Origin of the sequence: Streptomyces cellostaticus (genome assembly GCF_023630175.1) — a bacterium.
GTDB lineage: Bacteria > Actinomycetota > Actinomycetes > Streptomycetales > Streptomycetaceae > Streptomyces > Streptomyces cellostaticus_A.
In genome coordinates this window covers 1-57,671 of record NZ_JALLIN010000021.1, presented here as the reverse complement: position 1 = coordinate 57,671, position 57,671 = coordinate 1, and the positions used below count along the sequence as shown (strand labels likewise).

Annotated in this window: 46 protein-coding genes and 1 pseudogene (1 of these 47 running past the window's edge); 36 read left to right on the top strand and 11 right to left on the bottom strand. The window is 72.5% G+C overall.

The genetic code is table 11. The features are described 5' to 3' along the window. Positions 1-777, top strand: partial view of an NAD-dependent DNA ligase LigA gene (gene ligA, locus MXD57_RS15440; RefSeq protein WP_250402002.1) — the final stretch only. The gene continues 1,419 nt to the left of window position 1, outside the view; the window shows 777 of its 2,196 coding nt (coding positions 1,420-2,196); its start codon lies off the left edge, out of view; the stop codon is at positions 775-777. 259 nt (positions 778-1,036) lie between these two features. Next, entirely contained in the window at positions 1,037-3,274 is a 2,238-nt protein-coding gene (locus tag MXD57_RS15435) for a putative bifunctional diguanylate cyclase/phosphodiesterase (RefSeq protein ID WP_250402001.1), read from the top strand. Between the two features lie 14 nt (positions 3,275-3,288). Here MXD57_RS15435 and MXD57_RS15430 read toward each other — a convergent pair whose 3' ends face one another. Next, positions 3,289-3,876 (bottom strand): TetR/AcrR family transcriptional regulator, encoded by a 588-nt coding sequence (locus MXD57_RS15430; RefSeq protein ID WP_250402000.1) that lies wholly within the window; start codon positions 3,874-3,876, stop codon positions 3,289-3,291. An 87-nt stretch (positions 3,877-3,963) separates the two neighbouring features. Here MXD57_RS15430 and MXD57_RS15425 point away from each other — a divergent pair, with 87 nt between their 5' ends. The 11 genes from MXD57_RS15425 to MXD57_RS15375 all read left to right on the top strand — a co-directional run bounded on the left by MXD57_RS15425 (position 3,964) and on the right by MXD57_RS15375 (position 14,030). Next, on the top strand, positions 3,964-4,335 hold the full coding sequence (locus MXD57_RS15425) for a DUF4267 domain-containing protein (RefSeq protein WP_250401999.1): 372 nt from the start codon (positions 3,964-3,966) through the stop codon (positions 4,333-4,335). Between the two features lie 33 nt (positions 4,336-4,368). Continuing rightward, positions 4,369-4,890, top strand: a complete 522-nt coding sequence (locus MXD57_RS15420; protein ID WP_250401998.1) for a cupin domain-containing protein — start codon at positions 4,369-4,371, stop codon at positions 4,888-4,890. Between the two features lie 103 nt (positions 4,891-4,993). Next, the gene (gene gatC / locus MXD57_RS15415; protein WP_250401997.1) at positions 4,994-5,290 is read left to right on the top strand and encodes an Asp-tRNA(Asn)/Glu-tRNA(Gln) amidotransferase subunit GatC; all 297 of its coding nucleotides are present in this window, start codon (positions 4,994-4,996) and stop codon (positions 5,288-5,290) included. Positions 5,291-5,292: 2 nt separating this feature from the next. After that, positions 5,293-6,801, top strand: a complete 1,509-nt coding sequence (gene gatA / locus MXD57_RS15410; RefSeq protein ID WP_250401996.1) for an Asp-tRNA(Asn)/Glu-tRNA(Gln) amidotransferase subunit GatA — start codon at positions 5,293-5,295, stop codon at positions 6,799-6,801. Continuing rightward, positions 6,798-7,037: a hypothetical protein gene (locus MXD57_RS15405; protein ID WP_199212113.1), complete on the top strand. Its 240-nt coding sequence runs from the start codon at positions 6,798-6,800 to the stop codon at positions 7,035-7,037. The genes gatA and MXD57_RS15405 overlap by 4 nt, the downstream gene beginning before the upstream one ends. A 16-nt stretch (positions 7,038-7,053) precedes the next feature. After that, positions 7,054-8,568: an Asp-tRNA(Asn)/Glu-tRNA(Gln) amidotransferase subunit GatB gene (gene gatB / locus MXD57_RS15400; RefSeq protein ID WP_250401995.1), complete on the top strand. Its 1,515-nt coding sequence runs from the start codon at positions 7,054-7,056 to the stop codon at positions 8,566-8,568. Positions 8,569-8,707: 139 nt separating this feature from the next. Continuing rightward, on the top strand, positions 8,708-9,094 hold the full coding sequence (locus MXD57_RS15395; protein WP_250401994.1) for a hypothetical protein: 387 nt from the start codon (positions 8,708-8,710) through the stop codon (positions 9,092-9,094). A gap of 67 nt (positions 9,095-9,161) precedes the next feature. Next, on the top strand, positions 9,162-9,737 hold the full coding sequence (locus MXD57_RS15390; RefSeq protein ID WP_250401993.1) for a GNAT family N-acetyltransferase: 576 nt from the start codon (positions 9,162-9,164) through the stop codon (positions 9,735-9,737). 35 nt (positions 9,738-9,772) lie between these two features. Next, entirely contained in the window at positions 9,773-10,444 is a 672-nt protein-coding gene (locus tag MXD57_RS15385; RefSeq protein WP_250401992.1) for a hypothetical protein, read from the top strand. Between the two features lie 197 nt (positions 10,445-10,641). Beyond that, a complete protein-coding gene (locus tag MXD57_RS15380; RefSeq protein ID WP_250401991.1) occupies positions 10,642-10,833 on the top strand; it encodes a hypothetical protein in 192 nt (63 codons plus the stop codon). A 152-nt stretch (positions 10,834-10,985) separates the two neighbouring features. Continuing rightward, positions 10,986-14,030, top strand: a complete 3,045-nt coding sequence (locus MXD57_RS15375) for a helix-turn-helix transcriptional regulator (protein WP_250401990.1) — start codon at positions 10,986-10,988, stop codon at positions 14,028-14,030. A 25-nt stretch (positions 14,031-14,055) separates the two neighbouring features. Here MXD57_RS15375 and MXD57_RS15370 read toward each other — a convergent pair whose 3' ends face one another. After that, positions 14,056-15,201 carry a PQQ-dependent sugar dehydrogenase gene (locus MXD57_RS15370; RefSeq protein ID WP_374114701.1) on the bottom strand — a complete coding sequence of 382 codons (1,146 nt, stop codon included), beginning with the start codon at positions 15,199-15,201 and terminating at the stop codon, positions 14,056-14,058. Between the two features lie 119 nt (positions 15,202-15,320). Further along, complete coding sequence (locus tag MXD57_RS15365) at positions 15,321-16,319, bottom strand: aldo/keto reductase (protein WP_250401988.1); 999 nt, start codon at positions 16,317-16,319, stop codon at positions 15,321-15,323. A gap of 75 nt (positions 16,320-16,394) precedes the next feature. Between MXD57_RS15365 and MXD57_RS15360 the strand changes: the two genes are divergently transcribed. The 6 genes from MXD57_RS15360 (at position 16,395) to serA (ending at position 26,484) form a co-directional block, all read left to right on the top strand. Next, positions 16,395-17,348, top strand: a complete 954-nt coding sequence (locus tag MXD57_RS15360; protein ID WP_250401987.1) for a 2-hydroxyacid dehydrogenase — start codon at positions 16,395-16,397, stop codon at positions 17,346-17,348. 373 nt (positions 17,349-17,721) lie between these two features. Continuing rightward, a complete protein-coding gene (locus MXD57_RS15355; protein WP_250401986.1) occupies positions 17,722-20,745 on the top strand; it encodes a putative bifunctional diguanylate cyclase/phosphodiesterase in 3,024 nt (1,007 codons plus the stop codon). 242 nt (positions 20,746-20,987) lie between these two features. After that, a complete protein-coding gene (locus MXD57_RS15350; RefSeq protein WP_250401985.1) occupies positions 20,988-22,835 on the top strand; it encodes an acetolactate synthase large subunit in 1,848 nt (615 codons plus the stop codon). A 28-nt stretch (positions 22,836-22,863) separates the two neighbouring features. After that, positions 22,864-23,388 (top strand): acetolactate synthase small subunit, encoded by a 525-nt coding sequence (gene ilvN, locus MXD57_RS15345; protein WP_030216544.1) that lies wholly within the window; start codon positions 22,864-22,866, stop codon positions 23,386-23,388. 118 nt (positions 23,389-23,506) lie between these two features. Continuing rightward, a complete protein-coding gene (gene ilvC, locus MXD57_RS15340) occupies positions 23,507-24,505 on the top strand; it encodes a ketol-acid reductoisomerase (RefSeq protein WP_250401984.1) in 999 nt (332 codons plus the stop codon). A gap of 389 nt (positions 24,506-24,894) precedes the next feature. Further along, positions 24,895-26,484 carry a phosphoglycerate dehydrogenase gene (gene serA / locus MXD57_RS15335; RefSeq protein ID WP_250401983.1) on the top strand — a complete coding sequence of 530 codons (1,590 nt, stop codon included), beginning with the start codon at positions 24,895-24,897 and terminating at the stop codon, positions 26,482-26,484. Between the two features lie 71 nt (positions 26,485-26,555). Here the strand turns inward: serA and MXD57_RS15330 are convergent, their stop codons facing one another. Then, positions 26,556-28,103: an MFS transporter gene (locus MXD57_RS15330; RefSeq protein ID WP_250401982.1), complete on the bottom strand. Its 1,548-nt coding sequence runs from the start codon at positions 28,101-28,103 to the stop codon at positions 26,556-26,558. A gap of 98 nt (positions 28,104-28,201) precedes the next feature. On the opposite strand from MXD57_RS15330, the gene MXD57_RS15325 reads away from it, so the two are divergent. Next, positions 28,202-28,783, top strand: a complete 582-nt coding sequence (locus tag MXD57_RS15325) for a TetR/AcrR family transcriptional regulator (RefSeq protein ID WP_250401981.1) — start codon at positions 28,202-28,204, stop codon at positions 28,781-28,783. Positions 28,784-28,826: 43 nt separating this feature from the next. Here MXD57_RS15325 and MXD57_RS15320 read toward each other — a convergent pair whose 3' ends face one another. Then, positions 28,827-30,044, bottom strand: coding sequence for a PucR family transcriptional regulator (locus MXD57_RS15320; protein WP_250401980.1), 1,218 nt, complete (start codon positions 30,042-30,044; stop codon positions 28,827-28,829). Between the two features lie 163 nt (positions 30,045-30,207). Between MXD57_RS15320 and MXD57_RS15315 the strand changes: the two genes are divergently transcribed. Together MXD57_RS15315 and pruA are read left to right on the top strand one after the other, a co-directional pair. Further along, complete coding sequence (locus MXD57_RS15315) at positions 30,208-31,134, top strand: proline dehydrogenase family protein (protein WP_250401979.1); 927 nt, start codon at positions 30,208-30,210, stop codon at positions 31,132-31,134. Between the two features lie 39 nt (positions 31,135-31,173). Then, entirely contained in the window at positions 31,174-32,805 is a 1,632-nt protein-coding gene (pruA, locus tag MXD57_RS15310) for an L-glutamate gamma-semialdehyde dehydrogenase (protein WP_250401978.1), read from the top strand. A 217-nt stretch (positions 32,806-33,022) separates the two neighbouring features. Here the strand turns inward: pruA and MXD57_RS15305 are convergent, their stop codons facing one another. Continuing rightward, the gene (locus tag MXD57_RS15305) at positions 33,023-33,901 is read right to left on the bottom strand and encodes an alpha/beta fold hydrolase (protein ID WP_250401977.1); all 879 of its coding nucleotides are present in this window, start codon (positions 33,899-33,901) and stop codon (positions 33,023-33,025) included. A gap of 71 nt (positions 33,902-33,972) precedes the next feature. Here MXD57_RS15305 and MXD57_RS15300 point away from each other — a divergent pair, with 71 nt between their 5' ends. Together MXD57_RS15300 and MXD57_RS15295 are read left to right on the top strand one after the other, a co-directional pair. Further along, entirely contained in the window at positions 33,973-34,515 is a 543-nt protein-coding gene (locus MXD57_RS15300) for a GNAT family N-acetyltransferase (protein ID WP_250401976.1), read from the top strand. A 208-nt stretch (positions 34,516-34,723) separates the two neighbouring features. Next, entirely contained in the window at positions 34,724-39,247 is a 4,524-nt protein-coding gene (locus tag MXD57_RS15295; RefSeq protein ID WP_250401975.1) for a golvesin C-terminal-like domain-containing protein, read from the top strand. Between the two features lie 67 nt (positions 39,248-39,314). Here the strand turns inward: MXD57_RS15295 and MXD57_RS15290 are convergent, their stop codons facing one another. Next, positions 39,315-39,923 carry an SMI1/KNR4 family protein gene (locus MXD57_RS15290; protein WP_250401974.1) on the bottom strand — a complete coding sequence of 203 codons (609 nt, stop codon included), beginning with the start codon at positions 39,921-39,923 and terminating at the stop codon, positions 39,315-39,317. 346 nt (positions 39,924-40,269) lie between these two features. Between MXD57_RS15290 and MXD57_RS31530 the strand changes: the two genes are divergently transcribed. The 8 genes from MXD57_RS31530 (at position 40,270) to cimA (ending at position 49,193) form a co-directional block, all read left to right on the top strand. Beyond that, positions 40,270-40,401 carry a hypothetical protein gene (locus MXD57_RS31530; RefSeq protein WP_284505606.1) on the top strand — a complete coding sequence of 44 codons (132 nt, stop codon included), beginning with the start codon at positions 40,270-40,272 and terminating at the stop codon, positions 40,399-40,401. Between the two features lie 143 nt (positions 40,402-40,544). Further along, a complete protein-coding gene (locus MXD57_RS15285) occupies positions 40,545-41,588 on the top strand; it encodes a 3-isopropylmalate dehydrogenase (RefSeq protein WP_250401973.1) in 1,044 nt (347 codons plus the stop codon). A 245-nt stretch (positions 41,589-41,833) separates the two neighbouring features. Continuing rightward, positions 41,834-42,922 carry a branched-chain amino acid aminotransferase gene (locus MXD57_RS15280; RefSeq protein WP_250401972.1) on the top strand — a complete coding sequence of 363 codons (1,089 nt, stop codon included), beginning with the start codon at positions 41,834-41,836 and terminating at the stop codon, positions 42,920-42,922. Positions 42,923-43,134: 212 nt separating this feature from the next. Then, positions 43,135-43,845 (top strand): urease subunit gamma, encoded by a 711-nt coding sequence (gene ureA / locus MXD57_RS15275; protein WP_250401971.1) that lies wholly within the window; start codon positions 43,135-43,137, stop codon positions 43,843-43,845. Then, the gene (locus tag MXD57_RS15270; RefSeq protein WP_250401970.1) at positions 43,842-45,566 is read left to right on the top strand and encodes an urease subunit alpha; all 1,725 of its coding nucleotides are present in this window, start codon (positions 43,842-43,844) and stop codon (positions 45,564-45,566) included. The genes ureA and MXD57_RS15270 overlap by 4 nt, the downstream gene beginning before the upstream one ends. 15 nt (positions 45,567-45,581) lie before the next feature. Beyond that, positions 45,582-46,601, top strand: a complete 1,020-nt coding sequence (locus MXD57_RS15265) for an agmatine deiminase family protein (protein WP_250401969.1) — start codon at positions 45,582-45,584, stop codon at positions 46,599-46,601. A gap of 10 nt (positions 46,602-46,611) precedes the next feature. After that, a complete protein-coding gene (locus MXD57_RS15260; protein ID WP_250401968.1) occupies positions 46,612-47,223 on the top strand; it encodes a TetR/AcrR family transcriptional regulator in 612 nt (203 codons plus the stop codon). 359 nt (positions 47,224-47,582) lie between these two features. Next, a complete protein-coding gene (gene cimA / locus MXD57_RS15255) occupies positions 47,583-49,193 on the top strand; it encodes a citramalate synthase (RefSeq protein ID WP_250401967.1) in 1,611 nt (536 codons plus the stop codon). Positions 49,194-49,548: 355 nt separating this feature from the next. Here cimA and MXD57_RS15250 read toward each other — a convergent pair whose 3' ends face one another. From MXD57_RS15250 to MXD57_RS15240, 3 genes and pseudogenes are all read right to left on the bottom strand, one after another. After that, positions 49,549-50,157 (bottom strand): GPP34 family phosphoprotein, encoded by a 609-nt coding sequence (locus MXD57_RS15250; RefSeq protein WP_250401966.1) that lies wholly within the window; start codon positions 50,155-50,157, stop codon positions 49,549-49,551. A gap of 84 nt (positions 50,158-50,241) precedes the next feature. Then, complete coding sequence (locus tag MXD57_RS15245) at positions 50,242-50,724, bottom strand: hypothetical protein (RefSeq protein WP_250401965.1); 483 nt, start codon at positions 50,722-50,724, stop codon at positions 50,242-50,244. Positions 50,725-50,734: 10 nt separating this feature from the next. Next, positions 50,735-50,959 (bottom strand): annotated as a pseudogene (locus MXD57_RS15240) (RICIN domain-containing protein); the annotation flags it as partial. Between the two features lie 173 nt (positions 50,960-51,132). On the opposite strand from MXD57_RS15240, the gene MXD57_RS15235 reads away from it, so the two are divergent. The 3 genes from MXD57_RS15235 (at position 51,133) to MXD57_RS15225 (ending at position 56,162) form a co-directional block, all read left to right on the top strand. After that, complete coding sequence (locus tag MXD57_RS15235) at positions 51,133-54,144, top strand: glycoside hydrolase family 3 protein (RefSeq protein WP_250401964.1); 3,012 nt, start codon at positions 51,133-51,135, stop codon at positions 54,142-54,144. Positions 54,145-54,203: 59 nt separating this feature from the next. After that, on the top strand, positions 54,204-55,535 hold the full coding sequence (locus MXD57_RS15230; RefSeq protein ID WP_250401963.1) for a hypothetical protein: 1,332 nt from the start codon (positions 54,204-54,206) through the stop codon (positions 55,533-55,535). 252 nt (positions 55,536-55,787) lie between these two features. Further along, positions 55,788-56,162, top strand: a complete 375-nt coding sequence (locus MXD57_RS15225; protein WP_250401962.1) for a VOC family protein — start codon at positions 55,788-55,790, stop codon at positions 56,160-56,162. A gap of 75 nt (positions 56,163-56,237) precedes the next feature. On the opposite strand, the gene MXD57_RS15220 is transcribed toward MXD57_RS15225, so the two are convergent. After that, positions 56,238-56,837, bottom strand: coding sequence for a YceI family protein (locus MXD57_RS15220; protein ID WP_250401961.1), 600 nt, complete (start codon positions 56,835-56,837; stop codon positions 56,238-56,240). A gap of 266 nt (positions 56,838-57,103) precedes the next feature. On the opposite strand from MXD57_RS15220, the gene MXD57_RS15215 reads away from it, so the two are divergent. Beyond that, complete coding sequence (locus tag MXD57_RS15215; protein ID WP_250401960.1) at positions 57,104-57,610, top strand: hypothetical protein; 507 nt, start codon at positions 57,104-57,106, stop codon at positions 57,608-57,610. The last annotated feature ends 61 nt before the right edge of the window (positions 57,611-57,671 follow it).

Below are 57,671 nucleotides of genomic sequence, written 5' to 3'. Positions count from 1 at the left end.
CTCACCCAGCCGCTGGAGCCGGCCGACCCGCCGCTGGTCGACGAGGGCGACCTCTTCGACCTGACGGTGGAGAAGCTGCTGCCCATCAGGGCCTACGTGCTGGACCCGGACAGCGGCCTGCCCAAGAGGGACCCCAGGACCGGTGAGGACAAGGTCGTCGCGGTCTTCGCCAACCAGAAGGGCGAGCCGAAGAAGAACACGCTGGCGCTGCTGGAGAACATCGAGGCGGCGAAGGCCCGTCCGCTCGCCCGCTTCCTGAACGGGCTCTCCATCCGGCACGTCGGTCCGGTCGCGGCACAGGCCCTCGCGCGCGAGTTCCGCTCGGCCGACCGCATCGAACAGGCCACCCAGGAGGAGCTGGCCGCCACCGACGGCGTCGGTCCCATCATCGCCGCCGCCCTGAAGGAATGGTTCGCCGAGGACTGGCACCGCGAGATCGTCCGCAAGTGGAAGGCCGCCGGGGTTCCGCTGGAGGACGCGTCGTCCGGCGAGGACGAGGGCCCGCGTCCGCTGGAGGGACTCACCGTCGTCGTCACCGGCACCCTGGAGAACTTCACCCGCGACGGCGCCAAGGAGGCACTGCAGAGCCGCGGCGCCAAGGTGACCGGTTCGGTCTCCAAGAAGACCTCGTTCGTGGTCGTCGGGGACAACCCGGGATCGAAGTACGACAAGGCGATGCAGCTCAAGGTTCCGGTCCTGAACGAGGCCGGATTCGGCGTCCTGTTGGAGGAGGGCCCCGGAGCGGCGGCCGAAGTCGCGCTTCCGACCGAGGAGTAGCGGTTGAAGGCCACCCGATCGGTGCATATCAGATGCATACGGGTGGCCCGGGCGCATTCGGGCAACCGTCGACGACCGCTGCCCGAGGAAGCCTTCAGCGGCCTACTGTTGAGCTGTGCGCCTGCCGTGCCGAGCTGCGGTCGGGGCATCCCCCTGCCCCCAGGGGCGTGGGGAAAGGATTGTTCAACGCGGAGCCGCTGATGGTTGTCGGGCACCGGGCCGCGTGGCGTGGGCACCGCCGGCTGTGAGAGGGACGGGAATGGAACCGACCGAGAGCGCCGCCGCGCGCGTACGGCTGCGCCTGCGCCGTGCGGGCGCGTGGCGGGGGACCCGGTGGACGGGGCGGGGCGCCGCCGGCACCCCCGCCCGGCCCCGCCCGGCCCAGGCGGGCGCCGCGCCCGAGTCGCACCCCGCGGTCCCGCCGGCCGTCGAGGCCGCCCGGACACCACCCGGCGACGACCCCGAACGCCGCCCGCCGTGGCCCGCGTCGCACGCGGCCCTGGTGGCCGCCGCCGCGCTCGCCCTGACCGCGGGCTTCGCCCGCGCCTTCGCCGGCCATCACGCCCTGTTCCCCTGCGAGACGCCGGGCTGGTCGCTGGCCGTGCTCACCGGCATCATCGTCGGCCACCTGGTGATGCTCGGCCGCGCCCGCTGGTGGGGCGGCACGGGCTCCGGCGCCGCCCTCACCCTGGCCGTCCTGCTGCTGTACGGCTGGATGCCGGCCGGGATGGTCAGCCTCACCGTCGTCGTCCTGGTCGGCACCGCCAGACGGCAGCGCTGGCGGCAGGGCGTGCTGCACGGCGCGGTCGACATCCTCGGGATCAGCGCCGGCGCCCTGGTGCTCGGCCTCCTCGGGCGCGTGCCGAGCGTCGAGGAGCCCTGGCGGCCGGAGAGCTGGGGCATCGCCACCGCACCGGAGGTGGTCCTCGTCGCGGCCGCCTACCTCGCGGTCAGCCGCGGCCTGCTGTGGTACTCGCACGCCCCGCGCGGCGGCCCCCTGCCCACCGTGGCCCGCCCCGCCCTGGTCCGGCAGGGCCTGCTCGCCGTGGCGCTGCTCGGCATCGCCCCGCTGGTGTGCGTGGTCGCCGACGCCCGGCCGGTCCTGCTGCCGCTGTTCGCGATCCCGCTGATCGCCCTCGACTCCACGCTGTGGATGGCCCGGGCCCGCGCCGAGGAGCAGTTGCGCGATCCGCTCACCGGGCTGCCCAACCGGCAGTGGCTGCTGGACCGGATCTGGACCGCCCTGGACGACGCCGAGCGGATCGGCGCCCGCGCCGCGCTCATGCTGATCGACCTCGACCGGTTCCGTTCGGTGAACGACACCCTCGGCCATCTCGCGGGCGACCGGCTGCTGCTGCAGATCGCCGACCGGCTCCGGCAGGCCCTGCCGCGCGGCGCGGAGGCCGCCCGGCTCGGCGGCGACGAGTTCGCCGTCTTACTGCCCGTCGCCGACTCCACCACCTCCGCCACCCGCGTCGCCCGCGGCCTGGTCACGGAACTCAGCTCCCCGCTCGACCTCGACGGGCTGACCCTGGTCCTGGAGGCCAGCGCGGGTGTCGCCGTGTTCCCCGATCACGCGCTGGACGCCGAAGGGCTGCTGCGGCGGGCGGACGTGGCGATGTACCAGGCGAAGCGGGACCGCACCGGAGTCGAGGTCTACGAGTCCAAACGGGACTCCAACACCCCCGACCGGCTGGGGCTGCTGGGCGATCTGCGCCGGGCGCTGGACGCCCACGAGGTGCAGCTGCACTACCAGCCCAAGGTGCGCTTCGACGGGCAGGTCGCCGGCCTCGAGGCGCTGGTCCGCTGGGTGCACCCCGAGCGCGGAAAGGTCCCGCCGGACGAGTTCATAGCGATCGCCGAGTCCTCCGGTCTGATGCCGCATCTGACGGAGTACGTGCTGGAGACCGCGCTCGGGCAGGTCGCCGCCTGGCGGGCGCAGGGGCTGTGCGTGCCGGTGGCGGTCAACGTCTCCCCGCGCGACGTGCACACGCCCGGTTTCGCCGGCTCGGTCGCCGCCCGGCTGGCGCGGCACGGGGTCCCGGCCGGGGCGCTGCAGCTGGAGATCACCGAGCACGTGCTGCTGGAGGACCCGCAGCGGGCCGCCGACACCCTCGCCGCGCTCACCGGGCACGGTGTGAAGATGTCCCTGGACGACTTCGGCACCGGGTACTCCTCGCTGGTGCACCTGCGCCGGCTCCCCGTCAGCGAGCTGAAGATCGACCGCTCCTTCGTGGCCCGGCTCGCCGTGGACACCGAGGACGCCGAGATCGTGCGCTGCACGGTCGACCTGGCGCATTCGCTGGGGCTGCTCGTCGTGGCCGAGGGCGTGGAGGACGACGAGACCTGGGAACGGCTGCGGGACCTCGGCTGCGACGCCGTGCAGGGATGGCTGGTCGCCGCGGCGATGCCGCCGGACGAGACGACCGCCTGGCTGCGCGCCCGCGGGTCGCGCGGCTGGCAGCGGCCGCGGGCCGCGCTGCCGGCCGCCGAGTAGCGCCCGGCCGCGGATCAGCTTGCGGCGAAGTGCCCGACCAGCAGGGCCAGTCTGCGCTCGTGCGCCTCCTCGGGCAGCCGTCCGCTGCGCATCAGCGTGGCCAGCCCGTGCAGGGCCGCCCAGAACGTCTCCGTGAGCAGCCCCGGCTCGTCGCCCTCCACCGCGACCGGCTCCACCGCGAGCAGCAGCTCCCCGAACGCCTCCTGCAGCGGCGCGGGGGCCTCCGGCGTGGCGAACGGCAGGTCCACCAGGTGGGTGAACATCGCGTCGTAGAGGGCCGGCCGGCGCCGCGCGAAGGACGTGTAGGTCCGCGCCACCGCCGCCAGTGACTCCCGCGGGTCCCGCGGGTCCCGCACCCCCGCGCGTGCCGTGCGCAGTTCGGCCGCCAGGTCGGCGCAGCCCTGCACCGCGACCGCGGCCATGATCGCGCCCTTGCCCTTGAAGTGGCTGTAGAGGACCGGCTGGCTGTACTCGATCTCGGCGGCCAGCCGGCGCGTGGTGACCGCGTCCCAGCCCTCCGCCTCGGCGAGTTCCCGTGCGGCCGTGACGATCAGCCGCTCGCGTTCCGCTCGTTCGCGCTCCCGGCGCGTCTGGATCGACATGACCGCGATTCTAGCATCGCTAGCGTTTCTGCTGCCGCTCTGCTAGCTTCGCTTGCATCACTAGCGCTGCTAGCAAGGAGAGATGACATGACCGTCACCGCGTACACCCTGGCTGTCGTGCTCGACCTGTTCTGCCTGTTCCTCGGCTACCGCTTCCTGTTCCGGCCCGGGCCCGCCGCGGCCGGCTACGGAGTGCCGGCCGACCCGGCCGGCGACGCCGGGGCGTACCTCACGATCAAGGGCCTCAGGGACGGCGTCCTCGGCGTGGTGGGCCTGGCGCTGCTGGCCTTCGCCGGAGCGCGGGCCGAGGCCTGGTTCATGGTGTGCGTGGCGCTCGTACCGCTCGGTGACACGCTGATAGTCCTGCGGCACGGTGGTGCGCGGGCCGTCGCGTTCGGGGTCCACTTCGCCACGGCGGTGGTCGTGCTGATCAGCGCCGCCCTGCTCTTCCTCGTCTGACCACGGCACCACCGTCACCAGGGGGGTTCGAAGATGTCGCTGTTCGTTCCGGAGTTCGACGAGACCGTGGTCGTCCGCGCGGCCGGGGCCGAGGTGGTCGGCCGCGCGCCCACCACCGTCCGCCTGCTGGCCGACAGCGGCGCGACCGGAGGCGCCCTGTCCACCCAGCGGGTCACCCTCCGGGAGGGCGCCGACGGCGCCGGACCGCACCGGCACGACCACTCCGCCGAGATGTTCTTCCTGCTGGACGGCGCCGCCGACATCCTCTCCGGCGACGGCGTCGTCACCGCCGGCCCGGGCGACCTCGTCGTCGTCCCGCCCGGCCGGCCGCACGCCTTCGCCGCCGTGCCCGGAGCCGACGCCGACCTGCTCATCGTCCTCACTCCGGGCGTCGAACGCTTCGAGTACTTCCGGCACCTCCAGCGCATCGCCCTCGGCGAGGCCGCCCCCGAGAGCCTGCTGGAGGTACAGGAGCTGTACGACAACCACTTCCTGAGGAGCCGGGCCCGGGACACCCGGCGCCACGCAGCGGGCGAGCGGGCCGCCGAAGGGTGAGGGCGCGGGCCAGGGGGGCGTGGCCGATCCGTTTCACGGGCACGGCCCGCCGCCCCATAGGATTGGCCCCAAACCACACACACTCACCCCAGAGGATCGCTGCATGCCTGGCATCACGCGCGAGGAGGTCGCCCACCTCGCCCGGCTGGCGCGTCTGGAGCTGAAGCCCGAAGAACTCGATCACTTCGCGGTCCAGCTCGACGACATCATCGGCGCGGTCGCCCGCGTCAGCGAGGTCGCCGACCAAGACGTACCGCCGACCTCCCACCCGCTGCCGCTGACGAACGTCATGCGCGCGGACGAGGTCCGTCCCTCGCTCACCCCCGCGCAGGCGCTCTCCGGCGCCCCGGCCCAGGAGCAGCAGCGTTTCAAGGTGCCGCAGATCCTGGGGGAGGACTGACCATGACGGCCAAGAACATCGAACACTGCATCAGGCTGACGGCCGCCGAGACCGCCGAGAAGATCGCCTCCGGCGAGCTCACGGCCGTCGAGGTCACCGAGGCCCACCTCGCCCGCATCGAGGCCGTCGACGAGAAGGTGCACGCCTTCCTGCACGTCGACCGTGAGGGCGCCCTCGCCCAGGCCCGCGCCGTGGACGAGAAGCGGGCCCGGGGGGAGAAGCTCGGCCCGCTGGCCGGCGTCCCGCTCGCGCTCAAGGACATCTTCACCACCGAGGGTGTGCCGACCACGGTCGGCTCCAAGATCCTCGAGGGCTGGATCCCGCCGTACGACGCGACGCTCACCAAGCGGCTGAAGGCCGCCGACGTCGTCATCCTCGGCAAGACCAACATGGACGAGTTCGCCATGGGCTCCTCCACCGAGAACAGCGCGTACGGCCCGACCGGCAACCCCTGGGACCTCACCAGGATCCCCGGCGGCTCCGGCGGCGGTTCCTCCGCGGCGCTCGCCTCCTTCCAGGCCCCGCTCGCCATCGGCACCGACACCGGCGGCTCCATCCGCCAGCCGGCCGCCGTCACCGGCACGGTCGGCGTGAAGCCGACCTACGGCGCGGTCTCCCGCTACGGCATGGTCGCCTTCTCCTCCTCCCTCGACCAGGGCGGCCCCTGCGCCCGCACGGTCCTGGACGCGGCCCTGCTGCACGAGGTCATCGCCGGGCACGACCCGCTGGACTCCACCTCCATCGACGCCCCGGTCCCCCCGGTGGTCGAGGCCGCGCGCAACGGCAGCGTCGCGGGCATGCGGGTCGGTGTCGTCAAGCAGTTCCGCGGCGAGGGCTACCAGGCCGGTGTCGTGCAGCGCTTCGACGAGTCGGTGGAACTGCTGAAGGAGCTGGGCGCCGAGATCGTCGAGCTGGACTGCCCGTCCTTCGACCTCGCGCTCTCCGCGTACTACCTGATCGCGCCCTCCGAGTGCTCCTCCAACCTCGCCCGCTTCGACGGCCTGCGCTACGGCCTCAGGACCGGCGACGACGGCGGACACTCGGCCGAGGAGGTCACCTCCCTCACCCGCGAGGCGGGCTTCGGCCCCGAGGTCAAGCGGCGCGTCATGCTCGGCACCTACGCCCTGTCGAGCGGCTACTACGACGCCTACTACGGCTCCGCGCAGAAGGTCCGCACGCTCATCACGCGTGACTTCGAGAAGGCCTTCGAGCAGGTCGACGTCATCGTGTCGCCGACCACGCCGACCACCGCCTTCGCGATCGGCGAACGCGCCGACGACCCGATGGCGATGTACCTGGCCGACCTGTGCACCATCCCGACCAACCTGGCGGGCAACGCGGCCATGTCGCTGCCCTGCGGCCTCGCCCCGGAGGACAACCTCCCGGTGGGCCTGCAGATCATCGCCCCGGCGCTCAAGGACGACCGGCTGTACAAGGTCGGAGCCGCCGTCGAGGCCGCCTTCGTGGAAAGGTGGGGGCACCCGCTGATCGAGGAGGCTCCGTCGCTGTGAGCGCACTGAACAAGGCCAAGGGCTTCAAGAAGTCGAAGTCCGGCACCTATCTGTCGATGGCCGGGACCGCGTTCAGCGCGCTCGGCGTGGCCAAGCAGATCAAGAAGGCGCGCGCCGAGCAGGACACGCTGCGGCTGATCGACGCCACCGTGTCCGCCGTCGCGATCGTCACCGGCCTCGCCATCCTCTACCGCGAGCTGAAGCGGCTGGGCGACGACGACGTCCTGCTGGGCTGAGAGGGAAGTTTTCACCGTGACCACCACGACCGACCTGGTGTCGTACGAGGACGCGCTGGCGTCGTACGACCCCGTCATGGGCCTCGAGGTCCATGTCGAACTCGGCACCAAGACCAAGATGTTCTGCGGGTGCTCGACCGAGCTGGGCGCCGAGCCCAACTCGCAGACCTGCCCGGTCTGCCTCGGCCTGCCCGGCGCACTCCCGGTCGTCAACGCGACCGGCGTCGAGTCCGCGATCAAGATCGGTCTCGCGCTCAACTGCGAGATCGCCGAATGGTGCCGCTTCGCCCGGAAGAACTACTTCTATCCGGACATGCCGAAGAACTTCCAGACCTCCCAGTACGACGAGCCGATCGCCTTCAACGGCTACCTCGACGTGCAGTTGGAGGACGGCGAGACCTTCCGGGTGGAGATCGAGCGCGCCCACATGGAGGAGGACACCGGCAAGTCGACGCACGTCGGCGGCGCCACCGGCCGTATCCACGGCGCGTCCCACTCGCTGCTGGACTACAACCGCGCGGGCATCCCGCTCATCGAGATCGTCACCAAGCCGATCGAAGGCGCCGGTGAGCGCGCCCCCGAGGTCGCCCGGGCGTACGTCCGTGAACTGCGCGAGCTCATCAAGGCGCTCGGTGTCTCCGAGGCCCGCATGGAGATGGGCCAGATGCGCTGCGACGTCAACCTGTCGCTGCGCCCGAACGGCACCGAGAAGTTCGGCACGCGTTCCGAGACGAAGAACGTCAACTCGCTGCGGTCCGTGGAGCGCGCGGCCCGCTTCGAGATCCAGCGGCACGCGGCCGTGCTGTCGTCCGGCGGCACGATCGTGCAGGAGACCCGGCACTTCCACGAGGACACCGGGTCCACCACCTCGGGCCGGGTCAAGGAGGAGGCCGAGGACTACCGGTACTTCCCGGAGCCCGACCTCGTCCCCGTCGCCCCGGCCCGCGAGTGGGTCGAGCAGATCCGCGCCGCGCTGCCGGAGATGCCGCTGGCCCGCCGCACCCGGCTGCTCGCCGAGTGGGGCATCTCGGCCACCGACATGCAGGCGATCCTGAACGCCGGCGCGCTGGAGCCGATCGTCGCCACGATCGACGCCGGTGCCGACGCGGCCTCCGCCCGCAAGTGGTGGATGGGCGAACTGGCGCGCAGCGCCAACGAGTCGGGCAAGGCGCTGGACGAGCTGGCCATCACGCCGCAGCAGGTCGCCCGGGTCACCGAGCTGGTGAACTCCGGCGACCTGAACGACAAGCTGGCCCGCCAGGTCATCGAGGGCGTCCTCGCGGGCGAGGGCACTCCGGACCAGGTGGTCGACAAGCGCGGTCTGAAGGTCGTCTCCGACGAGGGCGCGCTGACCGCCGCCGTCGACGAGGCCATCGCCGGCAACCCGGGCGTCGCCGACAAGATCCGCGGCGGCAAGGTGGCCGCGGCCGGTGCCCTGGTCGGCGCGGTCATGAAGGCCACCCGGGGGCAGGCGGACGCGGCCCGCGTCAAGGAGCTGATCCTCGAGAAGCTGGGCGTCAGCGAGGGCTGAGCCATCACCGCGACGGCCCCGGAGGCAGTGTCCTCCGGGGCCGTCGCGCCGTGCCCGGCCGGTTCGGGCCGACCGGGCGCCCGCCGGGGGCACGGCCCCGCACCGGTGGGGGACGGCGAACGCTGTACGCTCACCCGCCATGAGTGGACGTACCGATTCCGACGCCGAACCCGCCATAGCCGAGGCGGACGCGCCGGAGGAACCGGACGCGCCGCACGGCCACGTCGCCGACGCCCAGGACGTCGCCGACGACGAGGACGCCGAGGACGCCGAGGACGCCGATGGGGCCCGCAGGGCCCGGTGGACCGCGGCCGGCACCGGAGGTCTGCTCTGCCTCGCGGGCTGCGCCGCCGCGCTGCTCCGGCTCACCGGCTCGGCCCCGGCCCTCGTCCCCGTCGCCTACGCCGTCGGCGCCGCCCCGTGCGCCCTCGCAGCCGTCCTCGGCGCCCGCGGCCGTACCCGCCGGTCCCTGTGGCTGCTGGTCGCCGGCACGGCCGTCATGGCCCTCGGAGACCAGTTCGACTGAGCGCGGCCCGCGCATGAGAGGGTGAGCGACGTCCGGACGGCGGTACAGCGGGAGGAGCGGCAGCGCGATGTACGCGAGGTCCCTGGGTGACGACGGTGCCGAACTGCGGCCCCTGGAGGTCTGGCACGCGGCGGACCTGCTCGCCAACATCGACCGGGGACGTGAGTTCATCGGGCGGCACGTCGGCCTGCCGGACGTGGTGACCGACCTGGACGCCGCCCGTGCGTACCTCGCCTCGTACGCCGAGAAGCGCGGTGCCGACACCGGCAGCCTGCACGGGGTGTGGCTGGACGGGAGGCTGGCCGGGGGACTGCTGTTCCGGGTGTGGGACACCCCCAGCGGGGTCTGCGAGGCGGGCTGCTGGCTGGAACCGGCGGCGGCCGGGCGGGGCCTGGTCACGCGCGGCATGCGAGTGCTGCTGGACTGGGCGTTCGAGGAGCGCGCCATGCACCGGGTGGAGTGGCACGTGTCGACGGCCAACGGGCCCAGCATCGGCGTGGCCCGGCGCCTCGGCATGACCAGGGAGGGCGTGCTGCGGGAGAACTACCCGTACCGGGGCGTGCGCACGGACACCGAGATCTGGTCGGTGCTGGCGCCCGAGTGGCGTGCGGCACGCGCGCGTACCGCGCCCGACGATCATTAAGAGACCTCTCAGACGGCATCCGTACGGTGCCGGGCATGGCTACGAACACACAGGACGTCGACAGGACCGACGACGAGCCGGCGGCCGGGAGGACCACGGCCGCCGCCGGGGCGGACACCGTGTCCGCAGCGGACGGCACGGGCCCGGCCGGGCAGCCGGCCGGGAACGGCGAGGAGACGCGGGGGACCGGGGGAGCACCTCGGGCCGGGGACCGGGAGGAGCCCGCGGGGCCCGAGGACTCCGGGGAGCCCGCAGGACCCGAGGACTCCGATGAGCCCGACGCGGTCGACGAGGAGCCCGCGCGGAAGGCGCCCTCCGAGGTCGGGCTGGGCGCCGGAGCCGTGGTCTCCGCCGCACTGGGGCTGGTCTCCCTCACCGGTGGCTGGATCGGCACCGTCGCTGCCGCCCGCGAGACCCTGGTCGGCCAGCTCCGGACCTCCTCCGGCGCGAGCGTCGCCCAGCAGATCAAGGAGGTGTACGGCGACGCGTGGCACACCACCGCCCTGTGGGCCGGCCTGTTCGCGCTGGCCGCGCTCATCACCGGCGTGGTCGTGCTCGTCCGGCCCGCGTTCGGCGCGCCCGGCCGTCCGTCGGCCGCCTGGATCCGCTCGGTCGCGTGGGGCGGGGTCTCGCTCGGCGTCGTCGGCCTGCTGCTGGCCGTCCTGAAGTACTCCGACGCGCTGCTCGCCCTGCCCTCCGCGGGCTGAGAACGCGCGGATCCACGGGGGCCTTAGGGAATCCCTGAGCACCTTAGGGAGAGCCCCTGGGGCCCCTTACCCGCGTCCGGGTCCGGTGACCGGCCCCAGGATGCGGAAGTCTCCCGATGTGGCGGACCCCCCTGGGGGACGAGTGTGGAGGCATCGCGACGAGCGAAGCCGACACCGGCCTCCGAAAGGACCACGCCATGCACGAGTTCGAGACCCACCGGATCCGTCACGCCGAGCTGCGCCGCGCGGCCGACCGGGAGCGCCTGGCCCGCGCGGCCGCCGGCGCCCGGCGCGCCGCGCGCCGCGAGGAGACGGCGCCGCTCGGCGCCCCCGGCGCCGAACCCCATACCGATCGCCCCCGCCGGCACCGGCTCCCGCGCACCGCGTGAGCGCCGGGCCGGTGGGCGCCGGCACCAGCGCCGTCCGCTCCGGTGCCGGCGCCGGAGCGGACGGCGGTTCTGGCACGGCCATCCCGATTATTCGTACGACCATCGCACCGGGACTGTGGAAAACGGGTCCCGCGCCCCTTGGACCTCGTGCGATGCTCGGGCCCGTGGAGAACAGGTCCGTCAGTCCCGTGTTCGTCGGCCGCGCCGACGAGTTGGACACCTTGAACGACGCGCTCGCCCGTGCCGCCGCGGGCGAGCCGCAGGCGCTGCTGCTCGGCGGTGAGGCGGGGGTCGGCAAGACCCGCCTCGTCGAGGAGTTCGCCGCCGTCGCCGGCCGGCGGTCCGCGGTCGTCGCCGTCGGCGGCTGTGTGGAGATCGGCGCCGACGGGCTGCCCTTCGCCCCCTTCTCCAGCGCGCTGCGCGCCCTGCGCGACGCCCTGCCGGGGGAGTTCGCCGCCGCCGCGGCCGGACAGGAGGAGGAACTGGCCCGGCTGCTGCCCGAACTCGGCGAGGCCGCCTCCAGCCGCCACGACGAGCAGGGCACCGCCCGCCTCTTCGAGCTCACCGCCCGGCTGCTGGAGCGGGCCGCCGCCGAGCGCACGGTCGTCCTCGTCCTGGAGGACCTGCACTGGGCCGACGCCTCGACCCGCCACCTGCTCGCCTACCTCTTCCGTACCCTGCGCAGCGGCCACCTCCTGGTCCTGGCCACCTACCGCGCGGACGACGTCCACCGCCGCCACCCGCTGCGCCCCCTGCTCGCCGAACTCGACCGGCTGCGCACCGTCCGCCGCCTCGAACTCGCCCGGTTCAGCCGCGAGGAGGTGGCCCGCCAGGTCGCCGGCATCCTCGCCGCCGAACCCGACCCCGCCCAGGTCGACGCCATCTTCGAACGCTCCGACGGCAACGCCTTCTTCGTCGAGGAACTGGCCGTCGCCGCCTGCGAGGGCTGCTGCACCGGGCTCTCCGACTCCCTGCGCGACCTGCTCCTGGTCCGGGTCGAGAAACTCCCCGAGAGCGCCCAGCGGGTCGCCCGGATCGTCGCCGAGGGGGGCTCCACCGTGGAGTACCCGCTGGTCGCCGCCGTCGCCCGGTTCGCCGAGGACGACCTCATCGAGGCACTGCGGGCCGCCGTGGGCGCCAACATCCTGACCGCCACCCCGGACGGCGACGGCTACCGCTTCCGGCACGCCCTGGTCCGGGAGGCCGTCGCCGACGACCTGCTGCCCGGCGAACGCTCCCGCCTGAACCGCCGCTACGCAGAGGCCCTGGAGGCCGACCCCTCGCTCGTTCCCGCGGGCGCCCGCGTGATGCGCCTGGCCAGCTACTGGTACCACGCCCACGATCCCGCCAAGGCGCTGCCCGCGGTCCTCGAAGCCTCCGTCGTGGCCCGCCGCCGGCATGCCTACACCGAGCAACTGCGGCTCCTGGAGCGGGCGATGGAGCTGTGGGACACCGTGCCCGGGGAGGTCCGCTCCGCTCTGCGCCCGGTCGACTACACCGGCGCCTACCCCCCGTGCGGCTGCGACCCGGCCACCACCCCGCTGTGCTACCTCGACCTGATGGCCGAGGCCGCGGTCGCGAGCCGCTTCGGCGGCGAACGCGAACGTGCCCTGAAGATCGTCAGGCGGGCCCTGCAACTGCTCGAGGAGGACCCGGACCCGTTGCGCGCCGCCTGGTTCTGGGTCCAGCGCTCCCGCCTGGTCCAGGCCCTGGCCCGCGGTGACGGATGGCCGGAACTGGCCACCGCGCAGGAACTGGTGCGGGGTCTGCCGCCCTCCGAGGTGCACGCCGAGGTGCTGACGGAGTCCGCGGGCTGGTCCATGCTGCACCGGCCCGGACCGGCGGCCCTCGCCGACGCCGAGCAGGCCGTCGAGTACGCGCGGATGGTGAACGCCCGCGAGATCGAGCTCAACGCCCGTCTCACCCTGGGCGGCCTCATGGTCGACGCCGGCGACGTCGAGGCCGGCCTGGCGGAGATGTCCCGGGTCAAGGAGGAGGCGATCGCCGAGGGGGCGTCCCGGGTGGCGGGCCGCGCCCATGTGAACCTGCCGGGCTCGCTGCAGTCCGTCGGCCGGGACCGCGACGCCGAGCCCATCCTGCGCGAGGGCATCGTCTTCACCCGCCGGTACGGGCTGCCCGACTCCCAGGCCTGGGTGTGGGGGAACCTCTCCGACGCGCTGTACTCGCTGGGCCGGTGGGAGGAGGCCGCCGAGGCGGCCGGACAGGCGATCCGTATCGGGCGAGGCGCCAAACCGCGGGGCTCGGGCGCCCTGCGCCTGGCCCACCTCGCCCTGGCCCACGGCGACGGCGCGGAGGCCGCCCGTCAGCTGGCCACCGCCCGCGCCCACTACGGCACCCGCGACCCGATGCCCCAGAACCGGTTGCCGCTGGCCCGCATCGCCGTGGGCGTCGCCGCCTGGGAGGGCCGGCTCCCCGACGCCCGCGCCGAGTTCCTGGGCGCCGTGGAGGCCGGCTTCCCGGTCGGCACCCAGCGCTACGCCTGGCCCCTGCTGCTGGCGATGGCCACCGCCGAGGCCGACGCCGGCACCCTGCCCGCCGCCGAAGCCGGGCGGGCCGACATGCTCGGCCGGATCGCCGGGGCGGCTCGCGGGCTCATCGCCGACGCCCCCCTGTGGCGCGCCTACGACGAGTGGACCCGCGCCGAACTCCTCCGGGCCGAGGGCCGGGACACCGACGGCACCTGGTCACCGGTGGTCACGGCCTTCGAGGGCCTGGACCGCCCCTACGACCTGGCCCGGGTCCGCCACCGCCTCGCCCAGGCGCTGCTGACCGACGGCGGCGAGGAGCACCGGGAGCGGGCCGTGGAACTGCTGAGACTGTCCGGAGCGGTCGCCGGGCACCTCGGCGCCCGCCCGCTCGCCGACGCGGTCGCCCGCCTCGGCCGGCGCGCCCGGCTCACCCTCGGCAACGCCCGGTGCCGGGTCCTCGGGCCCGCCGATCCGGTGTCGGCCCTCGGCCTCACCAGCCGGGAGCGCGACGTCCTGCGCCTGGTCTCGGCCGGCCGCACCAACCGCCAGATAGCCGAGGAGCTGTTCATCTCCCCGAAGACCGCGAGCGTGCACGTCTCCAACATCCTGTCCAAGCTCGGTGTCTCCGGCCGGGGCGAGGCGGCGGCGGTGGCCCACCGGCTGGGCATGTTCCCGCCGGACACCGAGGACCGGCTGGTGGCGGGATGAGGGCCGCGGGCGCGCGGGGGGCCGCTCAGCGGACCGCGACCTCCAGCACCCGGTCGTCCCCCTTCTTCGGCGACCCCCGGCCGTCGGTGTTGCTCGTGACCAGCCAGACCCTGCCTTTCCCGGCCGGGACGACGGTGCGCAGCCGGCCGTACTCGCCGGTGAGGAACGCCTCGGGGGCCGCCGAGGCGGCCGTGCCGCGCAGCGGGACGCGCCACAGCCGTTCGCCCTTCAGCCCGGCCATCCAGATCACTCCGTCGACCTGGGCGATCCCGCTCGGGGACGCCTCGTCGGTGTGCCACTGGGCCACCGGGTCGCGGAAGCCGGCGCCGGAGGACCGCCCCTCGGCGTCCGGCCAGCCGTAGTTGCCGCCCGGCACGATGGCGTTCAGCTCGTCCCAGGTGTCCTGGCCGAACTCCGAGGCGAACAGACGCTGCCTGGAGTCCCAGGCCAGCCCCTGGACGTTGCGGTGGCCGTAGGAGTACACGGGGGAGCCGGGGAGCGGGTTGCCGGGGGCCGGTTCGCCCTCCGGGGTCAGCCGGAGGATCTTGCCGCCCAGTGACTTCCTGTCCTGGGCGAGCCCGCGGTCGCCGCTCTCGCCCGTGCCCGCGTACAGCATCCGGTCCGGGCCGAAGGCGATCCGGCCGCCGTTGTGGATGACCCCCTTGGGGATGCCCTTGAAGACCGTGTCCGGGGCGCCCAGTTGCTCGCCGGCCGGCTTCCCCGCGTCGTACAGCAGGCGGACGATGCGGTTGTCCGAGACCGAGGTGAAGTAGGCGTAGATCATGTGGTCCGAGGCGAAGCCGGGGGAGAGGGCGATGCCGAGCAGGCCGCCCTCTCCCTCCGGGGCGACCCCGGAGACCGTGCCCAGCTCGGTTCTGCGGCCGGTCCGCTCGTCGACGCGGGTGATCGTGCCGTCGTCCCGGGAGGAGACCAGCAGGCCGCCACCGGGGAGCGGGGCCAGGCCCCACGGCGTCCGCAGGCCCTCGGTGACGGTACGCAGCACCTTCACCGAGCCCTTGGCCGGCGGTGCCGACCCGGTGGCCCGGCCGGACGCGGCGGTGGCCGTCGCCCCGCCGCTCGGCGTGGTGCTCCCGCCGCCGGGGAAGCCCTGGCCGCCGGCGGAGCAGCCCGCCGTCAGCAGGAGCGCGGTAGCGGCCAACACGGCCGTCACAACTCGGCGTTGCACGATCATGGTCCCTTCGCAGCGGCGGACGTACGACAGCTTCTCCCTCTCATACTCCGCCCGTCCCGCCCGGGTTCCCGTCCGGCGCGCGCCTCATGCGGGACCGGTCAGTCCCAGGAGCCCCGCGCCGCCGGCAGCCGGGACACCTCCGCCAGGTCCCGGGCGCCCAGGCGCAGCGCGGCCGCCGCCGCGTTCTCCCCGGCCCAGCGTTCCCGCTTGGTCCCGGGCAGCGCGATCACCTGACGGCCCTGCGCCAGTACCCAGGCCAGCGCCACCTGTGCCGGGGTGACGTCCGGGCCGTGCCGCCGGGCGATGCGGCGCAGACCGGCGACGATCGGCTGGTTGGCGGCCATCATCTCGGCCGTGAAGCGGGGGTGCCGGGCGCGCACGTCGTCCGGTTCGAAGCCCTCGCCGGGTGTCAGCGTGCCGGTCAGGTAGCCGTTGCCCAGCGGCATCGCGGCCAGGAAGCCCACGCCCCGCGCCTCGCACCACGGCAGCAGCGTGTCCAGCGCCTCCGGCGACCAGACCGACAGCTCCGCCTGCACCGCGCTCACCGGGAAGACCTGTTGCACCCGGTGGAGCTGGCGCAGCGTGGCGTCGTAGCGCCTGCTGCCGGAGCGGCGGCCGGCGCGCGCGCCCACCGCGCACAGACCCAGCGCCCGCACCTTCCCGGCCCGCACCAGGTCGGCCATCGCGCCCCAGGTCTCCTCCACGGGGACCTCGGGATCGGCGCGGTGAAGCTGGTAGAGGTCGATCACATCCGTCTGCAGCCGCCTGAGCGACGCGTCGCAGGCTCGTCTCACGTAACCCGGCCGGCCGTTGGCGACGATGTGCTGCTCGCCCACGAGCAGCCCCGCCTTGGTCGACACGAAGGCGTCCCCGCGCCGCTCCCTGAGCACCCGGCCCAGCAGCAGCTCATTGGTGAACGGGCCGTACATGTCGGCCGTGTCCAGCAGGTTCGAGCCCACGTCCAGCGCCCGGTGCACGGTTCTGAGCGACTCGGCGCCCCGCTGCCGGGAGCCGGTGTACGCCCAGCTCATCGGCATGCACCCGAGTCCGACGGCCCCCACCGCGAGCGCACCCGCGCCGATCGTCCTGCGCTCCACCTGCTCGTGAACCTCCCTCGTCCGGTCCCCCAACCTAACCCCCCGCGTCCGTACGCCTGACATAGCCTCCTTGCCATGACACAGGACGTATGGCTTCCCATCGCGCCGGAGGAGATCGAGGGGCTTCCCCAGGGGCCCCGCTACCTGTTCTGGGACGGGGGCGGCGACGGCGAGCAGGAGTTCCCCGGCGACCCCGCCGACTGCGCCTTCTACGTCGTGCCGTACATGCGTGCGGACGCCGTCGGTCTGCGGCCGATGGCCCGCATGAGCACCGTGCGGGTGGTGCAGACGCTGTCGGCCGGCGTCGACCACCTGAACCCGGGCCTGGGACACCTGCCCCCGGGGGTCCGGCTGTGCAACGCTCGCGGGGTCCACGAGGCCAGCACCGCCGAACTCGCCCTCGCGCTCGTGCTGGCCTCCCTGCGGGGCATCCCCGACTTCGTGCGGGCCCAGGACCGGGGCGAGTGGCGAGGCGGCTTCCACCCGGCCCTCGCCGACAGGAACGCCCTCATCATCGGCTACGGCGCCATCGGTGCCGCCATCGAGGACCGGCTCGCGCCCTTTGAACTCGCGCGGGTGGCGCGCGTCGCGCGCTCGGAGCGCACCACGGCGCGCGGTCCCGTGCACGCGCTCACCCAATTGCCTTCACTGCTTCCGAAAGCCGATGTCGTGATCCTCTCCACGCCCTTGACGGAGGCGACCCGGGGTCTGGTGAACGCGGACTTCCTGAGTCTGATGAAGGACGGGGCGCTGCTCGTCAACGTCTCCCGCGGACCTGTCGTGGACACGAACGCGCTGCTCACCGAGGTGGAGAAGGGGCGCATCACCGCCGCGCTCGACGTCACCGACCCCGAGCCGCTGCCGCCGGGGCACCCCTTGTGGACGGCGCCCGGCGTGCTCATCAGCCCGCACGTCGGCGGGCCCACCTCGGCCTTCCTGCCGCGTGCGAAGCGGCTCCTGGTGGACCAGTTGCACCGGTTCGTGAACCACGAGCCCCTGCGGAACGTGATCCTGACTACGGGGGCCTGACCTGCCTCCGGCACCCTCCGCAATGCCCTGAGCGCGGAACGTGTTGACATTTTCACCGGTCGTCACTGAGCGTAGAGGGGCTATGTCCCTGAGTGACGATCCTGGTGTATCGTCCCGACAGGGGCTGCGCCGCTGACCGTTCGGCGCCGGGGATGGACTGATCGGACTTGTGAGGGGGGCGACGGGCGATGCACGGCCTATGGACGAACGATCCGACGCGACGGAGTCGCCGGCGGGGACCCTGGCGCACGACCGAGCGCAGACGCGGCCACCACACGAGCCATCACTGCCACCGCAAACCGGCCGGCCGCGGCCGGCACGCGGCGCACCGGGACACCGGGGAACCGGGAGCGGCCCGCTCCGGGAGCCCCCGGTGAACGCCCCGCCCGCCCTGACGGGCACCCTCGACGGCGCACCGCTCGCTCCGGCCGCGCCGCCGGCCCCGGCGCCCGCGCGGCCGCGGTCCGCCGCCGAGGGCCCGCGGCTGGTGCCGCAGCTCGTCCTCGCCCTGGTCTGCGGGGCCTATGCGATCGCCTCCATGTTCGACTGGGGCTCGGAGCGGGTCGCGCTGGTCATGGGCGACTTCGGGCTGAGCGCCGCGGCAGGCGCCGCCGCCGTCTCCTGCTTCCGCTACGCCCGGGGACCCCGGATCCGCTTCCGGCCGGCCTGGCTGCTCTTCGCGCTCTCCTCCGCGATGGCGTCCCTCGGCAACGCGGTCTGGGGGTGGTACGAGGTGGTCCTCGACCGGCCCGTGCCCAGCCCCAGCTACGCCGACCTGTTCTTCCTGTGCTTCGCGCCGCCCGCCATCGTGGGCCTGCTGGTCCTCGCCCAGCGGCCGGCGAACCGGGCGGGCTGGATCTGCCTGGCACTGGACGCCTGGCTGATCGGCGGCTCGCTGCTCACCCTGTCCTGGAGCCTGGCACTGGCCCAGGCCGCCCGGTTCGACGGGTCGAGCGTGGCGCACACCGCGCTGTCGCTGGCGTACCCGCTGCTGGACATCGCGCTCGTGAGCATGGTCCTCGCGCTGCACTTCCGCCGCGCCCCGGGCAACCGCACGGCGATCAACACCGCCATCGGCGCGCTCGCCCTGACGGTGATGTGCGACGCGCTGTTCACCTCACCGCTGCTGCACAGCAGTTACCACTCCGGGCATCTGCTGGACGCGGGCTGGTTCGCCGGCTCGCTGCTGCTCGCCTACGCCCCCTGGGCCGTGTCCCGCCGCACCGGGCCGGCGGACGGCGGGCGGCGCGCGCCCGACGGGCACTCGCGCGTGGTCCACGAGCACGTGCCGGGACAGCGGGGCCCGGGCCAGCCGCATGTGCCGCCGCCCGCGCCGGGCGGCGGCGACCACCCGCGGTACCTGCCCGGCCGGCCGATCACCGGCTCGCTCGCGGCGCTCACGCCGTACCTGGCCGCCGCCGTGTGCACCCTGGGCATCCTCTACAACGTGCTCGACGGCCGCCGCCCCGACCACGTGGTACTGATCACCGCCGGCGCCGTCGTGCTGGCGCTCGTCATGCGGCAGGGCATCATGCTGCTGGACAACATCACCCTCACCCAGGAACTGGCGCAGAAGGAGAACCACTTCCGCTCACTGGTGCAGGGCTCCAGCGACGTCATCATGATCGCCGCCCCCAACGGCATCCTGCGCTACGTCTCCCCGGCCGCCGCCGGGGTCTACGGGCGGCCCGCCGAGGAACTGGTGGGCACCGAACTGGCCGCTCTGATCCACGCGGAGGACCTGGGCTGCGTGGTGCACGAGGTGCGCCGCTTCCTCGCCGCCAGCCCGCTCGACGAACCCACCACCCGCATCGAGTGCCGGTTCCGGTCGGGCGACGGAGGCTGGCTCAACGTCGAGTCCACCGTCAACCGCCACCACGGCGGCCTGATCTTCAACAGCCGGGACGTGACCGAAAGAGTGCGGCTCCAGGCCCAGTTGCAGCACAACGCCGAGCACGACCCGCTCACCGACCTGCCCAACCGCGCGCTGTTCACCCGGCGCGTCCAGCAGGCCCTGTCCGGGCGCCGTGCCACCGACCGGGGCGCCGCCCTGCGCGGCACGGCCGTGCTCTTCATCGACCTGGACGGCTTCAAGGCGGTCAACGACACGATCGGGCACCAGGCCGGGGACGAGCTCCTCGTCCAGGCCGCCCGCAGGCTCCAGGACGCGGTCCGGCAGGGGGACACCGCGTCCCGGCTGGGCGGCGACGAGTTCGCGGCCCTGATCGCCGGGGACGGCACCCGCGACCGGGCCGCCCGCGAGCGGAACATCCTGGAGCTCGCCGACCGCCTGCGGGCCACGCTCTCCCAGCCCTACGCCATCGACGGCAACGATGTCCGGGTCAACGCCTCCATCGGTGTCGCCTTCGCCGAGCCGGGCCTGGGCGCGGGGGAGTTGCTGCGCAACGCCGACCTCGCGATGTACCGGGCGAAATCGGCCGGAAAGGGCCGGGTCGAGCTGTACCGGCCGCAGATGCAGCAGGACGTCGTGCGCAAGGCGGAGCTGGCCACCCGGCTGCGCGCGGCCCTGCACGACGGCGAGTTCGCGCTGCTGCACCAGCCGGTGGTGAGCCTCGGCAACGGCCGGATCACAGCGGTCTCCGCGCAGGCGCGCTGGCGCTCCTCCCAGGGGGTGCTGTTCACCCCGGCCGAGTTCCTGAGGGTGGCAGAGGACGGCGACAAGACCGCGGAGCTGGACCGCTGGATCCTGCGGGAGGCGGTGGACCAGGCCGCGGAGCGCGCCGTCGCCGGGCACGTCGTGCCGGTCGCCGTGCGGCTGAGCGCCCGGCGCCTGCTGGACCGCTCGATGCCCCTCGGTACCGTGGAGGGGCTGCTGAACCGGCACGGGCTGCCGCCCGGCGCACTGGTGCTGGAGCTGTCCGACGCCGACCACCGGGTCTCGCTCGAGGAGCTGGAGCGGCGGCTGACCGCGCTCAGCCGGCTCGGCGTGCGGATCGCGCTCGACGGCTTCGGCAGCGGTCACGCGGCCATCACGGCCCTGAGGCGGCTGCCCGTGGATATCCTCAAGCTGGACCGCGGTCTGGTCGAGGGAGTCGTGGAGTCGCCCCGGCTGCACAAGATCACCAGTGGGTTGCTCCGTATCGCCGGCGACCTCGGGCTCCAGTCCGTGGCCGAGGGCGTGGATCTGCCGGAGCAGGTGACCGTGCTGCGCGCGATGGGATGCACCCACGGCCAGGGCAGCGCGTTCGCGGGCCCGCTGGAGGAGCACCGGCTGCGCCGGGCGCTCGGATCCGGCCACTATCCGGTGCCGCACGCACCCGCCGAACCGGCGTTCGCAGGTGGGGCCGCCGAGGTGTACACCGGAGGTGTGTCCGCCGTCATCGGAGGTGGCAGTGCACTTCTCTCACATAATGAGACGCCCGTCCCACCCACTTGACACGTGGTGCGCGCCGGGGGGAGGGTCAGTGCCATGCGCACCCGAATTCTCGTACTTGGACAGCGCGTCGGCTGAGCTGGGACCCACCGGAGGACGATCCGGAATCCCCAGCGACCTCCCCGGCGCGCTCCCCTCGCTTGCCTTTCGGCACGAGGGGTTTTTTGTTGCACGAGCGCCTTTCGTGCAGCGCTTCGAATCCGCCCAAACCTCGCATAAACCTCAGCATCGAGAAGAGAATGCCGATGACCGAGCAGGCCACCGGGGCCCATCCGCAGCCCCGGCCCCGATCCGGAGGACATCAGTCCGCCCCCGTCGAGCACGTCACGGGTGCGCAGTCCCTCATCCGCTCCCTCGAGGAGGTCGGCGCGGACACGGTATTCGGCATTCCCGGTGGGGCGATCCTGCCCGCGTACGACCCGCTGATGGACTCCAGCCGGGTCCGTCACGTCCTGGTCCGGCACGAGCAGGGCGCCGGCCACGCCGCCACCGGCTACGCGCAGGCCACCGGCCGGGTCGGCGTCTGCATGGCGACGTCGGGTCCGGGCGCGACCAACCTGGTCACCCCGATCGCCGACGCGCACATGGACTCGGTGCCGCTCGTGGCGATCACCGGGCAGGTCGCGTCCAAGGCGATCGGTACGGACGCCTTCCAGGAGGCGGACATCGTCGGCATCACGATGCCGATCACCAAGCACAACTTCCTGGTCACCAAGGCGGAGGACATCCCGCGGACCATCGCGGAGGCCTTCCACATCGCCTCCACCGGCCGTCCCGGCCCGGTCCTGGTGGACATCGCCAAGGACGCCCTCCAGGCGAGGACCACCTTCTCCTGGCCGCCGGCCACGGACCTGCCCGGCTACCGCCCGGTGACCAAGCCGCACGCCAAGCAGATCCGTGAGGCCGCCAAGCTGATCACCACGGCGAAGCGCCCCGTCCTCTACGTCGGCGGCGGCGTCCTCAAGGCGAAGGCCACCGCCGAGCTGAAGGTCCTCGCCGAACTCACCGGAGCGCCCGTCACCACCACCCTGATGGCGCTCGGCGCGTTCCCCGACAGCCACCCGCTGCACGTGGGAATGCCGGGCATGCACGGTGCGGTCACCGCCGTCACCGCGCTGCAGAAGGCCGACCTGATCGTCGCCCTCGGAGCCCGCTTCGACGACCGCGTCACCGGCAAGCTGGACAGCTTCGCCCCGTACGCGAGGATCGTCCACGCCGACATCGACCCCGCCGAGATCGGCAAGAACCGCGCCGCCGACGTGCCGATCGTCGGAGACGCCCGCGAGGTCATCGCCGACCTGGTCCAGGCGGTGCAGAAGGAGCACAGCGAGGGTCACCAGGGCGACTACACCGCCTGGTGGAGCGACCTGAGCCGCTGGCGCGAGACCTACCCGCTCGGCTACGACCAGCCCGAGGACGGCTCGCTGTCGCCGCAGGCCGTCATCGAGCGCGTCGGGCAACTCGCGCCCGAGGGCACCATCTTCGCGGCGGGTGTCGGCCAGCACCAGATGTGGTCCGCGCACTTCATCCAGTACGAGCGGCCCGCCACCTGGCTGAACTCCGGCGGCGCCGGAACCATGGGCTACGCGGTCCCGGCCGCGATGGGCGCCAAGGCCGGGCAGCCCGACCGCACGGTGTGGGCCATCGACGGCGACGGCTGCTTCCAGATGACCAACCAGGAGCTGACCACCTGCGCCCTGAACAACATCCCGATCAAGGTCGCCGTCATCAACAACGGCGCCCTCGGGATGGTCCGCCAGTGGCAGACCCTGTTCTACAACCAGCGGTACTCCAACACGGTCCTGCACTCCGGTCCCGAGGACGTCAACCCGGAGGCCAGGGGTACCCGCGTCCCCGACTTCGTGAAGCTGTCGGAGGCGATGGGCTGCCACGCCATCCGCTGCGAGCGCCCGGAGGACCTGGACAGGGTCATCGAGGAGGCGAACTCCGTCAACGACCGCCCGGTCGTCGTCGACTTCATCGTCCACGAGGACGCGATGGTGTGGCCGATGGTCGCCGCCGGCACCTCCAACGACGAGATCATGGCCGCCCGGGACGTCCGCCCCGACTTCGGCGACAGCGAAGACGACTGAGCCGGAAGAGCGAAGAGGAAGACCAGACATGTCCAAGCACACGCTCTCCGTCCTGGTGGAGAACACGCCCGGCATCCTCGCCCGGATCGCCGCCCTCTTCTCCCGTCGCGGCTTCAACATCGACTCGCTCGCCGTGGGGGTCACCGAGCACCCCGACATCTCCCGGATCACCATCGTGGTCAGCGTCGAGGAGTTCCCGCTGGAGCAGGTCACCAAGCAGCTCAACAAGCTCGTCAACGTGCTGAAGATCGTGGAGCTGGAGCCCGGCCAGGCCGTTCAGCGCGAACTCGTCCTGGTGAAGGTCCGCGCCGACAACGAGACCCGCTCCCAGATCGTGGAGATCGTCCAGCTCTTCCGCGCCAAGACCGTGGACGTCTCCCCGGAGGCCGTGACCATCGAGGCCACCGGGTCCAGCGACAAGCTGTCCGCCATGCTCAAGATGCTGGAGCCGTTCGGCATCAAGGAACTGGTCCAGTCCGGCACGATCGCGATCGGCCGTGGCGCCCGTTCGATCACGGACCGGTCGCTTCGCGCTCTGGACCGATCCGCGTAAGGCTGGGTACGGGCGGCCGGCGCGCACCGTCCGCCCGTATGCCGAGACCCCGAGACTTCCTTCCCCCTCACCGGCATACGGTGGGAGCAGAAACTGCACACCAAGGAGAGAACCCAAAGTGGCCGAGCTGTTCTACGACGCTGACGCCGACCTGTCCATCATCCAGGGCCGCAAGGTCGCGGTCATCGGCTACGGCAGCCAGGGCCACGCCCACGCGCTGTCGCTGCGTGACTCCGGTGTCGACGTCCGTGTCGGTCTGCACGAGGGCTCCAAGTCCAAGGCCAAGGCCGAGGAGCAGGGCCTGCGCGTGGTGACCCCGGCCGAGGCCGCCGCCGAGGCCGACGTGATCATGATCCTCGTCCCGGACCCGATCCAGGCCCAGGTCTACGAGGAGGCCATCGCCCCGAACCTGAAGGACGGCGACGCGCTGTTCTTCGGCCACGGCTTCAACATCCGCTTCGGCTTCATCAAGCCCCCGGCCGGCGTGGACGTCTGCATGGTCGCCCCGAAGGGCCCGGGCCACCTGGTCCGCCGCCAGTACGAGGAGGGCCGCGGCGTTCCGTGCATCGCCGCCGTCGAGCAGGACGCGTCCGGCGACGCCTTCGCGCTGGCCCTGTCCTACGCCAAGGGCATCGGCGGCACCCGGGCCGGCGTCATCAAGACGACCTTCACCGAGGAGACCGAGACCGACCTGTTCGGCGAGCAGGCCGTCCTGTGCGGTGGCACCGCCGCGCTGGTGAAGGCCGGCTTCGAGACCCTCACGGAGGCGGGCTACCAGCCGGAGATCGCCTACTTCGAGTGCCTGCACGAGCTGAAGCTGATCGTGGACCTCATGTACGAGGGCGGCCTGGAGAAGATGCGCTGGTCCATCTCCGAGACCGCCGAGTGGGGCGACTACGTCACCGGCCCGCGCATCATCACCGACGCCACCAAGGCCGAGATGAAGCAGGTCCTCGCCGAGATCCAGGACGGCTCCTTCGCCCAGAACTGGATGGACGAGTACCACGGCGGTCTGAAGAAGTACGACGAGTACAAGAAGCAGGACTCCGAGCACCTGCTGGAGACCACCGGCAAGCAGCTCCGCAAGCTGATGAGCTGGGTGAACGAGGAGGCGTAAGCCCCGCGTCAGGGGGTCGGGGCAGACTGCTCCGGCCCCCTTTGTCCACCCCGTCCAGCCACGGACGGGTGATCCTTCCGCAGAGGCGCAAGACGGCCCCCTGCACGCCACTAGACTGCTGCACAACATACGCGTCAGGCCCACAGCGTCGTGCGTCTTCCGCGGCTAAGCGACACCGAGGAATCGCGGGCACGCCCCCGCGCCGCCCGGCACGCACTCTCGCCGCACCGGACGAAGGCACCAGTAGCTCCGCTACGAGAGCCTCCGTCGGGTCCACCGAGAGCACGCACCGAACGACGCGGGAACGCCCCGCACCTCCCCGGTGCCACTCCCCTCCACCGCCAGCGGCCGTCGGGACGGCCGTCCGCACTGGACTTGTGAGGACTCACGTGAGCTCGAAACCCGTCGTACTCATCGCTGAAGAGCTGTCGCCCGCCACCGTCGACGCACTTGGCCCGGACTTCGAGATCCGGCACTGCAACGGCGCGGACCGCGCCGAGCTGATCCCCGCCATCGCCGATGTCGACGCGATCCTGATCCGGTCCGCCACCAAGATCGACGCGGCGGCCGTCGCCGCCGCGAAGCAGCTCAAGGTCGTGGCGCGAGCCGGTGTCGGCCTCGACAACGTCGACGTCTCCGCCTCCACCAAGGCCGGCGTGATGGTCGTCAACGCCCCGACCTCCAATATCGTGACGGCCGCCGAGCTGGCCTGCGGCCTGCTCCTCGCCACCGCCCGCAACATCCCGCAGGCCAACGCCGCGCTGAAGAACGGCGAGTGGAAGCGCAGCAAGTACACCGGCGTCGAACTGGCCGAGAAGACCCTCGGCGTCGTGGGCCTGGGCCGCATCGGCGCCCTCGTCGCCCAGCGCATGTCCGCCTTCGGCATGCGGGTCGTCGCCTACGACCCGTACGTGCAGCCCGCGCGGGCCGCGCAGATGGGCGTCAAGGTGCTCTCCCTCGACGAGCTGCTCGAGGTCTCCGACTTCATCACCGTCCACCTGCCGAAGACCCCGGAGACCCTGGGCCTGATCGGCGACGAGGCGCTGCGCAAGGTCAAGCCCGGCGTGCGCATCGTCAACGCGGCCCGCGGCGGCATCGTCGACGAGGCGGCGCTGTACGCGGCGCTGAAGGAGGGCCGGGTGGCCGGCGCCGGCCTCGACGTGTACGCGAAGGAGCCCTGCACGGACTCCCCGCTGTTCGAGCTGGACCAGGTCGTCTGCACCCCGCACCTCGGCGCGTCCACGGACGAGGCCCAGGAGAAGGCCGGCATCGCCGTCGCCAGGTCGGTGCGCCTGGCGCTCGCCGGCGAGCTGGTGCCGGACGCGGTGAACGTCCAGGGCGGTGTCATCGCCGAGGACGTCAAGCCGGGTCTGCCGCTCGCCGAGCGCCTCGGCCGCATCTTCACCGCCCTCGCGGGCGAGGTCGCGGTCCGCCTCGACGTCGAGGTCTACGGCGAGATCACCCAGCACGACGTGAAGGTGCTCGAGCTGTCCGCGCTCAAGGGCGTCTTCGAGGACGTCGTCGACGAGACGGTGTCGTACGTCAACGCCCCGCTCTTCGCGCAGGAGCGCGGTGTCGAGGTGCGCCTGACGACCAGCTCCGAGTCCGCCGAGCACCGCAACGTGGTCACCGTGCGCGGCACCCTGGCGGGCGGCGAGGAGGTGTCGGTCTCCGGCACCCTGGCCGGCCCGAAGCACCTGCAGAAGATCGTCGCCGTCGGCGACTACGACGTCGACCTCGCCCTCGCCGACCACATGGTCGTCCTGCGCTACGAGGACCGTCCGGGTGTCGTCGGCACCGTGGGCCGCATCCTCGGCGAGGCCGGCCTCAACATCGCCGGCATGCAGGTCGCCCGCGCGGCCGCGGGCGGCGAGGCACTGGCCGTCCTGACCGTCGACGACACGGTGGCCGCCGGGGTACTGGCCGAGGTCGCGGACGAGATCGGTGCCACCTCCGCCCGCTCGGTGAACCTGGTCTGACCGGACCGGCGACCGGGAAGCGCCGGAGGGGTCACGGACCCGTCCGGCGCTTCTTCGTGTCCGGTCGCGGCTCAGGCCGCGGTCTCCATCTCGGCCGCGGCCGCCGTCCCGCGCCGCGTCCCGGCGCCGCGCAGCGTCACCGCCGCCGCGACGGCCGCGACAGCCAGCACCGCCGCCCCCGCGATCGCCGCCCCGTGCATCCCGGTGGTGAACGCCTCCCGGGCCGCGGCCGCCAGGGCGTCACCCGTGCGCCCCGGCAGCCGTCCCGCGACCGCGAGCGCGCCGCCCAGGGTCTCGTGCGCCTCGGCCGGCGCCGAGGCGGGCATCTCGTGGCGGTAGAGCGCCGTGCCGACGGAGCCGAGGACCGCCATGCCCAGCGCGCCGCCGAACTCCTGGCCGGTCTCCAGCAGTGAGGAGGCCGCGCCGGCCCGCTCCACCGGGGCCGTGCCCAGGGCCAGGTCCGTCATCTGGGACATCACCATGACGATGCCGGACGCCAGCACGCCGCAGGCGGCGAGGACGAGCCGGAGCGAGTCCGTGCCGGTCAGGGCCAGCATCCCGTAGCCGGCCGCCGCCACGGCGAAGCCGGCGGCGACCACATGGGCGCGATCGACGCCCCGCTGGACCAGGGCGGTCGCGGCCGGGGCCGCGACGCCGATCGGCACCGAGGGCAGCAGCGCCCACAGGGCCGCCTCCAGTGCGCTCCTGTCCAGCACCGACTGCAGGTACTGCGTGGTGAAGAAGGCCGAGCCCATCATCGCCAGCGCCGCGACGAGGTTCAGGACGACGGCGGGGGCGAAGCCGCGGCCGCGGAAGAGGGCAGGCGGGATCATCGGGGAGGCCGCGGTGCGCTGCCGGTGGACGAACAGCGCCGCGAAGAGCAGGCCCACGATGATCGGGACGACGTACCTCGGGTGCCAGCCCTCGGACGGGATCTCCTTGAGGCCGTAGACCACGGGGAGGACCGCGGCCATCGACAGCGGCACGCTCAGCAGGTCGAAGCGGCCGGGCTCCGGGTTCCTCGACTCGGGCAGCAGCACCGGGCCGAGGAGCAGCAGCAGCGCCATCGCGGGCAGGTTGACCAGGAAGACCGAGCCCCACCAGAAGTACTGGACGAGTACACCGCTGAGCACCGAGCCGAGCGCGATGCCGCCGGTCATGACGCCCGACCAGACGCCGATCGCCCGCGCCCGCTCCGCGGGGTCGGTGAACATCGTGCGGACCAGCGCCATGGTCGACGGCATCAGGGTCGCGCCGCCGACGCCGAGCGCGGCGCGGGCCGCGATGAGGGTCCCGGCGCTGTCGGCGTAGGCCGCCACCAGGGACGCGGCACCGAAGGCGGCGGCGCCGACCAGCAGCAGCCGGCGCCGGCCGATGCGGTCGCCCAGGGAGCCCATCGTCATCAGCAGGCCGGCCAGGACGAAGGCGTAGACGTCGAAGATCCAGAGCTGCTGGGTGCCGGTCGGCTCCAGGTCCGCGCTGATCGCCGGGATGGCGAAGTACAGCACCGAGACGTCCATCGAGACCAGCAGCAGCGGAAGCATCAGCACGCAGAGCGCGGTCCATTCGCGGCGGCCGGCGCGGCCGCCGGCGCAGTCGTTGCGCGTCGGGTTCGTCATGACGGCGACTGTACGGACGTCATAAACGCTTGTCTAGGACAACTGTATAAGTCATGCGTCTAGGACGCTCGTATGGATCCGGCGCTAGGCTGGCCCGCATGGGACACCGTGAGGATCTGCTGGAAGGCGCCAAGCGCTGCCTGCTGGAGAAGGGCTTCGCGCGCACCACGGCGCGCGACATCGTCAAGGCCTCGGGGACCAACCTGGCCTCGATCGGCTACCACTACGGATCGAAGGACGCCCTGCTGGCCAAGGCGTACGTGGCGCTGCTGGAGGGCCTGTCCGACGCGTTCGACGGAGGGGGTGCGGTGGAACCGGAGGGCGCGCCCGGCTCCCTGGAGCGCTTCCGGTGGGTGTGGTCGAACATCGTCGACACCATGCGCGACCCCGGCTCGCTGTGGCGTCTGAGCATGGAGATCGTGGTCATGGGCGACCAGCTTCCCGAGGTCCGCGACCATCTGGCGCTCGCCCAGCGGGAGGCCGGCCGGGGCCTGGTCCCGATGCTCATGGGCGGCCGGGAGGAGGACGTCACGGACGAGACCGCGGACACCCTCGGCAGGTTCTACCTGACCCTCATGACCGGTCTCATCGCCCAGTGGACCTTCGATCCGAAGACCGCCCCCGACGGGGACGCGCTGGCCGAGGGGCTGCGCCTGGTCGTCGAGGCGGCGGGCGGCTGAGCCCCCGGCCCGGCCGCACGGCCGGGCCGCGCGGGTCGGCCGGTCAGCCCAGTCGCGCCCGCTTCAGCGCCATGTGCAGCAGCAGCCGGTCCTCGCCGTCGTCCAGGTCGAGGCCGGTCAGCCGCTCGACGCGGGAGAGGCGGTAGTAGAGGGTCTGCCGGTGGACGCCCAGCTCGGCCGCCGTGCGGCCGGCCTGTCCCGCGCAGTCGAGGTAGACCTCGGCGGTGCGGGCCAGCTCCCGGTGGGCCGGGGCCAGCAGCGGCCCGACCGCGGGGTCGTGGGTGATCCGCGGCGGCAGCGCGGTCAGCAGCCGGTAGGGCCCGACGCGCCCCCACTCGGCGACCGGCCCGAAGCGCGGCTCGGCCAGTGCCGCGCGTGCCGCCGCGGCCGCCTCCTGCCACACCTCACCCAGCTCGGCGAGCCCGGTACGGGGTTCACCGACCCCGGCGGCGGCCGCCTCCCCGGGCGGGCGCGCGCCGGGTGTCCCCGTCGACTCCTTCAGTACCCGTGACGCCGCGGTCAGGGCCGGTGCCGCCACGTCCGCCGAGCGGAGCCGCACCAGCACCGCCAGGCTCTGCTCGGTGGCTCCCCACGGGACCGTGCACAACGCCGTGGCGTGCGGGACGGTGCGGACGGACGGCGCGTCGTCCGGGTCGGCCGACGGCCAGGGGGCGACGCAGACCAGTGTGTGCGGGCCGTCCGCGCGCGTTCCGAGGGCGGTGCGCAGTTCGGCCACCGCCATGTCCTGCTGCCAGCCGCGTTCCGCGGTCAGCGCGGCCCGCAGCTCCCGGCCCAGTCCCGCCCCGGCCCGCTGCTCGTCCGCGAGCAGCGCGCCGATCCGGCCCGTCACCTGCATGGCGGCGCCCAGTTGCGCCTCCGTCGGGCCCGGGTCGTCGTCCAGCAGCCAGACGTAGCCGAGAACCACGCCCCGGTGGCGCACCGGCAGGCAGATGCGTCCCCGGTAGACGCCGGCCTCCGGGGTCGGCGGGATCCGCACCGGTCCGGTCGCGCGGGTGATGCCGAAGCCCTCGAACCACTCCCGCACCGTCGCGGTGGAGCGACGGGTCAGGATCGAGCGGGTGCGCACCGGGTCCAGGGCCGACGGGTCCAGGTCGCCCTCGCTGTCGTACGCCCCGAAGGCGATCAGCTCGAAGTCCCGGTTTTCCAGGGTCGCCGGGACGCCCAGCAGCTCCGAGACCTCGTCCACCAGCTCCTGGTAGTCAGCCTTGTACTCCGACGTCACCCCCGTATTCTCCCGCATTTCCGCGCTCCTTCATACATCTGTCTGAGATCGCGGTCGCGGATGCGTGACAGCTGTCGATGGCAGAGGATCGGAGAAATCCATAGTTTTCACGGTGGTTCTCCGTGCCGTACCCGAACGTCGGGCCGGCCCGACTTCGGTGCTTTTGTAGTGGAGGTGCCCCGTGCTGGGTCCCGTGATTCTCGCCGCGTCGCGCAGCGACCGGATGCGACGCCTGATCTCGGCGGCCCCGGTGACCAGACAGGTCGTGGACCGCTTCATCCCCGGTGAGACCGTGACCGACGTCGTCCCGATCATCGCGGACCTGACGTCCAGGGGCCTGGAGCTGACGATGGACGTCGTCGGCGAGGACATCACCACCCCCGAGCAGGCCTCCGCCGCCCGGGACGCCTACCTCGAACTGATCGGCCGGCTCGAGGAGCTGGAGCTGGGCGAGAAGGTCGAGATGTCCGTCAAGCTCTCGATGTTCGGCCAGGCGCTGGACGGCGGCCACGAACTGGCCCTCGCCAACGTCCGCCCGGTCGTCGAGGCCGCCGCCGCCATCGGCACCACGGTCACGCTCGACGCCGAGGACCACACCACGCTGGACTCGATGTTCGCCATCCACGAGGAACTGCGCAAGGACTTCCCGCAGACCGGCTGCGTCATCCAGGCCTACCTGTTCCGCACGGAGGCCGACGCCCGCCGCCTCGCGGCGGCCGGCAGCCGGGTGCGCCTGGTGAAGGGCGCCTACAAGGAGCCCGCCGAGGTCGCGTACCAGCAGAAGCACGAGATCGACAAGGCGTACGTCCGCGTCCTGAGGACGCTGATGGAGGGCGAGGGGTACCCGATGATCGGGTCCCACGACCCGCGCCTGATCTCCATAGCCCAGGAGCTGGCCCACCAGGCCGGCCGCAAGCTGGACGAGTACGAGTTCCAGATGCTGTACGGCATCCGCGGCGACGAGCACCTGCGGCTGGCCGCCGAGGGCCACCGCATGCGCGTCTACACCGCCTACGGCACCGACTGGTACGGCTACTTCATGCGCCGTCTCGCGGAGAAGCCGGCGAACCTGCGCTTCTTCCTGCGCAGCATGGTCAGCAAGGGCTGAGCCCGAACACCCGCTCACGTACAAGGAGTCAAGGATCCTATGGACGCTGTGACCCAGGTCCCCACCCCGGTCAACGAGCCGGTGCACGGCTACGCCCCCGGCTCGCCCGAGCGCTCGCGCCTGGAGGCCAAGCTCAAGGAGCTGGCCGAGAACCCGATCGAACTGCCGATGACCATCGGCGGCGAGAAGCGCCTCGGCGGCGGTGAGCCCTTCCAGGTCGTCCAGCCGCACAACCACAAGGCCGTCATCGGAACCGGCCGGCACGCCACCCAGCAGGACGCCCGGGACGCCGTCGACGCGGCCCTGGCCGCCGCGCCGGCCTGGCGCGCCATGTCCTTCGACGACCGCGCCGCGATCATCCTGCGCGCCGCCGAGCTGCTGTCCGGCCCCTGGCGCGAGACCATCGCCGCCTCCACCATGCTCGGCCAGTCCAAGACTGCCCAGCAGGCCGAGATCGACAGCCCCTGCGAGCTGGTCGACTTCTGGCGCTTCAACGTCCACTACGCCCGCCAGATCCTCGCCGAGCAGCCCCCGGCGAACTCCCCGGGCGTCTGGAACCGCATGGACCACCGCCCGCTGGAGGGCTTCGTCTACGCGATCACGCCGTTCAACTTCAGCGCGATCGCCGCGAACCTGCCCACCGCCCCCGCGCTCATGGGCAACGTCGTGGTCTGGAAGCCCTCCCCGACGCAGACCCACGCCGCCGTGCTGCTCATGCGGCTCCTGGAGGAGGCCGGTCTGCCCAAGGGCGTCATCAACCTCGTCACCGGTGACGGCGTCGAGGTCTCCAAGGTCGCCCTGGAGCACCGGGACCTCGCGGGCATCCACTTCACCGGTTCGACCAAAACCTTCCAGTACCTGTGGAAGACGGTCGGCAGCAACATCGAGAAGTACCGCTCCTACCCGCGGCTGGTCGGCGAGACCGGCGGCAAGGACTTCGTGGTCGCCCACCCGAGCGCCGACCGCGCGATCCTGAAGACCGCCCTGACCCGCGGTGCCTTCGAGTACCAGGGCCAGAAGTGCTCGGCCACCTCCCGCGCCTACATCCCGGCATCCATCTGGAACTCCGGCTTCAAGGAGGAGTTCGCGGCCGAGGTCGACAACCTGGCCATGGGTGACGTCACCGACCTGTCGAACTTCATCGGCGCCGTCATCGACGAGCGCTCCTTCGCCAAGAACAAGGCCGCCATCGACCGCGCCAAGGCGGACGCGACCTGCACCGTCGTCGCGGGCGGCACCTACGACGACTCGGTCGGCTACTTCGTCCGCCCGACCGTCGTGGAGTGCACCGACCCGGAGAACGAGGTCTTCACCACCGAGTACTTCGGCCCGTTCCTCGCCGTGCACGTCTACGAGGACGACCGGTACGACGAGATGCTGACCCAGATGGAGTCGGTCTCCGACTACGCCCTCACCGGGTCGGTCGTCGCGGGCGACCGTGCCGCGGCGGCCCACACGATGGAGAAGCTCCGCTTCGCGGCGGGCAACTTCTACATCAACGACAAGTCGACCGGTGCCGTGGTCGGCCAGCAGCCCTTCGGCGGCGGCCGCGCCTCCGGTACCAACGACAAGGCGGGCGCCCCGCAGAACCTGATGCGCTGGACCCTGACCCGCGCCATCAAGGAGACCCTGGTCCCGCCGACCGACTACTCCTACCCGCACATGGGCTGATCCGCCCATCCCGTGAACACGGGCCGGGAAGCCTGCCGCGAGCGGGCTTCCCGGCCCGTTGCCAGTTCCGCTCCCGCCGCCACGCGTTCGTGACGGGGCGACGGGCGACGGGCGACGGGGTACGGCTGCGGGCGCGGCGAAGGAGAGCTTCCTCGCCCGCGCGCCGACCGCCCCCGAACGCCTCGCCCGCCGGCGGGTGGGGGGATCCGCGAACCGCTCAGCCGGTGGGCAGGCGGCGGCCGAGGAAGTCCCGCATGAGCGCGGCGATCCCGTCGACGTGTGTCTCCAGGGCGAAGTGCCCGGTGGGCAGCAGATGCACCTCGGCCTCCGGCAGGTCCCGCTGGTAGGCGAGCGCACCGGCCGGTACGAAGATCTCGTCGTGTCCGCCCCAGACCGCGAGCAGCGGGACCCGGCTCGTGCGGAAGTACTCGTGGAAGGCCGGGTAGAGCGCGAGGTTGGCGCCGTAGTCGGAGAACAGGTCGAGCTGGATCTCCGGCTGGCCGGGTCGGGCCAGCAGCGCCAGGTCGTGCTCGTAGGCGTCCGGGCTGACCAGCGAGGGGTCCGGGACGCCGTGCAGGTACTGCCACCTGATGCCGTCGGGGGCGCAGATCTCCCGCACCGGCGCCTCCGTCTCCGGCGTCCGCTTCCCGATGAGGGCCAGCACGGGCGCCCAGGCCTCCTCGCCGAGGCCCTCCTCGTAGGCGTTGCCGTTCTGCGTGACGATCGCCGTCACCCGGTCGGGGTGGGCGAGGGCCAGGCGCAGGCCGATCGGGGCGCCGTAGTCATGGAGGTAGAGGGCGTACCGCTCCAGTCCCAGGAGCTGGGTGAACTCGTCCGTGACGGCGGCGAGTTCGGCGAAGGTGTACGAGAAATCCGCCGGATCGGGTGCCGCCGACCGGCCGAAGCCGACGTGGTCGGGGGCGATGACCCGGTACCGGTCGGCGAGCAGCGGGATCAGGTCGCGGAACATGTGCGAGCTGCTCGGGAAGCCGTGCAGGAGCAGCAGCACCGGGGCGTCGGAGGGGCCCGCCTCGCGGTAGTACACCTCGAGTCCGCGGACGGTGACGGTGCGGTGGTGAACCTGGTGAGTGGACATGGGGGCAGTCCAGCACGCGCATATCTAACCAGTCAAGAAGTTTTTAAGAGTTAGATGGATACACTGGGCCCATGACGCTCCCGCTGCGCATCGCCCACACGTCGGCCCTGGCGCCGGCCGAACTCCGGTCCGTCAGGGCCCTGCTGGACGAGGCCTTCGACGGTGACTTCGGTGACGAGGACTGGGACCACGCGCTCGGCGGCATGCACGCTCTCGTCCTTGACCGTGCCGGGCCGGCCGCGCACGGCTCGGTGGTGACGCGCCGCACGCGGCACCAGGGGCGCTGGCTGCGCACTGGCTACGTCGAGGCCGTCGCCGTGCGGGCCGACGTGCGCCGGACGGGGCTGGGCGGGCAGGTGATGGGGGCCCTCGAGCGCATCGTCGACCGGGCCCACGTCCTCGGCGCGCTCTGTGCGAGCGAGGACGGCGCCCCGCTGTACGCGGCCCGCGGCTGGCAGCGGTGGGGCGGGCGCGTGTGCGCCCTCTCGCCGTCCGGGATCGTCCGCTTGCCGGAGGAGGAGGGGAGCGTCCACGTCCGGCCCGTCCGGTCCGGACGGCCGCTCGACCCGCGGCACGAGCTGGTCTTCGACTGGCGTGACGGGGACGTGCTCTGACGCCGTGTCGGTGACCGGAAATCCCGATGCCCCGTCCAGCCCGCCCGGGATAGGGTTCGAACGCCCATCTGATTTGGCATGACCTGGTCATGAGGTGACGTCTGTGGGCCGCATCCCCGCGCCGCACCCGGCGCGGGGACTCCCTCGCGCGCGCCGCCGCGCCCGGCCCGGTCGTGTCCGGTCGAACCCCCGCAACCGAGAAGGATCTGTGAGACACAGAAAGCGATCATTCGGGGTGACGGCGGCGGCGGCCGCGGCCGCGATCGCCCTGCCCCTCGCCGTGCCCGCCCAGGCGTCCGACCCCGCACCTCCCGCGGGAGCGGTGCAGGGGTGGCGGAGCGCACCGGGCGAGGTGACGCCCGAACCGTCCGCCATCCCGGCCAAGGACCGCGCCCGCACCCTGGGTTCCGACTACCGGGCGTCCAAGGACACCGCGTTCACCACCAGCGGCGACGCCACCGGCTTCCATCTGCTGGTCGCCGACGAGGCCGCCGGGTACGGCTGGCACACGGCCGCCACCCTGCGGGAGGACGGCTTCGACGCGGACGGTTGGATCGGCAACGCCTGCCTGGCCGCCTCCGGCAGGTACGCGGCCGTCTCCTACGCCCCGCGCACGTTCACCAACCGGCCGGAGCTGATGGCACGCGGCGCGTTCACCGCCGTCGTCGACCTCGCCTCCGGCAAGGTCACCAAACTGCCGTTCACCTCCTCGCTGGCCTACTTCAGCCCCGGCTGCGGCAACGGCGAGCGCGCCGTGTTCACCCAGCTCTCCTACGAGGGAGACAAGGTTCAGGCCACCCGGCTGATATCCGTCGACACCCGCAACGGCAAGCGGCGCAAGCCGATCCGGCGCCCCGGCGAGGTCACTTCCGCCGTTCCCACCGAGGACGGCATCGTCGCCGCCCACGGCAACCGGCTGGTCCGCATCGACGGCGGAACCGAGAAGGAACTGGCACGGACCCGCCACACCCCGTTCCAGATCACCGCCGACGCCGACGGCGGCATCACCTTCATCGACCGCGACGCCGACAAGAAGGCCGCCGGGAAGACGACCAGCCGGGCCCAGCACCTCGCTCCGGCGAAGGTCCGCGGTGGTGGGCGGACCACCCCCACCACCCTGGCCGCCGGGAAGCTCACCGAGTGGGACCTGACCGGCACTGCGGCGGGCAGGGTGTTCATCACCGGCCGGGCCACCAGCAAGGGCACCCTGCCCCGCACGGTCGCCAACCCCGGCCGGCTGCCCAAGGGCGCCCGCCTGTCCAGCCTCGGACACGCCGCCGTCACCACCACCTGGGCGGACGGCAGGACCAGCCTGATCACCCCGGACGAGGCCGGCGCCGCACGGGCCGCCCGCACCAGCCTGCGGGTGCTGGCCACCGGTGCTTCCGTCACCCTGGACGCCACCCCCGAGGCCAAGGGGAGGAACGCCGCGACCGGTGTCGTGCCGTCCCCGGCGCTCGGCGTCCCGACCGGCAGGCGGTCCGCCGGCGGGGCCGCCCGGGAGACCGCCGGCGGTGGTTCCGCCAAAGGCGCCGACAAGGGTGGTGCCTCCGCCCAACTGATGCGCGGCCGGCCGCTGTCGGCGTCGCCGACCGGCCCGAGCGAGGGCACCGACGAGCGCTACTGCGCCGTCGCCCGCAACGACGTGCGCAAGCAGGCGTTCCAGCCCACCCCGCGCCAGGTGGAGTGGGCCGTGGACCAGGCCGTCGTCGGCGAGCTGCGCCTGAACCGGCCGGCCGACTGGAAGAACACCGGCATGGACTCCTACAGCCCTGGCGGGCTGTTCCCGCCGGTGGTGCTCGCCGGCGACCCCAACGGCACCCTCGACAACGAGGACCCGGACGTCACCGACCGGTGGCACATCCCCTCGCAGGTGATGCTCGGCGTCACCGCGCAGGAGTCCAACATGTGGCAGGCCACCCGCTTCGCCGTCCCCGGGGTGACCGCCAACAGCCTCATCGGCAACTACTACGGCACCCAGTACACCTCCGACGGCACCCAGGCCGACCCCTGGCGGATCAACTTCTCCGAGGCCGACTGCGGCTACGGGATCACCCAGGCCACCGACGGCATGCGCCTCGCGGGCAGGACGAAGCCGGGCGAGACCGCGCTGCCGCCGGCCACGCAGGAGGCCGTCGCCCTGGACTACACCGCCAACATCGCCTACGGCGTGCAGATCCTCTCCCACAAGTGGAACGACACGTACTACGCGGGGATGAAGATCAACAACGGCAACCCGCAGTGGATCGAGAACTGGTTCTTCGCCCTGTGGGCCTACAACTCCGGCTTCTACAACACCCCGGACTCCGCCGGCCACCAGGGCCTGGGCTGGACCAACAACCCGGCCAACCCGCTGTGGAAGGCCAACCGCGTGCCGTTCCTGCAGAACGCCGTGGACCCGTCCAAGGACGACTACAGCCACGCCGCGCACCCGCAGGACTGGCCCTACGAGGAGAAGGTGCTCGGCTGGGCCGCACGCCCCATCTCCGCGATGTTCGCCCCGGGTGACTTCCGTCCCGGCTACCTCGCCGCCTGGTGGAACAGCGTCGACGAGCGCAGCTCGGTCAAGCCGCCGATCGACCTGTTCTGCGACGCGTCCAACGACTGCGACCCGTCCAGGATCGGCGACGACGACTCCAACGACCCCGGTCAGGGCGCCTGCGCGCTGGACTCGGGCGACAGCGACACCAACCCGCACTGGCTGCACTGCTGGTGGGACAAGTCCGCCCAGTGGAAGGACTGCGACAAGCTGGCCGAGTGCGGTCACCAGGTGCACCGCTTCAACACCGGCTACCCCGAACAGGCCGACGCGGGCTCCTACCCGCCGCGCTGCTCCTCGGGCCTGCCGTCCAACGCGCTGATCGTCGACGACATCCCCGACGGCACGACGCCCGCCGGATCGAACTCACGGGGCTGCGGACCGGCGAAGTCGGACGGCACCTTCACCCTGACCTACCAGCCCTCCGACATCGTCGACTCCGAGACCGGGCAGACCATCACCACCTACCCAGGCAAGATCGACACCCATCAGATCGGCGCCGGCTACGGCAACCACTTCTGGTTCACCCACACCCGCAGCCCGGAGTCCTACCCGCCGCCGGGTGACCGGATGAAGGTGACCGGGACCTGGAAGCTCGGCCGGAAGATCACCGAATACGGCGGCCAGGCCGAGGTGTTCGCCCACGTCCCGGACCACGGGGCCCAGACCGGGGCCGCCAACTACCGGATCCAGACGGCCTTCGGCACCGTCACCAAGCAGATCTCGCAGGCGTCCAACCAGTCCAACAAGTGGGTCTCGCTGGGCTCGTACCGGTTCACCGACACGACGCCGCAGGTGAGCCTGGACAACTTCAACGGCGGCGACGGCACCAAGGACATCGCCTTCGACGCCCTCGCGTTCGTGCCCGGCGACCACGACGGCCTGAACGCCATCACCTTCCCCGAGGCGGATCCGAACGCCCCCGACGTCGACTTCGTGGCCGCCCAGGACGCCAAGGAGGTCAGCACCACGACCTCGTTCATGTCCCGTGCGCTCAGCGGCGCCTCGGGCGGGGAGTCGTGCTCGACCGGCCGCGACGGCGTCACCATGTGCGCCACGTACAAGCCGCTGACGAAGAAGGAGGGGAAGAGCGCCGGGACCGGTGGGAGCACGGCGCCGTCCGCGGTCGCCGCGGCGGCCGCCACGGGTCCGGTGGGATGGTGCAAGAACATCAACGGCGCCGCCATGCAGACGAGGACGCAGGGCTGCATGCGCGGGCTCCTGGTGCTCACCGCGACCCGTGACGGCGCCCCTGTCGGCAACGCGACCGTCAAGGTCATCCAGGAGATCAACCTCGACCCGAAGTCGAACCAGTTCACCACGTGGACCGAGGTCTCCCTGGTCAACATGACCGGCATCAGCTCCACCACGATGACCTCGTACGACGAGGAGTGCTGGTCGACCACCGCCTGCTCGGAGAGCTACGGCGCCTGGACCGGCGGCACCACCTGGACCGCGGGGGACCCGCACACGGCCACCCGCACCAACACCTTCTCGTGGAACAAGGTCAGCGGGGGCCAAGCCCTGCTCGACTTCACCTGGCAGACGAGCTGGTCCACCCCGGACGCCGCGGTCCAGGCGGTCCCGAAGTGGAGCAACAACGGGTTCGACGTCCGGTGCGACAACAAGGTGGGCGGCAACACGGGCTGCGTCTTCCCGAAGTACACCCCGACGCTGCCGCTGAACACCAAGAAGTACCCGGCCGCCGCCTCGTACTACTGGGTGCTGATGGAGAAGCTGGCGTCCCACCCGGGCAGCGAGAAGTACGACAAGCCGCTGCACCGCCTGGCCGACGAGACGAAGGCCAAGGAGAACCGGGACAAGATGTGCATGCTGGCCGTGGCGGAATGGAACCCCAACCCGGCCGCGGACGGGACGAGCTGCGACGAGTATCCCTTCGCGAAGTCGCGTGAGAGCGGCGGGCAGACGCTCAGCTCCGGCAAGTACTGCGTCCAGATGTACGCGGACAAGCAGGCCGACGGCACCTGGATGCTGGAGCTCGACAACAACTACCCGTACCCGAGCTGGAACGAGATCTGCGGCCGGGCCGCGGTTCCGGCGAAGCAGAACACCGATGCCGGAGGCGACCTGGGACGCTTCACCTCCGAGATCAGGCTCCTGGACAACGACGCGTACTACGTCCAGACCGGCTTCGAGTACTGCGACATCAAGTCCGTCTGCAACATCAGCTAGAGGACGTGCCGGTGAGCCGGCCCGCCGGGTCACGTACCCGGCGGGCCGGTTCCGTCTCCCGGCGTGCTCAGGCGGCGACCCACTCGAGCATGCGTCCCTCGTGGACGCAGGGCCTGCGGCCCGCCGTCGGCAGCGGAGTCATGCCCTCCAGTGACTCGCACAGGTCGTGCAGCATCAGCCCCAGGCCCGGCCACAGCCACCGGTACTCGGGATCGCCGAACGAGATCTCCCCTATCTCGCCGTGGTGGTCGTCGCGGTGGTCCACGAAGAGCAGGTCGCCGGTGAGACTCTGGGCGAAGGGCACCCACCGCTCGTGCGCGGTCCGCCCCACGACCTCGTCCTCGTAGCCCTCCTCCACCGCCTCCGACGCCATGTCGGCGAGATTGCGCCGCCACTCCGCGATCCCGTCGGTGCCGAGCAGGCCGTGTCCGAGGAGGAAGGCCCCGGCCTGCGTGCTCGACCGGCGCGGGACGACACCGTTGTGCCGGGCCAGCAGAGCCCTCAGGCCGTCGTCGAGCGGGAACCCGATCTCGGCCTCCAGCCCGGCCAGTTCCGCGGCGGACGCGCCGGGACGGAGCGCCGCCTCGTCCTCCGGGGTGTTCCGGGCGAGCCACCCCTCGAACCTGGGCCACAGGTCTTCGAGCCGGAAGGCCTCCTCGCGCGCGGACTGATTCATTCGACCCTCTCCCAGCGGTGGCAGACGTTCGTGTCGTTCGAGCGAAGGCTCGTGCCGACCGTACACGGACAAAGCGCAGGTCGCGGCCGTGTGGCGGGATCCGCCGTCTCAGATAGTAGGAAGTCCGAGTAATTGTGCAGACAGGCGCGGCGGGCTCCCTTAGTTTTGTAGGAGTCGAACGTCTCGCTCGATCCAGCGAATGGCGGCCGTGAGCCGGGCCCCGTGCAGGCAATCCCTGCGGCACAGCTCCCCGCCGTCTGGGGCCCCCGCCCGCGCCCATTAGGCAGCGGGGGAGTCTCGCAACCCCACTGCCGTACTCCGGTTTTCCCGAAGGAGTCGATCCACCATGGCCGAGACGACCGTCCGCCGCCGCGTCCGCCACCTGTCCCGCTCGACCGAGTCCGAGCGCAAGAACGCCGCCGCCGCCCTCCAGCGCGCCCTCGACCGCCGGGACAACGGCGGCGAGACCGGCCACTGAGCCGGCACCGGTCCCGTAGCCGACCCGTCCGGGGTGCGGCGCGGCTCTCGTCGTGCCGCACCCCGCAGGGCGCCGAGGATCGCACGCCGTCCGTATCGCGGACAGCACATGTCATCCTCTGGGACGAGGAGTAGGGTGCCGACATGTCTCGCAGCATCAATCTCGCAGTGATCCCCGGTGACGGCATCGGCCAGGAGGTCGTGGCCGAGGGTCTGAAGGTCCTCTCCGCCGTCCTGCCGCAGGATGTGAAGCTGGAGACCGAGGAGTACGACTTCGGCGCCAAGCGCTACCACGCCACCGGTGAGACCCTCACCGACGCCGACCTCGACGCCCTCAAGCGGCACGACGCCATCCTGCTCGGCGCCATCGGCGACCCGTCGGTCCCCTCCGGCGTGCTGGAGCGCGGCTTCCTGCTCAAGCTCCGCTTCGCCTTCGACCACCACGTCAACCTGCGCCCGTCGAAGCTGCTGCCCGGCGTCTCCACTCCGCTGGCCGGCCAGCCGGAGATCGACTTCGTGGTCGTCCGCGAGGGCACCGAAGGCCCCTACACGGGCAACGGCGGCACCATTCGCAAGGGCACCGCGCACGAGGTCGCCACCGAGGTCTCCGTCAACACCGCCTACGGTGTGGAGCGCGTGGTCCGCGACGCCTTCGCCCGCGCGCAGGCCCGCCCGCGCAGGAAGCTCACGCTGGTCCACAAGAACAACGTCCTGACCTTCGCCGGCCACCTGTGGACCAACGTCTTCAACCGGGTGGCCGAGGAGTACCCCGAGGTCGCCACCGACTACATCCACGTGGACGCGGCGACCATCTACCTGGTCACCGACCCCGCCCGCTTCGACGTGATCGTCACCGACAACCTCTTCGGCGACATCATCACCGACCTCGCGGCGGCCGTCTCCGGGGGCATCGGCGTGGCCGCCTCCGGCAACATCAACCCCGGCCGCGAGTTCCCGTCCATGTTCGAGCCGGTCCACGGCTCGGCCCCGGACATCGCGGGCCAGGGCAAGGCCGACCCCACCGCGACGGTGCTGTCCGTCGCGCTGCTGCTGCGCCACCTCGGCCACGACGCCGAGGCCGACCGCATCGACGCCGCGGTCGCCGCCGACCTCACCGAGCGGGTGGGCCGGCCAGCCCGCAGCACCTCCGAGATCGGCGACGCCCTCGCCGTACGCGTAGCCGGCTGACCCGCCGCGCCGCGCACAAGCCGTCGGGTCGCACACGCACCCGGCGGCTGTTCTTGTCGCCCGCCGGGTGCCACCATCAACCACTGGGCCGCTTCACCCTGTTTCCGTCCGGCGTGGCCCGCGCGCGATAATCGAACGCGGAGCCGCGACATGAGGGAAAGCTCGGACGTCCCAGCACCGGCCGCCGGCCGGTCGGGGGCATGAGCGCGGCCCGGTCACTACTCACCGGTGAAGGACAAGCACTCATGACGACGCCCACGATCGAGCTCAAGCCCTCCGCCCACCCGCTCGCCGCCGCGGAGCGCGAGGCGATCCTGGCCAGCCCCGGATTCGGCCGCCACTTCACCGACCACATGGTGACGATCAAGTGGACCGAGGGGCGCGGCTGGCACGACGGCCAGCTCGTTCCGTACGCGCCGATCCCCCTCGACCCGGCCACCAACGTCCTGCACTACGCCCAGGAGATCTTCGAGGGCCTGAAGGCCTACCGCCAGCCCGACGGCTCGGTCGCCACCTTCCGCCCGGACCAGAACGCCAAGCGCTTCCAGCGCTCCGCACGCCGTCTCGCCATGCCGGAGCTGCCGGTCGAGACGTTCGTCGAGGCCTGCGACGTCCTGGTCCAGCAGGACAGGGACTGGGTGCCCGCGCACGGCGGCGAGGAGTCCCTCTACCTGCGCCCGTTCATGATCGCCACCGAGGTCGGCCTGGGCGTCAAGCCCGCCAACGAGTACCTGTTCATCGTGATCGCCTCCCCGGCCGGCGCGTACTTCCCGGGCGGGATCCGGCCGGTGTCGATCTGGGTCTCCGAGGACCGGGTCCGCGCCGTCCCCGGCGGCATGGGCGACGCCAAGACCGGCGGCAACTACGCCGCGTCCCTGCTCGCCCAGGCGGAGGCCGCCGCCAAGGGCTGCGACCAGGTCTGCTACCTCGACGCCGTGGACCACAAGTGGGTCGAGGAACTGGGCGGCATGAACCTGTACTTCGTGTACGGCGACAAGATCGTCACGCCCACCCTGACCGGCTCGATCCTGGAGGGCGTCACCCGGGACTCCCTGCTCGCCGTCGCCCGCGACCTCGGCTACCGGTCCGAGGAGGGCCGGGTCTCGGTGGAGCAGTGGCAGCGCGACTCCGAGAACGGCACCCTCACCGAGGTCTTCGCCTGCGGCACCGCGGCCGTGATCACCCCGGTCGGCACCGTCAAGCGCGCCGGTGCGCAGTGGCAGCAGAGCGGCGGCGAGCCCGGCGAGGTCACCGTCCGCCTGCGCCAGGCCCTCCTCGACATCCAGCGCGGCAAGGCCGCGGACCAGCACGGCTGGATGCACCGGCTGGGCTGACGCCTTCCCGGCGCCCGCAGGGGCCGCCCCGGACATCGCGTCCGGGGCGGCCCCTGCATGTTTCACGGTCCTCCTCCCCGGCGCCTCGCCCCATGGGTTCGAGCGACGCTCAATGTGACATTGATCCTTCTCCATCTGGCCTTCCTGCGCTCGCTCCCTCCCTTTGTTTAGAGTGACGCTCTAAACCAGCGAGGACAAGGAGGTGCCGTGCCGTGAGACTGACCCCCACCGAGCGGGACCGGCTGCTGCTCTTCGGGGCCGCCGAGCTGGCCCGGGCCCGCCGGGCGCGCGGCCTCCGGCTGAACGTGCCGGAGGCCACCGCGCTGATCGCGGACACGGTCTGCGAGGCGGCCCGAGACGGCCGGCGGCTCGCGGAGGCCGTCGAGGCGGCCCGCTCGCTGCTCGGCCCCGAGGACGTGCTGCCGGGTGTCGCCGACGTCGTCACCGAGGTGATGGTCGAGGCCGTCTTCGACGACGGCTCCCGGCTCGCGGTGGTCACCGACCCCATCGGAGGCGGCCTGGGGGAGCGGGCGCCGGGCGCGCTGCTGCCGGGACCCGAGCACGCGGACCCCGAGCCGGCCGTCCGGCTCCAGGTCACCAACACCGCGTCCGTGCCGGTCTCCGTCACCTCCCACTTCCATTTCTTCGAGGCCAACCCGCGGCTCGACTTCGACCGCGAGCGGTCCTACGGCATGCGGCTCGCCGTGCCGGCGGGCTCCTCGGTGCGGTTCGGGCCGGGGGAGAGCGAGGAGGTCGGCCTGGTGCCGATCGGCGGCGCGCGGATCGCGATCGGCTTCGCCGGTCTGGTCGACGGCCCGCTGGACGCTCCCGGCGCGAAGCGGGAGGCGCTGCGCAGAGCCGCGGCCTGCGGATACCTGGGCGTCGCGGGCCGCGGCCCGGAGGAAGGAGACGAGGAGCGATGAGCCGCTCGAAGGGGCGAGAGGTGAGCAGGTCGGTCCATGTCGACCCGCACGCCTACGCCGCCACCCACGGTCCTCGCGCCGGCGACCGCGTCCGTCTGGGCGACTCCGGGCTGACCGTCCGGGTCGAGTCGGACGCCCAGCGGTACGGCGACGAGTTCCTCGCCGGCTTCGGCAAGACCGCCCGCGACGGGCTGCACCTGAAGGCCGCCGCCGTCCGCGACACCTGCGACGTCGTGATCAGCAACGTCCTCGTGATCGACGCGGTCCAGGGCATCCGCAAGGTGTCCATCGGCATCCGCGAAGGACGCGTCCACGCCGTCGGCCGTGCCGGCAACCCCGACACCCTGGACGGTGTCGACGTCGTCGTCGGCACCGGCACGTCCATCGTGTCCGGGGAGGGGCTGATCGCCACCGCCGGCGCCGTCGACACCCATGTGCACCTGCTGTCGCCGCGGATCATGGAGGCCTCCCTGGCCTCCGGCGTGACCACGATCATCGGGCAGGAGTTCGGCCCGGTGTGGGGCGTGGGCGTGAACTCGCCGTGGGCGCTGCGGCACGCCTTCGGCGCCTTCGACGCCTGGCCGGTCAACATCGGTTTCCTGGGCCGGGGTTCGTCGTCGCACCGGGCGCCGCTCGTGGAGGCGCTGGCCGAGGGCGGGGCGAGCGGCTTCAAGGTGCACGAGGACATGGGCGCCCACACCCGGGCGCTCGACACGGCCCTGCGGGTGGCCGAGGAGCACGACGTCCAGGTCGCCCTGCACAGCGACGGCCTGAACGAGTGCCTGTCCGTCGAGGACACCCTGCGGGTGCTGGAGGGCCGTACGATCCACGCCTTCCACATCGAGGGCTGCGGCGGCGGCCACGTGCCGAACGTGCTCAAGATGGCCGGCGTCCCGAACGTCATCGGCTCCTCCACCAACCCCACCCTGCCCTTCGGCCGGGACGCGGTCGCCGAGCACTACGGCATGATCGTCTCCGTCCACGACCTGAAGACCGACCTGCCCGGCGACGCCGCCATGGCCCGCGACCGCATCCGGGCCGGCACGATGGGCGCCGAGGACGTCCTGCACGACCTGGGCGCGATCGGCATCACCTCCTCCGACGCGCAGGGCATGGGCCGGGCCGGTGAGACGGTCCGGCGCACCTTCGCCATGGCCGGCAAGATGAAGGCGGAGCTGGGCCCGCTGGAGGGCGACGGCGAGGGCGACGACAACGCCCGCGTCCTGCGCTACATCGCCAAGCTGACCATCAACCCGGCCATCGCGCACGGCCTCGCCCACGAGGTCGGCTCGATCGAGACCGGCAAGCTCGCCGACATCGTGCTGTGGCGCCCCGAGTACTTCGGCGCCAAGCCGCAGCTCGTCCTCAAGTCCGGGTTCCCGGCGTACGGCGTGACCGGCGACCCCAACGCGGCCACCGACACCTGCGAACCCCTCGTGCTGGGACCGCAGTTCGGGGCGCACGGAGCCACCGCCGCCGACCTCTCGGTCGCCTTCGTCGCCCGCGCCGCCGTCGAGCAGGGCGGCGACACGATGCCCACCCGGCGCCGCCGGGTCGCCGTCCGCGGCACCCGCGGCATCGGCCCGGCCGACCTGCGGCTCAACTCCCGCACCGGCGCGGTGGACGTCGACCGGCGCACCGGCCTGGTCACCCTCGACGGCGATCCGCTGCGCTCCGAACCCGCCGAGTCGGTGTCCCTCAACCGGCTCTACTTCCTCTGATCCAAGGACCTGCCCATGACCTACCGCATGCCCCCCGAGTGGGCCCCGCACGAGCGCACCTGGATGGCCTGGCCGGGACCCAACCCGACCTTCGCCGGCGACGAGGAGCTGGCCGCGGCCCGCACGGCCTGGGCCCGGGTGGCCCGGGCGGTGCGCCGCTTCGAGCCGGTGACGATGGTGCACGGCCCCGGCCAGGGCGAGTCGGCGCGGGCGCTGCTCGGCCCGGACGTCGAGCTGGTGGAGCGCGAGCTGGACGACGCGTGGATGCGCGACATCGGCCCGACCTTCGTGCTCGACGAGCGGGGCCGGCCGGCCGCCGTGGACTGGGTGTTCAACGGCTGGGGCGGCCAGGACTGGGCCCGCTGGGAGCACGACTCCAAGATCGCCCGCCAGGTCGCGGACCTGGCCGGAGTGCCGGTGCTGAGCAGCGGACTCGTCAACGAGGGCGGCGCGATCCACGTCGACGGCGAGGGCACGGTGCTGCTCACCGAGACCGTCCAGCTCGGCGCCGGGCGCAACCCCGGGTGGAGCCGCGAGCGGGTCGAGGCGGAGATCCACGCCAGGCTCGGTACCAGCAAGGCGATCTGGCTCCCGCACGGCCTGTCCGGCGACTACGGCAGGTACGGCACCCAGGGCCACGTCGACATCGTCGCGGCCTTCGCCCGGCCCGGCACGGTCCTCGTGCACAGCCAGCGGGACCCCGCCCACCCGGACCACGCCCGCTCCAGGACCTACCTGGAGATCCTGCGCGCCGAGACCGACGCCCGGGGGCGCCCGCTGGAGGTCGTCGAGGTGCCCGCCCCCACCGTCCTGAAGGACGAGCAGGGCGACTGGGTCGACTACTCCTACATCAACCACTACCTGTGCAACGGCGGTGTGGTGCTCTGCGCCTTCGACGACCCGAACGACGAGGTCGCGGCCGGTGTCCTCCGCCGTCTGTTCCCCGACCGGGAGGTGACGCCGGTGGACGCCCGTACGATCTTCGCCGGTGGGGGAGGCATCCACTGCATCACACAACAGCAGCCGAAGAGCTAGGGAGCAGCCGATGGCCGGTGCGCGCAGGAACGCGCCGCCGCGCGAGGACGTCCTCGCCGCCGCCATGGACATGATCGCCGAGCGCGGTCTGGAGAAGCTCACCATGGCGGCGCTCGGCCGTGAGGTCGGGATGAGCAGCGGCCACCTGCTGTACTACTTCCGCTCCAAGGACGAGCTGCTGCTGCGCACCCTGGAGTGGAGCGAGGGCCGGCTCGGTGCCGAGCGCGGCCGGCTGCTGACCCGCCCGGGCACCGCCCGCGAGCGGCTGGAGGCGTACGTCGGACTGTACGTCCCGGACGGACACCCCGACCCGCACTGGACCCTGTGGCTCGAGGTCTGGAACCGTTCGCAGAACGCCGCCGAGGACGCCCGGGAGCGGCAGGCCGCCATCGAGGGCGCCTGGCACCGCGACCTGGTCGCCCTGATCGCCGAGGGCGTCTCACGCGGCGAGTTCCGGCCGGTCGACGCGGACCGCTTCGCCGCCCGGCTGCGCGCCCTGCTCGACGGCTTCTCCATCCATGTCGCCATCGGCCTGCGCGGCACGGACCGCGAGCAGGTGATCTCCCACGTGCGGGAGTTCCTCGCCGAGGCACTGCACGCGCCTCCGGCGCCGGAGGCCTGACGCCGCGGAGCGGGCCCGGAGCCGGTGCCCGTCCACGGCGCGCGCCCCGTCCACCGCGGCGACCGGATACTGAGACGGCCTGCCGGGCGGGGCGGGGACTGTGCGAAACTTCCTGCGTGCCCTCGTTCGCCATGATTATCGGCAGCAGGCGCGCCGGTCCGCAGTGACCATCTCGTACTACCAGGTGCGGGTGGCCATCGTCGTCTCAGACCCGCGCGCAGACCTCTCGCACCCGCGAGGGGTCTTTTCGTTTTCCGGCTCACCCACGGCCGGGAGGCGCCGCGCGAGGAGTTCCGCAGGGGCGGTGGAGCCGGACATTCCGGTAAGACCGAAGATTCACAATCAGGAGCCTTGAACTCATGACCGAGACGGTAACCAGCGAGCTCGACGACTCGTTCCACGTCTTCGACACCACGCTGCGCGACGGTGCGCAGCGCGAGGGCATCAACCTCACGGTCGCGGACAAGCTCGCCATCGCCCGGCACCTGGACGACTTCGGCGTGGGCTTCATCGAGGGCGGCTGGCCCGGCGCCAACCCGCGGGACACCGAGTTCTTCGCGCGGGCCCAGCGGGAGATGGTCCTCCGGCACGCCGAGCTGGTCGCCTTCGGCGCCACCCGTCGCCCCGGGGCCAAGGCGGCGGACGACCCCCAGGTCAAGGCCCTGCTCGACTCCGGCGCCCCGGTGATCACGCTGGTCGCCAAGTCGCACGACCGGCACGTCGAGCTGGCGCTGCGCACCACGCTGGACGAGAACCTGGAGATGGTCCGGGACACCGTGTCCCACCTGCGCGAACAGGGCCGCCGGGTCTTCGTGGACTGCGAGCACTTCTTCGACGGCTACCGCGCGAACCCCGAGTACGCGAAGGCGGTCGTGCGCACGGCCGCCCGGGCCGGCGCCGACGTCGTCATCCTCTGCGACACCAACGGCGGCATGCTGCCCGCCCAGGTCCACGCGGTCGTCTCCACCGTCCTCGCCGACACCGGTGCCCGGCTCGGCATCCACGCCCAGGACGACACCGGCTGCGCGGTCGCCAACACCCTGGCCGCCGTCGACGCGGGCGCCACCCATGTGCAGTGCACGGCCAACGGCTACGGCGAGCGGGTCGGCAACGCCAACCTGTTCCCGGTGGTCGCGGCCCTGGAGCTGAAGTACGGCAAGAAGGTGCTGCCGGAGGGCCGGCTGCGCGAGACGACCCGGATCTCACACGCGATCGCCGAGGTCGTCAACCTCACGCCGTCCACGCACCAGCCGTACGTCGGCGTCTCCGCCTTCGCCCACAAGGCCGGGCTGCACGCCTCCGCGATCAAGGTCGACCCCGACCTCTACCAGCACATCGACCCCGAACTGGTCGGCAATACGATGCGCATGCTGGTCTCCGACATGGCGGGCCGGGCCTCCATCGAACTGAAGGGCAAGGAGCTCGGCATCGACCTCGGCGGCGACCGGGAACTGGTCGGCCGGGTGGTCGAGCGGGTGAAGGAGCGCGAACTCGGGGGCTACACCTACGAGGCCGCCGACGCCTCCTTCGAACTGCTGCTCAGGGCCGAGGTCGAGGGCAGGCCGCTGCGGTACTTCGAGGTCGAGTCCTGGCGGGCCATCGTCGAGGACCGCCCCGACGGCACCCACGCCAACGAGGCCACCGTGAAGCTGTGGGCCAAGAGCGAGCGGATCGTCGCCACCGCGGAGGGAAACGGCCCGGTCAACGCCCTGGACCGGGCTCTGCGGGTGGCCCTGGAGAAGATCTACCCGCAGCTCGCCAAGCTGGACCTGGTGGACTACAAGGTCCGCATCCTGGAGGGCGTGCACGGCACCTCCTCCACCACCCGCGTCCTGATCTCCACCTCCGACGGCGGCGCCGAGTGGTCCACGGTCGGCGTCGCGGAGAACGTCATCGCCGCGTCCTGGCAGGCCCTGGAGGACGCCTACACCTACGGGCTGCTGCGGGCCGGCGTCCAGCCGGCCGAGTAGCAGCGGTGCGGGCCTGACCGAGGACGGACGTGCCGTCCCGGCCGGCGCCCGCGCGGCGCCCAGGCCGGGCGCCTGCCCCCGGTCCGGATCGGGCGTCCGGGCACCGGGCGATCCGGACCGCGGCGCCGGCGGGCCGCCGTACCGGTGCGGCGCGACGGTCCGCGTGCCGTTCCGCTCCACCGGGTCCCCGCCCGGCCCCTTCACCCCGGCGGGCTCAGGGGCCGGCGGAACCCCACGGCCGGTCGAGGCGGCGCCCAGTGGTCCCCGCACCGGTCGACGCGCCCGGGTCCGGTCACCGGGACGGCGCCCGCACCGAGGGCGCCCCGCCGGGGGACCGGGCGGCCGGTGCGCCGGGTCAGGGCGCCCGCCAGATGTTGTCGAAGGCCGCGTTCTCGATCTCCCGGCGCTGCCGCACGGCGGTCAGTTCCGTCACCGCGTCGCCGACCGCGGCCAGCACGGTCACGACCGGCTCGTCGGTGAACTCCTCCCCGGCCCCGTCTCCTTGCCCGTCGCCGATGCCCAGGGCGGCCGCGAGGGTGGCGAGGACCGGCTCGCGGGACTCCCAGCGGTCGGTGGCGTGCCGCCGGGCCGCGGTGTCGCCGGCCGCGGCGGTCCGCGGCCGGCGCGGGAACCAGGGCCTGCGCTCGCCGGTGAGCTGTCCCTCCGCGTCCAGGGCGTCGAAGTAGGCCGCGGCCAGTCCCTCACCCCGGCGCCACAGCCAGTCCTCGACCGTCTCGTACGGCTCCCGCCGGACCAGCGCCGAGTCCGCCTCGTCCAGCATCCGGTCACCCAGCGCCAGCGGCGGCCCCGGCACCATGCGCTCGCCCTCCAGGGTCACGGCACGCGCCCCGATCAGGTCGACGAGCTCGGCGCCCGCGAGCGCCAGCGACAGGTCGCCCTGCTCCACGGGGTGGTCGCCGGGGATGTCGGTGCCGACGATGAACAGATCCCGTGCTGTGGTCATGTGACGCGCTCCCGGTCCCGGACGGCTTTCCCTACGACCACCATGAAGCGTGGAAAGCCGGTCCGCGACAAGGCCGCGCGCCGTTCAGCAGGAGTCCGCCGCGAGCTTCTCGAAGTCCGCCCGGCTCAGCACCCGGCCGTCGGCCCAGACCTGCCCGGGCCGGAGCCGCCCGATCCGCTCCCCGGTGAACTCCACCCTCCCGTTGTACGAGTCGCCGGTCACGTAGTGCCCGAAGCCCAGCTCGTACCGGTGCCGGGGGAGCAGCCGCTGCTCGCCCCGGTGCCGAGCCCGCCAGCTCCCGGGCGGTGTGAACAGCGGGAACTCGGCGTCCCCGTGCAGATCCTCCTTGCGCACGTCCCATCCGGTGGTGACGGGCCCGCCCGCGCCACCGCGGGCCCGCCCGTCCAGGTGGGGCCACTGCCAGGCGTCGTCGCCACAGGGCCGGATCAGGGCGTACGGCGCACCGTCCGGCCCGACCCCCACGCCGGCCAGGGGCAGATCGACCGCCGCACAGCCGCCGAGCAGCAGACACCCGGCGGCCACCGCCGGTACGGCACTCCTGCGCACATCCGCCCCCTCACCGGCGGGAGGTGCCCCGCCCTACCGCTGTCCACTTCTGGTCGGCGGCCGCCGGGCACGACCGGATCCGTGCCCGGGCCCCGTCGGCCGACGAGTCGTCGGTGGCGTCGAGGCACCTGCATGCCGCCACGTTCACCGCATCACCGGCGGCGGCGTCGTACGACCACCGCTGGGCACCGGTTCCGTTGCAGTCGTACAACTGTGCCCCGTCGGCCGTCGGCCCGGGGCGCGCGCCAGGAGGTCGCGCATTCAGTTTCCGAACACACAACCGCCTTCTTCCGGCCGCTCGTCGACCCCGCGCCACTTCTGACGTGAAGTATTGACGGCGTGCCGCGGGGCCAGTTAACTCACGACGTGATCTAAGCCATGAGTGAATCAAGAGCCGAGGGAAGGTACATGCGAAGAACCGCCCTGCTCGTCTCCGCCGCACTCCTCAGCGGGCTGCTCCCCTGGGCGACCGCGCGAGCCGCCGACGATCCCGCCCCCGTCCCCGTCGACCGCTTCGAGGGGGAGGTCCCCTTCGCCGCCCAGCCCGCCGAGGGCATCTTCACCTGGGGCGGCGACACGGACGATCCGCCGGCACTCGCCCTGACCGCCCGGGCCGACGCCCCCGAGGGCGCCAAGGTCCTCACCGGCTCCTACGACATCAGCGGCTACGGCGGGTTCACCCACGACTTCGCCGCCACCGGGTCCGGCCGCGACTGGTCCCCCCACCGGGGCATCCGGTTCTGGTGGGACGGCCAGGACAACGGCCGGAAGGTCGCCTTCGAGATCAAGGACGGCGGCGCCCACGGCGAGGCCTCCGAGCTGTGGACCACCTCCTTCACCGACGACTTCACCGGCTGGAGGCGGATCGAGATCCCCTTCACCGACTTCACCTACCGCACGGACTACCAGCCCGTCGGCGGGATCGACCACGTCCTCGGCCTCGATCGCATGTGGGGGTACGCGGTCACGCTCCCGGCCGGCGCCAAGGGTCACTTCGCCATGGACGGCGTGGAGTTGTACGGCAGGGCCGACCAGTCGCTGCGCGCCTCGGTGAGCACCGGCGCGGCCGTGTACCCCGTCACGGAGGGCGGCACGGCGAAGGTCGGGATCACCGTGGCCACCACCGGTGCCCGGCCCCTCGACGAGCCCGTGACCGTCACGTACACGACGGCGGGCGGCACCGCCGGCCCCGGGAGCGACTACACCCCCGTCTCCGGTACCCTCACCTTCCCGGCGGGCACCGCCTCCGGCACCTCGCGGACCGTCCGGGTGCCCACCCTGCGGGACAAGGCGGCCGAGCCCGCCGAGACCGTCCCGCTGAAGCTCACGGTGACCGGTGCCAGAGCGCCCGCCGACACGCCGCAGGTCGTCATCGACGCCCACGGACTGCCCTATCTGGACGCCCGTTTGCCCGTGCGCGAGCGGGTGGCGGACCTGCTCGGCCGTATGTCCCTGGCGGAGAAGGCCGGCCAGATGACCCAGGCCGAGCGCGGCGCCCTGGCCGACCAGGGGGACATCGCCGGTTACGCGCTCGGCTCGCTGCTCTCCGGCGGCGGCTCGACGCCGACGCCCAACACCCCGGACGCCTGGGCGAAGATGATCGACGCCTTCCAGCTGCGGGCGCGGGCGACCCGCTTCCAGATCCCGCTGATCTACGGCGTCGACGCGGTCCACGGCCACAACAACCTGGTCGGCGCCACGATCATGCCGCACAACGTGGGTCTCGGTGCCACCCGTGACCCCCGGCTCGCCGAGCGGACCGGCGCGGTGACGGCGGCCGAGGTGCGGGCCACCGGCGTCCCCTGGGACTTCGCGCCCTGCCTGTGCGTGAGCCGCGACGAACGCTGGGGACGCTCCTACGAGTCCTTCGGTGAGGACCCGGCGCTGGTCGAGTCGATGGAGACCGTCATCCAGGGTCTCCAGGGCCGGGCCGACGGCAGGGACCTGAGCCGCGGCGACAAGGTGCTCGCCACCGCCAAGCACTTCGTCGGTGACGGCGGCACCGGGTACGGCTCCTCGACCACCGGCACCTACACGATCGACCAGGGTGTCACCAAGGTCACCCGGCGACAGCTCGAGGCCGTCCACCTGGCGCCGTTCAGGAACGCCGTGCACCGGGGCGTCGGCACGGTCATGCCGTCGTACTCCTCGCTCGACATCCTCGGCGACGGCCGGGGCCCGGTGAAGATGCACGCCCGCGCCGACATGATCAACGGCGTGCTCAAGGGCCGCATGGGCTTCGACGGGTTCGTCATCAGCGACTGGAACGCCATCGACCAGCTACCCGGGGACTACGCCTCCCACGTCCGCACCGCGGTCGACGCGGGCCTGGACATGATGATGGTGCCGTACACCTACAAGGAGTTCACCGGCACGCTCGTCGACGAGGTGCGGGCCGGCCGGATCGGGGAGCGGCGGATCGACGACGCCGTCTCCCGCATCCTCACCCAGAAGTTCCGGCTCGGTCTCTTCGAGCACCCGTACGCCGACACCCGCGGCGCCGCCGCCATCGGGTCCCCGGCGCACCGGGCGGTGGCCCGCCGCGCGGCGGCCGAGTCCCAGGTGCTGCTGAAGAACAGCGGTGGACTGCTGCCCCTGAGGAGGGGCCAGAAGGTCTACGTCGCCGGCTCCAACGCCGCCGACATCGGCAACCAGACCGGCGGCTGGACCGTCACCTGGCAGGGCGGCTCGGGGAACACCACCCCGGGTACGACGATCCTCGACGGCATGCGCGAGGCGGGCGGGGACGTCACGTACTCCGAGGACGCCTCCGCACCCACCGGCGGCTACGACGCCGGCGTGGTCGTCGTCGGCGAGACCCCGTACGCGGAGGGGGTCGGCGACGTCGGCAACGGCCACCGGCTCACCCTCTCGGCAGCGGACCAGGCCGCCGTCGACAAGGTGTGCGCTGCCATGAGGTGCGCGGTGCTGGTCGTGTCCGGGCGCCCGCAGCTCATCGGTGACCGGCTCGGCCGGATCGACGCGCTGGTCGCCTCCTGGCTGCCGGGCACCGAGGGCGGCGGCGTCGCCGACGTCCTCTACGGCAGGCGGCCCTTCACCGGACAGCTCCCGGTCACCTGGCCCCGATCGGAGTCCCAGTTGCCGATCAACGTCGGGGACGCCGCGTACGACCCGCAGTTCCCCTACGGCTGGGGCCTGACCACGCTCACCGGTGTCCCCCGGGGCGGTGCGGCCACGCTGCGGGCGCTCGGGCTCGCGGCAGCGGCGGCGGAGCGGACGGGAGCCGACCGGGCCGGACGGGAGCTGGTCACCCGGGCCCGGCTGATCGTCCAGCGCGAGGCGGGCGACCGGATGACCGCCGCGGTGGCCAAGCCCTTCGCCGACGCGGACCACCTGCTGCTGACCGGCCACTACGCGGAGGCGGTGCGCAGGCTCGCGGAGGCCTACCGGGCCGCGTGAGCGCCGTCCGGTGACCCGCGCGCCCGGCCGGTCCGGGAGGTTTCGGGTAGTTTCGAAGGGTGAAGGCCGTCCTTCGGACCCGAAGCCTCCCGGCGCTGCTGCTGGCCGTGCTGGCGCTGGTCGTCGCGACCGCCCTGGCCCCGGGCGTGATGGCGGCCACCGGCGTGTCCGGCATCGCCGAGGCCCTGCGCAAGGGCCCGGTCCACGTGGACCCGGCGGCCTCCGGGCAGTTGTCCCGGGCCGACGCCGACCGGCTGGCCGGACGGATCAAGGGCGCCGGCAAGCCCCTGTTCGTCACGGTCCTGCCGGCCGGGCATCCCACCGCGAACCTCTTCTCCGACCTGCGCACGGCCACCGGCATCACCGGCCTGTACGCCATCCGGCTCGGCGACCGCTTCGACGCCCGCGCGGACTCCTCGGTCCTCTCCCGCACCGCCGTGCGCAATCTCGTCGACAGCGTGCGGGGCGAGGACGCCAGGACCCAGCTCGCCGACTTCACCGACCGCGCCCTGGCGAACATGGGCGGCCGCGCCCCCGCGAGCTGGGGCGGCCGGGCCGCCGGGGGAGGCACGTCGGGCACGGCGTTGATCACGGCGGCCGTCGTCCTGGCCGTCGGCGGGGCGGGCGCCTACACCCTGGTCCGCCGCAACCGCCGTCGTCGCGCCGCGGAGCGGCGGGCCGCCCTGGACCGGCTGCGGGTGGTCGTGGACGAGGACATCACCGCCTTCGGCGAGGAACTGGACCGGCTGGACTTCCACCCGGCGGAGCCGGGCGCCGACGACGCGATGCGCGCGGACTACGAGCGGGCCCTGGACTCCTACGACAGGGCCAAGCAGTGCATGGCCGGGGCGCGCGGGCCCGAGGACGTCCGGCCGGTCACCGAGGCACTGGAGGACGGCCGTTTCTCCCTCGCCGGACTGGCCGCCCGCCGCGAGGGACGCCCCCCGCCGGAGCGCCGCCCACCCTGCTTCTTCGACCCCCGGCACGGTCCCTCCGTCACCGACGCGGCCTGGACCCCGCCCGGCGGCAGCCTCCGCGAGGTCCCGGTCTGCGCCGCCGACGCCACCCGCCTGGCCGACGGACGCGACCCGGTCGTCCGCGAGGTGGACACCGACCACGGCCGCCGCCCCTACTGGGACGCCGGCCCCGCCTACGGCCCCTGGGCCGGCGGCTACTTCGGCGGCGGCATCCTCCCCGGCCTCCTGGCCGGCACCCTGCTCGGCAGCATGATGTCCACCCCGTCCTACGCCTATGACCACGGCGACTTCGGCGCCGCCGGTTACCAGGGCGGCGACGTCTCCGGTGCCGACTTCGACCCGGGCGACTTCGGCGGCGGCTTCGGCGGCGGTCTCGACGGCGGCGGGGGCGGCGACTTCGGCGGCGGCTTCTGACCCGGCCCACCGCATGCCCCGGCGGTACGACCGTCTGTCTCCGCCGCCTCGTTGCGGGCGCCTGCTTGATCGACTACCGTCGGCCGACGTGAACACCGGACCGGCCTCGCGCCACACACGGATCGGCCACCCGGTGGAGGGCTGACCGCACGGAGGGTGCGCACAGGGCACCCCCGCTCCGCACGTGGACCTCCCCGCGCCCGAGCACCACGAGTCCATTCTCCGTGCCCGAGCCGTAGCGAGGTCAGCCATATGACAGTCACGTTCAACCACACCATCATCGCCGCGAAGGACCGCGCCGAGTCGGCCCGGTTCTTCCGGGAGCTGCTGGAACTTCCGGAAGCACCCTCGTGGGGACCGTTCGTCAACATCCAGCTCCACGACGGCGTGCTCCTCCAGTTCGCCGAGCCGCCGGTGGGGATCCAGATGCAGCACTACGCCTTCCTCGTCGACGACGAGCTGTTCGACCGCGCCTACCGGCGCCTGTGCGACGGCGGCGTCGAGCACTGGGCCGATCCGCAGATGCGGCGCCCCGGCGAGACCAACAGCGAGCACGGTGGCCGGGGGGTGTACTTCAAGGACCCCGCCGGTCACGCCATCGAGCTGATCACGCGCCCCTACCTGTAGCCGCGGGAGGCGGTCCGGGCGCCCGCGCCGCGGGCGCCCGGACCTGCCGCCGGGCGCGGGTGGGGCGCGATGGGGTCAGGCACTCCTGACGGCCGAGATGTCGAACACCAGCTTGATCTTGTCGGAGACGAGGACACCACCGGTCTCCAGGGCCGCGTTCCAGGTCAGACCCCACTCGGAGCGCAGGATCTCGGCCTTGCCCTCGAAGCCGACGCGCTCGTTGCCGAAGGGGTCCTTCGCGGCGCCGTTGAACTCCAGGGCGATGGTGATCGGCTTGGTGACGCCGAGGATGGAGAGGTCGCCGGTGATGCGGTAGTCGTCGCCACCGAGCGCTTCGGCCCGGGTGGAGCGGAAGGTCATCGCCGGGAACTCGTCGGTCCTGAAGAAGTCCGAGGACTTCAGGTGTCCGTCGCGGTCGGCGTTGCCGGTGTCGATGCTGTCCATCCGGACATCGAGGGTGGCGGTGGACTTCGCGGGCTCGGCGCCGTCCAGGTGCAGCGCGCCGGTGAACTCCTTGAAGCTCCCCTTGACGTTGGTGACCATCGCGTGACGGGCCACGAAACCGAGCGTGGTGTGGGCCGGGTCGATCGTGTACTCGCCGGTCAGCGCGGCCGGATCGAGGCCGGCGGAGGCGGCGGTCCCGGGGGTGTTCTCACTGCGGCCGAAGATGCCCATTGCGGTGCTCCTTGGGGACGGTCGCGGCACTCCTGGGGAGGCCACGAGCATTCTGTTTAATGTTCAACTAGCCGAACGACTTCGACCGTAGACCTATTCCGTTGAGTTTTCAACATCATCCGCCACGTGTTCTCGGATCAACGGAGAGTAACCGGGTGCGCCCTCTGGCGAACGCGCGTAGACCTCGGGCACCATCTCCCTGCGCACCCGTACCACCTGCACAGCCGAATCACAGGAAGCACGGCCCACCGCAGGAAGGTCTCCCCATGAAGGCCCTGAAGGCCCGCTCCGCCCTGACCGCGCTCGCCCTCGTCGCCGCCTCCGGTGTCGCCGTCGTCGGCACCGCCACCGACGCCTTCGCCGTCACCAGGATCAGTCACTCGACCGCCACCGGCATGTTCCGCGCCGTCGGCATCACCTGGTCGTCCTCCGGCAACTGCTCCGATCGGTACAACGCCACCTGCACCTCCTTCGAGCAGCTCAACCTCGCCACCGCGCAGGGCGCCCAGACCCTGAAGCAGGCCAGTGGCTGCGCCCTCGACATCACCGGTGGCACCGAGACCGGCCACGCCTCGGGCACCTACTCGCACTGGAACGGCTACAAGCTCGACTACGGCAAGAACACCTGCGTCACCTCGTACATCAAGAACAGCTTCAGCTACATCGGCCTGCGCGGCGACGGCGCTCCCCAGTACAGGTCCGGCTCCGGCAACATCTACGCCGACGAGGGCAACCACTGGGACGTCCTGTACTACAACTGCGGCGGCTGCTGAGCCGGGAGGGCGGTGACCGGCCGCACCGGCACGGGACCGGGCCGACGCGCACCGCCGCCGC

Excerpts from the sequence above, each read along its gene's own strand:
- MXD57_RS15285 (WP_250401973.1), top strand. The coding sequence starts at position 40,545 with ATGTCTCGCAGCATCAATCTCGCAGTGATCCCCGGTGACGGCATCGGC.
- MXD57_RS15350 (WP_250401985.1), top strand. The coding sequence starts at position 20,988 with ATGACCGAGCAGGCCACCGGGGCCCATCCGCAGCCCCGGCCCCGATCC.
- gatA (WP_250401996.1), top strand. The coding sequence starts at position 5,293 with ATGACGGCCAAGAACATCGAACACTGCATCAGGCTGACGGCCGCCGAG.
- MXD57_RS15270 (WP_250401970.1), top strand. The coding sequence starts at position 43,842 with ATGAGCCGCTCGAAGGGGCGAGAGGTGAGCAGGTCGGTCCATGTCGAC.
- pruA (WP_250401978.1), top strand. The coding sequence starts at position 31,174 with ATGGACGCTGTGACCCAGGTCCCCACCCCGGTCAACGAGCCGGTGCAC.
- MXD57_RS15390 (WP_250401993.1), top strand. The coding sequence starts at position 9,162 with ATGTACGCGAGGTCCCTGGGTGACGACGGTGCCGAACTGCGGCCCCTG.
- MXD57_RS15320 (WP_250401980.1), bottom strand. The coding sequence starts at position 30,044 with ATGCGGGAGAATACGGGGGTGACGTCGGAGTACAAGGCTGACTACCAG.
- MXD57_RS15385 (WP_250401992.1), top strand. The coding sequence starts at position 9,773 with ATGGCTACGAACACACAGGACGTCGACAGGACCGACGACGAGCCGGCG.
- MXD57_RS15280 (WP_250401972.1), top strand. The coding sequence starts at position 41,834 with ATGACGACGCCCACGATCGAGCTCAAGCCCTCCGCCCACCCGCTCGCC.
- MXD57_RS15260 (WP_250401968.1), top strand. The coding sequence starts at position 46,612 with ATGGCCGGTGCGCGCAGGAACGCGCCGCCGCGCGAGGACGTCCTCGCC.
- MXD57_RS15380 (WP_250401991.1), top strand. The coding sequence starts at position 10,642 with ATGCACGAGTTCGAGACCCACCGGATCCGTCACGCCGAGCTGCGCCGC.
- MXD57_RS15220 (WP_250401961.1), bottom strand. The coding sequence starts at position 56,837 with ATGGGCATCTTCGGCCGCAGTGAGAACACCCCCGGGACCGCCGCCTCC.
- MXD57_RS15430 (WP_250402000.1), bottom strand. The coding sequence starts at position 3,876 with ATGTCGATCCAGACGCGCCGGGAGCGCGAACGAGCGGAACGCGAGCGG.
- MXD57_RS15290 (WP_250401974.1), bottom strand. The coding sequence starts at position 39,923 with ATGAATCAGTCCGCGCGCGAGGAGGCCTTCCGGCTCGAAGACCTGTGG.
- cimA (WP_250401967.1), top strand. The coding sequence starts at position 47,583 with ATGACCGAGACGGTAACCAGCGAGCTCGACGACTCGTTCCACGTCTTC.
- MXD57_RS15420 (WP_250401998.1), top strand. The coding sequence starts at position 4,369 with ATGTCGCTGTTCGTTCCGGAGTTCGACGAGACCGTGGTCGTCCGCGCG.
- ilvN (WP_030216544.1), top strand. The coding sequence starts at position 22,864 with ATGTCCAAGCACACGCTCTCCGTCCTGGTGGAGAACACGCCCGGCATC.
- MXD57_RS31530 (WP_284505606.1), top strand. The coding sequence starts at position 40,270 with ATGGCCGAGACGACCGTCCGCCGCCGCGTCCGCCACCTGTCCCGCTCG.
- MXD57_RS15250 (WP_250401966.1), bottom strand. The coding sequence starts at position 50,157 with ATGACCACAGCACGGGATCTGTTCATCGTCGGCACCGACATCCCCGGC.
- MXD57_RS15375 (WP_250401990.1), top strand. The coding sequence starts at position 10,986 with ATGCTCGGGCCCGTGGAGAACAGGTCCGTCAGTCCCGTGTTCGTCGGC.
- MXD57_RS15225 (WP_250401962.1), top strand. The coding sequence starts at position 55,788 with ATGACAGTCACGTTCAACCACACCATCATCGCCGCGAAGGACCGCGCC.
- MXD57_RS15265 (WP_250401969.1), top strand. The coding sequence starts at position 45,582 with ATGACCTACCGCATGCCCCCCGAGTGGGCCCCGCACGAGCGCACCTGG.
- MXD57_RS15300 (WP_250401976.1), top strand. The coding sequence starts at position 33,973 with ATGACGCTCCCGCTGCGCATCGCCCACACGTCGGCCCTGGCGCCGGCC.
- MXD57_RS15435 (WP_250402001.1), top strand. The coding sequence starts at position 1,037 with ATGGAACCGACCGAGAGCGCCGCCGCGCGCGTACGGCTGCGCCTGCGC.
- MXD57_RS15330 (WP_250401982.1), bottom strand. The coding sequence starts at position 28,103 with ATGACGAACCCGACGCGCAACGACTGCGCCGGCGGCCGCGCCGGCCGC.
- MXD57_RS15325 (WP_250401981.1), top strand. The coding sequence starts at position 28,202 with ATGGGACACCGTGAGGATCTGCTGGAAGGCGCCAAGCGCTGCCTGCTG.
- MXD57_RS15305 (WP_250401977.1), bottom strand. The coding sequence starts at position 33,901 with ATGTCCACTCACCAGGTTCACCACCGCACCGTCACCGTCCGCGGACTC.
- MXD57_RS15360 (WP_250401987.1), top strand. The coding sequence starts at position 16,395 with ATGACACAGGACGTATGGCTTCCCATCGCGCCGGAGGAGATCGAGGGG.
- MXD57_RS15215 (WP_250401960.1), top strand. The coding sequence starts at position 57,104 with ATGAAGGCCCTGAAGGCCCGCTCCGCCCTGACCGCGCTCGCCCTCGTC.
- MXD57_RS15425 (WP_250401999.1), top strand. The coding sequence starts at position 3,964 with ATGACCGTCACCGCGTACACCCTGGCTGTCGTGCTCGACCTGTTCTGC.
- MXD57_RS15395 (WP_250401994.1), top strand. The coding sequence starts at position 8,708 with ATGAGTGGACGTACCGATTCCGACGCCGAACCCGCCATAGCCGAGGCG.
- gatC (WP_250401997.1), top strand. The coding sequence starts at position 4,994 with ATGCCTGGCATCACGCGCGAGGAGGTCGCCCACCTCGCCCGGCTGGCG.
- MXD57_RS15235 (WP_250401964.1), top strand. The coding sequence starts at position 51,133 with ATGCGAAGAACCGCCCTGCTCGTCTCCGCCGCACTCCTCAGCGGGCTG.